This window comes from Bradyrhizobium sp. 33ap4 (genome assembly GCF_032654765.1).
Taxonomy (GTDB): Bacteria; Pseudomonadota; Alphaproteobacteria; order Rhizobiales; family Xanthobacteraceae; genus Bradyrhizobium; species Bradyrhizobium australafricanum.
On record NZ_JAUMTJ010000023.1, the window covers coordinates 57,282 to 114,071 of the forward strand.

A 56,790-nucleotide genomic window follows, 5' to 3' on the forward strand; every position below is an offset into this window, starting at 1 on the left:
GCCGATCACCTGGCAGATCCGGGAGGCGGGAATGCCGGGCTCGATCGCCAGTTGCGAAATGATCCGCCACTCGGTGACGTTGACGCCGAAATTCTTCTGGTAAAACGCGGTGGCGCTGTTCGACAGCTTGTTGCCGATGAAGGTGATGAACGCCGGCACATAGCGATCAAGGTCCAGCAGCGGGCCGTCACTGGCGTCTGCGGGATCGGCCGGTCTCGGCCGGCGGGGCTTTCGGGGGAGGGGCTGGCTGCTCATCTCTCAAATCATCGCTGCGAAACTGTCCGGGAGCAATAGATATGCGGCCCGTGTTGACAAGATCAAACCTCGGGAGGTCCCGATGACTGCAACAGAAGCTGCGTCCGTCCCGCATCTCGATATCGATCCGTTCGCGCTCGAGTTCTTCGCCGACCCATTCCCGACCCATGAGCGGCTGCGCGAGGCCGGGCCGGTGGTCTATCTCGACAAGTGGAATGTCTATGGAGTGGCGCGCTACGCCGAGGTCCATGCGGTGCTGAACGACCCCGCGACCTTCTGCTCCAGCCGCGGCGTCGGCCTCAGCGACTTTTCCAAGGAGAAGCCGTGGCGGCCGGCGAGCCTGATCCTGGAGGCCGACCCGCCCGCCCATACCCGGACCCGCGCCGTGCTGAGCACGGTGTTGTCGGCGACTGTGATGAAGCAGCTTCGCGGGCAATTTGCCGCCGCCGCGGAGGCCCGTCTCGACGCGCTGCTGGAGAAGCGCCGCTTCGACGCGATCGCGGACCTTGCGGAAGCCTATCCGTTGTCGATCTTCCCGGATGCGCTCGGCCTGAGGCCGGAGGGCCGCGAGCATCTGCTGCCCTACGCCAGTCTGGTGTTCAATGCCTTCGGCCCGCCGAACGAGCTCCGCAAGGAGGCGATCGAGCGCTCGGCGCCGCATCAGGCCTATGTTGCCGAGCAATGCCAGCGCGACAATCTCACCCCGGGCGGCATCGGCGCCTGCATTCACGCCCATGTCGATACCGGCGCCATTACCGCGACCGAAGCGCCGCTGCTGGTGCGCTCGTTGCTGTCGGCCGGTCTCGATACCACCGTCAACGGCATCGGCGCCGCCGTCTACTGCCTCGCCCGCTTCCCCGACCAATTCCAGAAACTACTCGCCGATCCGACGCTGGCGCGCAACGCCTTCGAGGAAGCCGTGCGGTTCGAAAGTCCGGTCCAGACTTTCTTCCGCACCACGACGCGCGACGTCGAGCTCAGTGGGGCCGGCATTCCTGAAGGCGAGAAGGTGCTGATGTTCCTCGCTGCGGCCAATCGTGATCCGCGCCGCTGGGAAGCGCCCGACAGCTACGACATCACCCGTCGTACGTCGGGCCACGTCGGCTACGGTTCGGGCATCCATATGTGTGTCGGCCAGCTCGTCGCCCGTCTCGAAGGCGAGGTGATGCTGGCGGCACTGGCGCGTCGTGTCGCCAGGATCGACATCACCGGCGAGCCGAAGCGCCTTTTCAACAACACGCTGCGCGGGCTCAGCAGCCTGCCGGTCGAGATCACGCCGGCCTGACGAGACGCTCAAGACCAGCAAAAGGTCGATTGAGGAAACATGGGAGGGAGACGATGAGGGGCTTCGGGGTTGGGCGATCTAGGATTGGACTTGCGCTGGCATTGGCCTGCGCCGCGGGCAGCGCACGCGCGGAGATTTCCGGCGACGTGGTCCGCGTCGGCGTGCTCAACGACATTTCCGGCATCTTCCAGGACACCAACGGCATGGGTTCGGTGGAAGCCGCGCGCATGGCCGCGGAAGATTTTGGCGGCGGCGGCAAGGGCATCAAGGTCGAGATCGTCTATGCCGATCACCAGAACAAGGCCGACGTGGGCTCTGCGATCGCGCGCAAATGGCTCGATGTCGAAGGCGTCGATGCCATCGTCGACGTGCCGAACTCGGCGGTCGGGCTCGCCATCAACACCATCCTGCGCGATAGCCGGATGACGTTCCTGGCGTCGTCGACCGCAAGCTCCGATCTCACCGGCAAGGCCTGCTCGCCGAACACCATTCAATGGGTCAACGACGCCTGGGCCACCGGCAACACCACCGCGGCCGCGATGATGCAGCGCGGCGGCAAGGACTGGTATTTCGTGACCGTCGATTATGCGCTCGGCAAAGGCATTGAGGCCGAGGCGACGAACTACATCGAGAAGCACGGCGGCAAGGTTTTGGGCTCGAGCAAGCATCCGCTCGGCACGTCGGACTTCGCGTCGTTCCTGCTGCAGGCGCAGAGCTCGAAAGCAAAAGTGATCGGGCTCGCCAATGCCGGCGGCGACACCATCAATGCGGTGAAGCAGGCGGCCGAGTTCGGCATCCAGCAGGGCGGCCAGACCATGGTGGCGTTCCTGCTGTTCGTGAACGACATCCACGGCATGGGCCTAAAGGTCGCGCAGGGCCTGCAGCTGCTGGAAGCCTTCTACTGGGACATGAACGACGACACCCGCGCGTTCGCAAAGCGCTTCGCCGCGCGTCCCGGTATGAACGGCAAAATGCCGAGCGGCAACCAGGCCGGCGTCTACGCCTCGACGCTCGCCTACCTCAACGCGGTTGCCGCCACCGGCAGCGACGACGCCAAGGCGGTGGTGCCGCAGATGAAGACCTTCAAGGGCAAGGACAAACTGTTCGGCGACACCACGATCCGCCAGGACGGCCGCGTCATCCACCCGATGTATCTGTTCGAGGTGAAGAAGCCCGAGGAGTCGAAGTACCCCTACGACTATTACAAGCTGATCGCGACCATCCCGGCCGACCAGGCGTTCCGCCCGCTGGCCGATGGCGGCTGCTCACTGGTGAAGTGAGCTCTTCGCCGCGAATGCTGCTGCGCTCCCTCTCCCCTTGTGGGAGAGGGCTGGGGTGAGGGGTATCTCTGCACACGGCGTACGGACCGGAGAGACCGCAACCCCTCACCCGGATCGCATTGCGCTTCGCTTCATGCGATCCGGCCTCTCCCACAAGGGGAGAGGCAGACCGAATGTGCGATGCGCTGTTCGTGAACTCGCTATGCCGCCTTCGAACCCGCCACCTTCACTCGCCCCAGCATCTCGGCCGCCGTCATCACATGCGCGGTTGAGAATGCGAGGATCGTCAGCGTGGCGCGGTGCACCTCCTCGGCGGACAGCGCGCCCTGGCCGACATCGGGATAGTCGAACGTGCCGGTCGCGTCCGACAGGAAGACGACCTTGTAATTGTGGAACATGGCGTCGCGCGCGGTGGCGTGGCAGCAGTTCTCGGTCGTGGTCCCCGAGATGATCACCGTGGTGGTGCCCCATTCACGCAGGATGAGATCGAGATCGGTGGCGAAGAACGCGCTGTAGCGGTGCTTCTTGATGACGTGCTCGCCGGGGGCGGGCGCGAGGTCGTTGAAGATCTCGACGCCCTCGCTGCCGTCGACCAGCGACGACCGGTCGGCGATCGGCGAATAGAGATCGTCATAGAGCCCCATGTCGCTGCCGTCGCTGCGATGCACATGCGCGGTGTAGACGACGCGGATGCCCTTGTCGCGGCAGGCCTTCAGGGTCTGCGCCAGCCGCGGCACCATGGCAGCGGCCTGGGCTGAACGCAGCTTGGCGCCCTCGGCCACGAAATCGTTCTGCATGTCGACAACGATCATGACGGTTCGCGCCGGATCGATGATTTCGCATTGGTAGCCCATGTGGTGTCTCCTCCTGGTGAGAGACAATTTCTACGCCGGTTCCCGCGATCGTTCTTGGCTGCGCCGGCCAGTCGCTGGTCTCTGCTTGCCAGAAGGGAGGGCTGGACGCAGAATGTCCCGCTGCCGGGTTGGGCGGGAGCAAGGTCCGATGCAGACCCTAGATCACACAGTCGTCGCGCAAACGCTTGTTGCGCCGGGTGACAGTTTCGACCGCTGGCATCACGTCACCTGCCGCGAATTCTCGCTGACCGAATGCCGCCGCGTCGCCAACGAGGCGTTCCAGGCGTCGATCTCGATCCGCCATCTCGGCCCGCTGGCCATCAACGACATCTGGTCGTCGACGCCGGCCGCCGACCGCATCCGGGTGATGCGCAGCGCGAGCGATGTCCGCAGGGATCCGCGCGACTATTTCATGCTGTGGCTCACGCTGCGCGGCGAGGTCAGCTTCGCCCAGGGCGGCCGCGACGTGCGCATGCGCCGGGGCGATCTGATGCTGCATGACCAGGCGCAGCCGTTCACGCTCGAATTCGCCCCGAGCGCGCGCGCGATCATGGTGTCGATCCCGCGGCCGCTGCTGCTCGCACGCCTGCCGGATGCGCAGCGCCTGACGGCGCGGCGGGTCGGCAACGCGTCGAAAGTGGGAGCGCTGGCGGGATCGCTGATCCGCCGGCTGACGCGGCTCGATGACGCGGCCGGACCTGCGGCGATACGGCTTGGCGCGGCGGCGCTCGATATTTTCGCAACCACGCTGCAGACCGAGCTGACGGACGACGGGCCGCAGCGCGGCGACGAAAGGCTGGCGCGGGTCAAGGCCTACATGCTGGCCAATCTCGACGATCCCGGGCTCGATCTCGATGCGATCGCCACCGCGCAGAACATGGCGCCGCGCACGCTCAATCGCCTGTTTGCGCGCGAAGGCACGACCCCGATCCGATGGCTGTGGCAGCAGCGCCTCGCCGCCGCCTATCAGGCGCTGGCGGAGCGGCGCTTCAGCCATGTCACCGATGTCGCGCTGAGCTTCGGCTTCAGCGACGTCTCGCATTTCAGCCGCGCCTTCAAGGCCGCGTTCGGCCGCTCGCCGCACCAGGTGATGGGGTGAGAATGCGTACAGCGCTGAGAGGCTAAGACAGATTGTTATCCGTCATCCTGAGGTGCGAGCCTTGCGGCGCAATTGCGGCGCTGGGCGAGCCTCGAAGGATGTACGGCCACTAGCGGGGCCGTCGATCCTTCGAGACGCGCGTGCCGCGCTCCTCCAGCGACAAAGGCGGAGCCTTTGCGCGGGGATGACGGATAATAGGATAGCGCAGTGCCGAGCCACCTACTGCGCGACCTTGCTGCTGCCTTGCGTGATCAGCCGCGCGGCGCGCTGGTCGCGGGTGTGGATCCAGAGCCAGTTCATCGCCACCGCAATCCGATGCCGCACGCCGATCAGGAAGTAGATGTGGGCGAGGCCCCAAATCCACCATGCCAGCGAGCCGCGCAGCTTGAGCCAGCCGAAATCGATCACCGCCTTCTTCTTGCCGATCTGCGCGAGGCTGCCGGCATGCTTGTAGCGGAACGGCGGCAGCGTCTTGCCGTCGAGCCGGGCCTTGATCAGCGCGGCGACATAGCGTCCCTCCTGCTTGGCGGCCGGCGCGATGCCGGGCACCGGATTGCCGTCGGGATCCTTGATCGTGACGGTGTCGCCGACGGCGAAGACATCGGGATGGCCGGGCACGGTGAGATCCGGCTCGACCTGCAGCCGATGGGCGCGATCGGCCGGGGCGTTCAACCATTCGGCTGCGCGCGAGGCGCGCACGCCGGCGGCCCAGACGATGGTGCGCGCCTCCAGCCTCTTGCCGCCGAACACCACGCCGTCGGCCGAGCATTCGGTGACCGGCTCGCCCAGCATCACCTCGACGCCGAGCTTTTCCAGCGACGCTTGCGCATAGGCCGAGAGATCGTCCGGGAAGCCGGCCAGCACGCGCGGGCCGGCCTCGATCAGCACCACGCGCGCCTTGCGCGTGTCGATGTGACGGAAGTCTTGCGGCAGCGTGTCCTTGGCGAGGTCGGCGATGGTGCCGGCCATCTCGACGCCGGTCGGGCCGGCGCCGATGATGACGAAGGTCAGCAGCGCCGCGCGCTTCTCCGGATCGGTCTCGCGCTCGGCGCGCTCGAAGGCGACCAGGATGCGCCGCCGCAGCGTCGTCGCGTCCTCCAGCGTCTTCAGGCCGGGCGCGAACGGCTCCCATTCGTCGTGGCCGAAATAGGCGTGGCGCGCGCCGGTGGCGAGGACCAGCGTGTCGTAGGGAATGCTGCCGCCGTCGTCGAGCGCTACCCGCTTCGCCGCGGCGTCGATGCCGCAGACATTGGCGAACAGCGTCGTCACCTCGGGCCGGTCGCGCAAGAGATAGCGGATCGGCCAGGCGATCTCGCTGGTGGCAAGCGAAGCGGTCGCGACCTGATAGAGCAGCGGCTGGAACAGATGGTGGTTGCGGCGGTCGATCAGCGTGATCTCGACCGGCGCCCCTCTGAGACCGAAAGCGGCTTCCAGGCCGCCGAAGCCGGCGCCGACGATCACCACGCGATGAGGTTTGGCCGGCGTTTGCGTCATCTGATGTCGCTCTCGGTTTCGAACGGCTTCGTCGTTTGATTATGTATTCATTCGCAGCCCCATTCCAACACGAAATGCCCGATCGCCCGATAGTAAAACCCGATCGCCGCAAGCCTCACGCATCCTGCGGCGCGGCCGCGGCGACGGCCCGCCGCCGCATCGGCAGGAACAGTCCCGCGACCGCGCCGGCGAATGACAGCGTTGCGGCAAGGCTCATCGCCGACGCGAATCCGTTTGCGAAATGACCGGATGAATCGGCTGCGCCATTGGCGGAAAAGCTCGCCACCAGCGCCGCGATACCGAACATGCCGCCGAGGAAGCGGCCCATGTTGAAGACGCCCGAGGCCTTGCCCATCTCGCTGACGGCGACCGCGCCCAGCACCGCGTTCTGCGCGGCCGGCATCGCCATCGACACGCCGACGCCGGCGAGCACCAGCGGCGCGACCAGCGCCGAATAATGCACTGTGGGGCTCACGATCTCGCTGATCCAGCCGAGCCCGATCGCCTGCATCAGGAGGCCGGTGACGACCAGCGTGCGCTCGCCGAACCGGTTGACCGCGGCGCCGGCGATCGGCGCGGTGACGAACAGCGTCGCCGTCCACGGCAGCAGACGAAGCCCGGCGCCGAAGGCGTCGAAGCCGAGCGCGATCTGCAGGAACTGCGGCAGCAGGAACAGCACGCCATACATCGCGGCGTAGAACAGCACGCTTGCGGCCATGCCTGACGCAAACGGCCGTGCCGCGAACAGCCGCATCGGCACCATCGGGCTTGTGGCACGCAGCTCCCACAGCACGAACAGCGCCGCCAGCGCCACGCCGGCGATCAGCGCGCCCGTCACTTCCGCGCTGGCCCAGCCGACGCCGTTGCCGCGCAGCAGGCCCCAGACCAGCGCCAGCGCCGCGAGCGCGACCAGCGTGAGGCCGGTGATGTCGAGCGGCGCCGTCGGCCCAGAACTTTCGCGCAGGCGCGTGATCACAAGGGCGATCGCGATCAGGCCGACCGGTAAGTTGATCCAGAAAATCCAGCGCCAGCCGAGATGCTCGGTGATGAAGCCGCCGATCGCGGGACCTATGATCAGCGCGCATCCGGTGATGCCGCTGAAAATGCCGAGCGCGCGGGCGCGCTCCTCCCGGCCGAACGCGCCGCTCAGGATCGCCATCGCCAGCGGCATCACCAGCGCCGCGCCCGCGCCCTGCAGGGCGCGGGCCGCGATCAGGGCCGCGGCGTTGCCGGCCAGCGCGCAGGCCGCCGACGCCACGACGAACAGGCCGATCCCGGCCGCGAACATCCTGCGCCGCCCGAAACGGTCGCCGAGCGCCGCGCCGGTCAGGAGCAGCACCGCGAAGGTCAGGTTGAAGGCGTTGACGGTCCACTGCAGCGTCTCCACGGCGCTTCCGAAATCGGCGCGGATGGTGGCGAAGGCCGTGGTCATGATCATGGCGTCCAGCGCCATCATGAAGGATGCCAGCGCGGTGAGGCCGAGCACCCAGCGCTGTTCGGCGCGCTGCTGAGGGGTCTGCATGGTCGTTCTCCGTTGCCATGCCGCGAGATTGCGGCGCGCTTCGCCGGCAAGGACGAACCGGAACGGGCAAAGGATGCGGCCGAAGTTTATTTTTGCCGGACCGCATCCTTTGGCGGTTCGCGAACGTCCTTGGGTCTGAGGCGGCCGATTCAGGCCGCAGAACCAGGCCAAGGAGGCTGCGATGAGACGGACCCTGATCAGGTACAAGGCGAAGCCGGAGATGGCGGAGAAGAATGCCGCGCTGGTGTCGGCCGTGTTCGCCGAGCTGAAGGCGGCGAGGCCCGACGGCGTGCGCTATCTGACCCTGCGGCTGGAGGACGATACCTTCATCCACATGGTCGAGACCACGGCCGAGGACGGTTCGAGCCCGATCCCGAAACTGGCCGCGTTCCAGGCGTTCCAGGACGGCATCCGCGATCGTTGCGCCGAGCCGCCGCTGGTTCGCAGTGCGGTGATTGTCGGGAATTATCGTATGCTGGATGAGCCGTGAACCGGCGGGCAGTGCACCGATCTGGCGGAGCCATCATGACGTCACCACACCAAGCGCCGGCCGCGACCGACGTCGACACGCTGTTGGCGGCGATGCGGCCGAGGCTGCATCGCTACTGCGCCCGCATGGTCGGATCCGTCATCGACGGCGAGGATGTGCTGCAGGACGCGCTGATCAAGGCGGTGGAAGCCTTCGGGTCCGCCGCGCCGATCCAGAATCCGCAAGCCTGGCTGTTCCGGATCGCGCACAACACCGCGCTCGATTTCCTCAGGCGGCGCAACCGCCAGGAAGCGCTCCACGCGCCGGAGGAGGTGGACATGATGGCCGGAGAGCTCGATGACGTCGGCCGCCGCGAGATCGCCGCGACCAGCCTGCGCACCTTCATGCGCCTGCCGGTGGCGCAGCGTTCCAGCGTGATCCTGATGGATGTGCTCGGCTGCTCCCTGCAGGAGATCTGCGGCATCATGGATTTCAGCCTGCCCGCGGTGAAAGCCGCGCTGCACCGTGGACGCACGCAGCTGCGCGAGTTTGCCAGCGAGCCGGACGACGCGCCGCGGCCCGGCCTGTCGCCGGCCGATCGCGTCAGGCTCAACGCCTATGTCAGCCATTTCAACGCCCGCGACTTCGACGCCATCCGCGCCATGATCGCCGATGACATCAGGCTCGAGCTCGTCAACCGCACGCGGCTGAACGGCAAGGCCGAGGTGTCGCGCTACTTCGGCAATTATTCGAAGATCGACGACTGGCACCTGGTGACCGGACAGGTCGAGGGACGCCCCGCGATCTTGGTGTTCGATCCGACCGCTCTGGACGCGCCGCCGCGATCGTTCATGCTGCTCGACTGGTCGGCCGACAAGGTTGCGACGATCAGGGATTTCCGCCACGCGTCCTATGCGATCGACGGCGCCGAATGGGCGGTGGACAAGGGGTAATCGGCCCTCGCCGCCAGCCTTTGGCTCGGTGATCGCGCGGCAAATTCCGCGTCGTCCCGGACAAGCGAACGGGTCGGCGCGAAGCGCCGCCCGATGACAGGCTCCGCGCGATCCGGGACCCATAACCACGAATGGGAATCGTCTTGTATCGCTCGGGCCCCAGCGCTCTTCAACAATCTGATCCTGTGGTTATGGGTCCCTGCTTTCGCAGGGACGACGGCTGCTACCGCGTCTTGCCGCCGAACTCGCCGTTGGCGATCCGCGCGACGCGGCTGCCGCCTGCGGCCGGCGTACTGCGTCTTTCAAACAGGCCATCGTCGCCGGTCTCGCGCTGCGATGGCGGGGCTTCTTCGTAATAGCCGCCGCTCCGCCAGACCAGCAGGACGATGTTCATTGCGCCATTGACGGCGGCGCCGACCACCGTTTCGGTGTGCTGATAGGTCAGCGCATATTCGGGAAATCGCCCGGCAATGGCCCTGTCGAGCACGAGGAGGGCGATCCATGCCGCCATCACGCAGACCGGATCCCAGCCCATGTCGCGCACCCGCATCGATTGCAGCATGAAGCAGATGACGAGCATGCCGTAGAAGGCAATGACCAGCACGGAGTTGCTCGATGCCTGCGCCAGCAGCACGTCCATACTGCCGCTCGCCGGTGCGTTGCCGGTGACGCCGTAGACCAGCATCATAAAGCCGAGGCCCACCACGAAGGTGCAGAAGAAGAAAGCCAGTCGGCCCATCCGGGCATTGAAGCCGAAGATGTAATTCAGCATGTGACGCACCCCTTTGGCGGCAGCGTCGGCCAGGGATGCTTTCCGGACCATGAAGCCCGCAGGCGCTTGCCGGCCTGTGGTTTCCGGGTGCTTTACCGGATCGTTAAAGCCTGCTGCAGTGCGGGCGTGGGTCGTTGCGGAAGGCCGGTGCCTGCGACAATCGTTGCCCACGCAACCGGCATTATATTTCTTGCCATGGTCGATTTAGACGAATTATGATGCAAGGTGCTGGGGTATGCGCCGAAGGTTCTAAGTCAGCGCCGTCGGTTCATGCTTGCTGCAGACTTGCGATATCGCGCACAAAATACGTCACAGAACGACGCGCGCAAAGCGTGACCCCCCGGGCCCTCGTGATCGAGCCTCGTGGGATCTTTGGTTGAGGAGGGGAGTGAATATGAAAAAGGCATTTTGGCTGGCAGGCGCCATGGCTATGGCGCTGGCGCAGCCCGCGATGGCGGCTGACAGCGTCAAGATCGGCTTCGTCTCGACCTTCAGCGGTCCGACCGCCGTGATCGGCAACGACATGCGCAATTCCTTCGAGCTCGCGCTCGACCATCTCGGCCGCAAGATCGACGGCAAGCCGGTCGAGGTGATCTACGAGGACGACCAGCAGAAGCCGGATGTCGGCAAGCAGAAGACCGAGAAGCTGGTGCAGTCCGACAAGGTCGACTTCATCGTCGGCTACATCTGGTCGAACGTGCTGCTGGCGTCGCTGAAGACCGCGGTCGATTCCAAGACCTTCCTGATCTCGGCCAATGCCGGTCCGTCGCAGCTCGCCGGCGAACTGTGCTCGCCTTACGTGTTCTCGACCTCCTGGCAGAACGACCAGACCCCGCAAGCGGTAGGCACCTACATGAACCAGAAGGGCGTCAAGTCGGTGTTCCTGATCGGCCCGAACTACGCCGCGGGCAAGGACATGCTGGCCGGCGTCAAGAGCACGTTCAAGGGCCAGGTCGTCGGCGAGGAATATACGGTGTGGCCGAGCCAGCTCGACTTCTCCGCCGAGCTCACCAAGGCGAAGAACTCCAAGGCCGAGTCGATCTTCGTGTTCTATCCGGGCGCGGCCGGCGTGCAGTTCCTGAACCAGTATGCGCAGGCCGGCATCAAGCAGCAGATTCCGCTCTACACCGCCTTCACCATCGACGAATTGTCGCTGCCGTTGCAGAAGGACAATGCGCTCGGCGTTCCCGGCGCGCAGCAATGGGTCAACGACCTGCCCAACGAGGAGAACAAGAAGTTCGTCGCCGACTACCGCAAGAAGTATCCGGGCCTGCGGCCGACCTTCTACGGCGCCCAGTCCTACGACGCTGCCAACCTGATCAACAGCGCCGTGGTCGCGGTGAAGGGCGACCTGACGAAGAAGGACGCGATGAAGGCCGAGATGGAGAAGGTGAACTTCAAATCGGTGCGCGGTCCGTTCAAGTACGGCAACAACCACATTCCGATCCAGAACTTCTATCTGCAGGACGTGGTCAAGGACGCCGAGGGCCAGCTCTCGCTGAAGACGGTCGCGACCATCGTCAAGGACGACCAGGACCGCTTCCACGACAAGTGTCCGATGAAGTGATTGTCGGGCGTCTTTTTGGCGCGCGGCTTGCTTCTCTTTACCTCGCCCCGCTCTTGCGGGGAGAGGTCAATCGCGAAGCGATTGGGTGAGGGGCTCTTTCCCGGCATTCGGTTTGCGGAAAGAGCCCCTCACCCCAACCCCTCCCCGCAAGAGCGGGGCGAGGGAGAACCCGCAATGTGCAATGCGGCGGCGTGCTTGCGCTGCCGCTGTTTTGTTTCAGCCCGGTATGAAGGATCCATGTATCTCGTCGTCGAACAACTGCTGAACGGCCTGCAATTCGGCCTCCTGCTGTTCCTGCTGGCGGCCGGGCTGACGCTGGTGTTCGGCATCATGGACTTCGTCAATCTGGCGCACGGCTCGCTCTACATGATGGGCGCCTATTTCGCGGCGACCTTCGTGGCCTGGACCGGCAGCTTCGTGCTCGGCGCGCTGATGGCGCTGGGCGCCACGCTGCTGCTCGGCATCGTGCTGGAATATGTCGCGCTTAGGCATCTCTATGGCCGCGACCATCTCGACCAGGTGCTGGCGACGTTCGGTCTGATCCTGTTCTTCAACGACGCCGTCCGGCTGATCTGGGGCCCGGCGGGCCTCGCGCTGCCGCTGCCGGCCTGGCTCACCGTGCCGGTGCAGATCATTCCCGGCGTTTACTATCCGGCCTACCGCCTCATGATCATCGTGGTCGCGCTGGCGGTCGCAGCAATGCTCTATCTCGTCGTGATGCGTACCCGCATCGGCATGCTGATCCGCGCCGGGGCCTCCAACCGCGAGATGATCGGGGCGCTCGGCATCAACATCAAGCTGCTGTTCACGCTGGTGTTCGGCCTTGGCGCGGCGCTCGCCGGCCTCGCCGGGCTGATGCAGGCACCGATCCTCACCGTGCAGATCGGCATGGGCGAGAACATCTTGATCCTGGCCTTCGTCATCATCGTGATCGGCGGCATCGGCTCGATCCGCGGCGCGTTCATGGCCGCGATCTTCGTCGGCATCATCGACACGATGGGCCGCGCCTTCCTGCCGGACCTGCTGCGCAAGGTGCTGAGCGGGGCGGCGGCGTCCACCGCGGCGCCGGCGCTGTCCTCGATGCTGATCTACCTCCTGATGGCCATCATCCTTGTGCTGCGGCCCGAGGGGCTGTTCCCGGCGGCCAAACGATGATGCGAAAGCTCAACGTCTCCAATGCGGTCGCGGCGCTGATGTGTGCCGCCCTGATGCTGCTGCCGTTCTATTCGGCGGTCACGGGCAATATCTTCATCCTCACGCTGTTCACCCGGATCGTGATCTTCGCGCTCGCCGCCGCGAGCCTCAATCTGATCATGGGCTATGGCGGCATGATGAGCTTTGGCCACGCCGCCTATCTCGGCATCGGCGGCTATGCCGTCGGCATCCTCGCCGCCGAGGGGGTCGGCTCCGGCTTCATCCAGTGGCCGGTGGCGCTCGCCGTCTCGGCGCTGTTTGCGCTGCTGATCGGCGCGCTCTCGCTGCGCACCCGCGGCGTCTACTTCATCATGATCACGCTGGCCTTTGCGCAGATGGCCTACTACATCGCCTCCGCGCTGTCGCGCTACGGCGGCGACGACGGGCTCACCGTCTACAAGCGCAGCGATTTCGCCGGTCTGATCAACCTGTCGGATCGCAACCAGTTCTATTACCTCTGCCTGGCCTGCCTGTTCGGTAGCCTTTATCTGATCTGGCGCATCGTCAATTCGCGCTTCGGCCTCGTGGTGCAGGGCGTCCGCTCCAACGAGCAGCGCATGCAGGCGATCGGTTTCCATGCCAATCGCTACCGCTTGGTCTGTTTCGTGATATCAGGCACGATCTGCGGCCTGGCCGGCGCGCTGCTTGCCAACAACACCGATTTCGTCAGCCCCGCCGTGATGTACTGGACCCGCTCCGGCGATCTCATGGTGATGGTGATCCTCGGCGGCATGGGCTCGCTGTTCGGTCCCGTCATCGGCGCGATCGTCTATCTCCTGCTCGAGGAGCTGCTGTCGCAGTTCACCGAATATTCTGGGCTGATCCTGGGCCCGGTGCTGCTCCTGATCGTGCTGTTCGCGCGCGGCGGCATCATGGGCCTGCTCGGGAGGATGCGCCGTGGTTGATTCCTTGCCTGATCCCTTGCTCCGCGTCGACAATCTGGTCCGCCGCTTCGGCGGCATCACCGCGACCGACAACCTCTCGATGGAGGTGGTGCCGGGCGAATTGCACGCCATCATCGGCCCCAACGGCGCCGGCAAGACCACGCTGATCAGCCAGCTCACCGGGCAAGTGATGCCGAACTCCGGCACCATCCGCTTTGCCGGCCGCGACGTCACGAACCTGCCGTCCTACAAGCGCAGCCGCCTCGGGCTGGCGCGCTCGTTCCAGATCACCTCGCTGCTGAAGGATTTTTCCGCGATCGACAATGTCGCGCTGGCGGCGCAGGCGCATGACGGCCACTCGTTCCGCTTCTGGGGCAGTGCGCGCAAGGAACGGCATCTGCGCGAGGCCGCGCGCGCGGCGCTCGAGCGCGTCGGCCTCGGCACGCGCGCCGATATCGTGGTGTCGCAGTTGAGCCATGGCGAGCAGCGCGAGCTCGAGCTCGCGGTCGCGCTCGCCACCAGGCCGCAACTGTTGCTGCTGGACGAGCCGATGGCCGGGCTCGGCGTCACCGAATCGACGCGGATGGTTGCGCTGCTGAAGGAGCTGCGCAAGGAAGTCACCATCGTGCTGGTCGAGCACGACATGGAGGCGGTGTTCGCGCTGGCCGACCGCATCACGGTCTTGGTTTATGGCCGCGTCATCGCCTGCGACGTGCCGGACGCGATCCGCAAGCACGACGAGGTCAAGCGCGCCTATCTCGGCGAACAGCATGCGGTGACGCGCCATGGCTGAGACCAAAATGACTGAAACCTTGCTTGAAGTGGATGGCATCGAGACCTGCTACGGGCTGAGCCAGGTGCTGTTCGGCCTGTCGCTCAAGATCAAGTCGGGCGAGATGGTCGCGCTGATGGGCCGCAATGGCATGGGCAAGACCACGACGATCCGCTCGATCATGGGCCTGACGCCGGCGCGGTCAGGCGCCATCCGCTTCGCCGGCGAGGCGGTGCGCGGCCTGCCGTCCTACAAGATCGCAAAGCTCGGCATCGGCCTGGTGCCGGAAGGCCGCCAGATCTTCCCCAACCTCACGGTGCGCGAAAATCTCGTCGCCGCGTCGGGCAATCGCTTCAGTGCCTCCGATCCGTGGACCATCGACAAGATCCACGCGCTGTTTCCTCGGCTCGCCGAACGCACGAATAATATGGGCGTCACGCTGTCGGGCGGCGAGCAGCAGATGCTGGCGATCGGCCGCGCGCTGATGACCAATCCGAAATTGCTGATCCTCGACGAGGCGACCGAGGGTCTTGCGCCCCTAATCCGCGACGAGATCTGGAGCTGCCTGTCGATGCTGAAGGAGCGCGGGCAGTCGGTGCTGGTGATCGACAAGAACGTCGGAAACCTCGCCCGCATCGCCGACCGCCATTACATCATCGAGCGCGGCCGCACCGTGTGGAGCGGCACCAGCGAGGAGCTGATCGCCGAGCCGGATCTGCAGCACAAGTATCTGGGGATTTGAGCAGCAAGCATTGCCGTATCGCCGTCATCCTGAGGAGCCTGCGTTGCAGGCGTCTCGAAGGATCGATGGCCCGGCTGGTGGCCGTGCATCCTTCGAGACGCGCTACGCGCTCCTCAGGATGACGGATCAGAGAGGCGGGCTGCCGCGGCTTACCGTGAAGAGCCTCGCAGCAGTCGTTTCGCTGCGTCGGCCGCTGCTGCGGCATAGGCGCGATCGCCATGCACCAACATCAGGGAGATCGCGCCCTCGGACAGCAGCCAGATCTCGCGCGCACGGCGGTGAGCGTCGCGGACACCGGCCCGCTTCAGCAGCGCGCCGAGATGGGTTTCGAGCAAGGCCTTGTGCCGGCGCGCAATTGCGCGTGCGGGATGGCCAGGGAGATCGGCCAACTCGATGACCAGCCTGGTGAATCCCGAGCCGGCCCATCGCGGCCTGTCCGCCCAGACCGCCAGGTCGCGGAACAGGCCGTCGATGATCGCCGCCGGCGAACCGGACAGCTTGTCGCCGAACGTTGCAAACGCGGCCAGGGCCAGTTCGTTCTGAGCTTCGAGCACGAAGGCGAGCAGCTGATCCTTGCTTTGAAAATGATTGTAGAGCGTGCGCTTCGTCACCCTCGTCGCCGATGCGATTTCGTCCATGCTCACGCGGCTATATCCGCGCTGTCGAAACAGGACGTATGCGGCAGCAAGGATGCGCCGCCGTGTCGGTTCTGCAGATCGCGCCATGCAGTCACCTCTTAAATATACCGGGTAGTGAATTTACATCGGTTGAAAAACCAATTGGAATGGCTTCCGGGATTTTTCGGCCCGCGCCAGCCAGCTTCCTCGCGCTGCGAAAGCCATTGCCATGCCCGATTCGTTGACGCTCAGAGAAATCAAAGCTCGTCCGGTGGTGCTCAAGCTGAAGCGGCCCGTGGTCGCGCGCATTGTCACGATATCGGAGTGGCCGCTCGTCCTCATCGATCTGGTGACGGAGGAGGGCATTGTCGGGCGAAGCTATCTCGAGCCTTACATCGTGAAATCGCTGCGATATCTGGTTCCGGCGTTGCATGATCTCGGCGAATTGCTCAGAGGTCGGAGCGTGGCGCCTGTCGAGTTGTTCGAGGCGGCGCGCAAATCGCTTCACTTTGTCGGCTATGAGGGATTGTCGATGATCGCGGCGTCGGGCCTCGACATGGCCGCGTGGGACGCGTTGGCGAAAGCCGCAAACAAGCCGCTGTGCGTGCTGTTGGGGGCGACGGTCGGTGCCGTGAGATCCTACAATAGCAACGGCCTTTGGCTGAAGGAGCCGGCCGCCGTCGCGGCCGAGGCTTTGGAATTGCGCGACGAAGGAGGGTTCTCAGCCCTGAAATTGCGCCTCGGCAGAAGCGATCCGCGCGAGGATCTGGCGACCCTCGACGCCGTTCGAAAAGCAGTCGGGGATCGCATGCATTTGATGGTGGACTACAACCAGGGGCTAAATCTCGCCGAAGCCATCGAGCGGTGCCATACGATCGATGACTATGGCCTCGACTGGATCGAGGAGCCCGTCGTCTATGACAATCTTGACGGGCACGCCCGACTGGCGGCGGAGCTGAAGACACCGATCCAGATCGGCGAGAACTTCTATGGTCCGAGGGAGATGCATAAGGCGATCGCGAGAAAGGCCTGCGACCTGGTGATGCCGGATTTCATGCGTATCGGCGGAGTGACGGGCTGGATGCGGGCGGCTGCGATCGCCGGCGCCGCGGGTATCCCCATCTCAACGCATCTTTATCCGGAAGTCGCCGCTCACGTCATGCGCGCAACCGAGACCGCTCACTGGTTGGAATGGCAGGACTGGGCCGATCCGATTCTCGAACGGCCGTATGAAATCAAGGATGGTCTTTTGCATATTCCCGACACGCCTGGTGTCGGTCTGGAATGGAACGAAGCGGCCGTCGCGGCTCACCTTGCAAGCGTCTAAAGCGCGATGAGATTGGGTTGAATCGTCATCGCGCTTTAGCTCTTTGTTTGAGCATGATCTTTGCGGAAAATCGCTTCACACTTTTCCGGATCATGCTCTAGAGCGGCGGAGCGCCTGCGCCGACGCTTCCGTCAAAACATCTCGAAATATTCGCGGTGCTCCCAGTCCGACACCTCGGCCTGGAAGCGTTCGATCTCCGCGTTCTTGATGAAGACGTAATAGTCCACGAACTCCGGCCCCAGCGCCTGACGGAAGAACGGATCGTCGTTGAGCGCGAACACGGCCTCGCGCAGCGACTTCGGCAGCAGCGCGGCCTTGGCCTCGTAGGGCGTGCCGGCCGACGGGCCGGGGTCGAGCTTGCGGTCGACGCCGTCGAGGCCGGAGAGGATCTGGCTTGCCATGTAGAGATAGGGATTGGCGGCTGGTTCGCCGATCCGGTTCTCCAGCCGGGTTGCCGGATCGCCGGCGCCGCCGAGCACGCGGATCATCACGCCGCGGTTGTCGCGGCCCCAGATCGCGCGGTCCGGCGCCAGCGAATAGGAGCGGTAGCGCTTGTAGCCGTTGATGGTCGGCGTCGTGAACACGGTCGAGGCCCGGGCGTGCTCGATCAGGCCGGCGAGCCAGCCGCGGCCGAGCGCACTGAGCGGCTCGCCGGTCTCCTTGGCCATGAAGACGTTCTCGCCATTGGCGCGCGACACCAGCGACTGGTGCAGGTGCCAGCCGCTCGCGAACACGTTCGGCAGTTTCGGCCGGCACATGAAGGTCGCGTGATAGCCGTGGCGGCGCGCGATCTGCTTCACTGCCGAACGAAACAGTACCATGGTGTCGGCCGGCGCAAGACCGACAGTCGGTGCGAAAGTGAATTCGCACTGGCTCGGACCGAATTCGACCTCGACCGAGCGCAACGGCAGGTCGAGCGCGATGATGTCGCGGCGGATGATCTCGAGCGCCGGCTCCATCAGATCGTAGCGCTGCTCGGTGAGGTACTGATAGCCGTGCGACAGCAGGCTGACCGACGGCGGCCGTCCGGGCTGGCCGGCATCCTCCGGCGCCATGTGGGCGTCGTCGAGCTTGAACAGATGGAATTCGACCTCGAGGCCGGCGACGAAATCGTAGCCGCGGCTTCCGAGCTGATCGAGCACCTTGCGATAGAGGTTGCGGGTCGCGAACGGCACCGGCCGGCCGTCGCTGAAATAGAGGTCGCAGAGTAGCCAGCCGGTGTTTTGCGCCCAAGGCAGCACGCGGAAGGTGGTGGGGTCGGCGACCATCAGCACGTCGGCCGCGCCTTCCATCTCCTTCATGCCGAAGCCGCCGCCTGATGTGAACACCGGAAACACCGTCTTGTGCGAGGTGTCCTTGGCGAGCATCGTCGTGGTGATGGAGCAGCCGCTTTCCAGCGAGCGCACCGCTTCGCCGGCGATCAGCGTCTTGCCGCGCAGGATGCCGTGCTGGTCGGGGAACGACAGGCGGATGACTTCGAGGTTCTTCTCCTCGACGACGCGGCGGAGGCGTTGTGCGGCCTCCTTCTGCTCATCCGACCACAGGCCGTGACGCTCGACGAAGCTCACCGCGTCACTCCTTCACTTCTCCCTCGCCCCGCTCTTCGCGGGGAGAGGGTCGGGGTGAGGGGCTCTCTCCGCCGACTCGATATGCCGATAGACCTGTACCCCCTCACCCGGATCGCTAACGCGATCCGACCTCTCCCCGCAAGCGGGGCGAGGTGAAGGATACAATGCGGAGCCATTGATACCATCTTCACTCCGCCGCCGTCAGATGATGCACCTTGCCGGCGATCTCGCGCGGCACGGGAGCTGCCCATGGTGCGCCGCGGCGGCGCTTGACGTCGACTGCCATCCAGTAGAGCTCCCAGCCCTGGGTCGGGCCGATGCCGTCCATCGTGGCCGGGCCCTGGATACTGCGCGCGGAGGCGTCGTCGAGGAACAGCATCGGCTTCTCGCCGCCGGAGACCTTCTCGATCTCCTGCCGCAGCAGGCGGCGGTACTGCACGATCGCCTTGTCGCTCTGGCCGAGATGCTCGTTGGTGCGGTCCTGGATCGCCCCCATCGACTCCACTGCCCACTGGTCGTGGACATTGATGTCGGTGCCCATGCCGGTATAGGTCTCGGTCGCCTGCTCGTGCGGATCGAAGCCGTAATCGTTGCTCTTGTTCTTGCGCGACTTGTAGTCCGGCAGCGTATAGAGCTCGAGCCGCTGGTCGCGCATCTTCTGCTTGTCGACCGGCGCCGCATAGCTGGTGAAGATCGCGTACCAGTAGCAGTTCTCGTCGTCGACCGGCACGTGCCACTGCGTGATCGTCATCTCGGTCGACATCGGGATGACGAAGCCGTGCGGGAACAGCTGGTTGGTGACGCGCACATGGGTGCGCTCCGCGTCGAGCTCGCGCAGCGCAATCAGGCGCAGGCCATATTCGGTGTGCTCGACATTGATGATCGGCCGGTCATATTCGCGCAGGATCTTGGTCATCGGCATGTCGCTGCCGGCCGAGGCGCCGCGGAACTGCTTGCCGTAAGCCGCCGAGGTGTCCTCGTCCTCGAAGAAGCGGTGCAGAAAGGAGGCGTGCGCCGGATCGATGCCGACCTCGAGCGCCTGCAGCCAGTTGCAGTTCATGTGGCCCTTGAACGCAAACGTATGGCTTCCGGGCGCAACGAAGCAGTCGAGCTCCGGAAAGGCGGGCGGGGCGCCTTCGCCGAGCCAGGCCCACAGGATGCCGCTCTTCTCGACTACCGAATAGGAGCGCTGCCTGATGCCCTTGCAGAGCTGCGAGCCGGCTGGCTCCGCCGGCGTCTCGATGCATTGGCCTGATGTGTCGAACAGCCAGCCGTGGAAGGCGCAGCGCAGCCCGCCATTCTCGAGCCGGCCGAAGGCGAGATCGGCGCCGCGATGCGCGCAGTGGCGATCGATCAGCCCGTAGCTTCCCTCCTCGCCGCGGAACAACACCAGGTTTTCGCCAAGCAGCCGCACCGGCCGAACCGGGCGCGGTCCTTCCAGCTCGTCGACCAGCGCCGCCGGCTGCCAGTAACTCCGCATCAGCCTGCCACACGGGTCCTTGCGGCCGGTGCGGGTGATCAGATCGTTCGCTTCCTGGCTCATCATGGCGGCGTCTCCCGGATTGGATTTGTTCGCCTATTGAACGAATGTGCGAATTATGCCATGTCTTGTTTGGACAGCAAGTGCAATTTTTGAACCGTTCAAAGCCGCGACCCAACCTAAAACGCCATGCCCAAGCTGAAGCGGACCGACCAGGACGAGCGCGCCACCGACTTCGTCGAGGCGCTCGATCGCGGCCTGCGCCTGCTGCAGGTGTTCGGCACCGTGTCGGGTCCTGCGACGCTGAGCGATCTGGCGCGCGCCGCCGATCTGCCGCGCGCCACCGCGCGCCGCATCCTGTTCACGCTCGCGCATGGCGGTTTCGTCGCGACCGACGGCAAGCTGTTCACGCTGACGCCGCATGTGCTGACGCTCGCGGGCTCGTTCCTGCAATCCAACCAGGTGGTGACGGTGCTGCAGCCGGTGCTCGATCGCATCGCGAGCGCGGCACAGGAGATCGCCTCGCTCGCCTTGCTCGACGGCGACGATGTCGTGTTCGTGGCGCGTTCGAGCCCGACCCGGGTGTTCTCCGCCGGTCTCGACATCGGCTACCGGCTGCCGGCATTCTGCACCTCGGTCGGCCGCACCATGCTCGGCCGCCTCACTGATGCCGAACTCGCGACGCGGCTGAAGGCGATGCGCCGCGATCCGGTGACGCCGCAGACCACGACCGATCCGAAGAGGCTGCTCGCCACCATCATCGCCGATCGCGCGCAGGGTTATTCACTGGTCGACCGCGAGGCCGAGCCGCATTTCCGCTCCATCTCGGTGCCGGTGCGCCGCTACGACGGCACCATCGTCGCCGCGATCAACATGGGCGCGCATGTCGATCGCGTACCGATGCAGGAATTGATCGACCGCTTCCTGCCGCTGCTGCGGGATGGTGCTGATGATGTGAAGAGCCGGCTGCTCTAAGGTAGTTCAACTTCGCTGACGATTTTCGTCATTGCGAGGAGCGATAGCGACGAAGCAATCCATGCATCCACGCGCGCGGAGAGATGGATTGCTTCGCTTCGCTCGCAATGACGGGGGTAGTGTTTCTTTTTGTGCTGTGAGATTACAGCGCCACGCTGCGCAGACCGAACGAGCGCGCCTCGTTCTGCAGTACCGGCCGCACGGAATCGATCAGCCGCGCGGCGGCGGCGTCGACCGAGAGGCCGGCGGTGTCGACCACCGCCGATGCGCGGGCGTAGAGCGGCTCGCGGCTGACCAGGATGTTGCGCAATTCCGCCATCGCCGAGCGGTCGTCGGCCATCGGGCGCAGATCGCCTTGGCGGCGCACGCGCGCCATGTGCTCCTCCGGCTCGGCCTTCAGCCAGATCGTGTAGAACGACGACAAGATCAAATCGAAGGTCAGCGCCTCGGAGACGATGCCGCCGCCGGTCGCCAGCACCATCAATTCCTTCCGCGCCAACAGCTGCGTCAGCGCGGCCTGCTCCATGCGGCGGAAGCCTTCCTGGCCGTACAGCGCGATGATCTCGGCGACCGAGAGGCCGTTCTGCGCCTCGATCTCCTTGTTGAGCTCGACAAAGCTCCAGCCGATCTTCTTCGCCAGCATCCGGCCGAGCGTGGTCTTGCCGGCGCCGCGCAGGCCGATCAGCGCAATGCCGGAGAACGAGGCGCGCCGCGGCGCCAACGGGCTGCTGCCGGCGAGCATGTCCTTGGCCTGCGCGATCTGGTTCGGCGACGCCTTGCGCAGCAGGTCGCGGATCACGGCCCAGTCCGGCACGGGCTCGCTGGAGGGGATCAGGTCCTCGAGATGCGCACCCATCGCGCCTGCGACACGGCGCAGCAGCACGATCGAGACATTGCCTTTGCCGCTTTCGAGCTGGGCGATGTAGCGTTCGGAAATGCCGGAAACCTTGGCGAGCACCTTGCGCGACATGCCGCGCAGGGCGCGCATCGTGCGCACGCGCTGGCCGAGCTGTTCAAGGAAGTCGGTTTCCGGGTCGTTGGCTGCGGTCATGATCCCTGTGCGACGCGCGGTCCTGACTGAATCAGACCGAGGTTCTAGGAAACATAGTGCCGATAAGGATTGACAGCAAGCCAACGTGGTGGCTTTGTATGAATTATAATTCTTAAATTCACAGGAGAGGGAAGCGTGGCACGTCCGGGTCCGAGGAGCGGAGCATGACTTACAACGCGGTCTCCTGGCTGCTCGACCGCAACGTCGATGAAGGCCGCGGCGACAAGGTCGTGTTCGACGATACGGTGTCGCAAATCACCTATGGCCAGTTGCAGCAGCAGACCCGCCGCGTCGGCAACATGCTGCGCCAGCTCGGCGTCCGCCGCGAAGAGCGGGTCGCCATGATCATGCTGGACACGGTCGATTTCCCGATCGTGTTCCTCGGCGCGATCCGCGCCGGCGTGGTGCCGGTGCCGCTCAACACGCTGCTGACCGCGGAGCAATACGCCTACATCCTCGGTGATTGCCGCGCCCGCGTGCTGTTCGTGTCGGAAGCGCTGCTGCCGGTCGTGAAGGACATCATCGCGCGGATGCCCGACCTCGAGCATGTCGTGGTCTCCGGCAAGGATGCGCATGGCCACAAGAAGCTGTCCGATGAGATCGCGCGCGAGAGCGACGTGTTCGCCACCGCGCCGACCCATGCCGACGAGCCGGCATTCTGGCTCTATTCGTCGGGCTCGACCGGCATGCCGAAGGGCGTGCGCCATCTGCATTCCAATCTCGCGGCGACCGCGGAGACCTATGCCAAGCAGGTGCTCGGGATCCGCGAGGATGATGTCGGCCTCTCGGCGGCAAAGCTGTTCTTCGCCTACGGGCTCGGCAATGCGCTGACCTTCCCGATGTCGGTCGGCGCCACCACGGTGTTGAACTCCGAGCGGCCGACGCCGGCGGTGATGTTCGCGCTGATGAACAAATATCATCCCAGCATCTTCTTCGGCGTGCCGACCCTGTTCGCGGCGATGCTGAACGACGAGGCGACCAAGGCGCAGTCCGGCGGCAACCGTTTGCGCGTTTGCACCTCGGCCGGCGAGGCGCTGCCGGAATCTGTCGGCAATGCCTGGAAGACGCGGTTCGGCGTCGACATCCTCGATGGCGTCGGCTCGACCGAGCTGCTGCACATCTTCCTGTCGAATGCGCCCGGCGACATCAAATACGGCTCGTCCGGCCGTCCGGTGCCCGGCTACAAGGTGAGGCTGGTCAATGAGGCCGGCGCCGACGTCGCGGACGGCGAGGTCGGCGAACTCTTGGTCGATGCGCCCTCGGCCGGCGAGAGCTACTGGAATCAACGGGCCAAGAGCCGCGCCACCTTCGAGGGCGCCTGGACCCGCACCGGCGACAAATACACGCGCGATGCCGACGGCCGTTACACTTTCTGCGGCCGCGCCGACGACATGTTCAAGGTCTCCGGCATCTGGGTGTCACCGTTCGAGGTCGAGAGCGCGCTGATCACCCATCCCGCGGTGCTGGAGGCGGCGGTCGTGCCGGAGGCCGACCCGGAAGGGCTGCTCAAGCCGAAGGCCTATGTGGTGCTGCGGCCCGACAGTTCAGCCGCCGGCCTGCACGAGGCGCTGAAGGAGCACGTCAAGCAGAAGATCGGCCCGTGGAAATATCCGCGCTGGATCGATGTGGTCGACAATCTGCCGAAGACGGCGACCGGAAAGATCCAGCGGTTCAAATTGCGGGAACACGAGCACTAGCTCCCCGCGTCGTCCCGGCCTAGTGCGCAATTGCGCACGGGAGCCGGGACCCATACGCCGCGGCCTTCGTTTCGAGAGACGCTGTTCAACAGCTTTGCGCAACAACTAACGCCTGTGGTTATGGGTCCCGGCTTTCGCCGGGACGACGATGAGGAAGGCCTACCATGACAAACTTGAAACCCTCCGGCTTCCTCAGCATCGACGGCGCCGAGCTCGAATACCGCATGATCGGTCCCTCGCCGGACGCGGCGCCGACCATCGTGATGCTGCATGAAGGCCTCGGCTGCGTCGGGCTGTGGGGCGACTTCCCCGAGAAGCTGCAGGCGGCGACCGGCGCCGGCGTGTTCGCCTATTCGCGCGCGGGTTATGGCGCCTCGTCGCCGGCGAAGCTGCCGCGTCCGGTCGACTACATGCACCGCGAGGCGCTCGACGTGCTGCCGAAGCTGCTCGATCGGATCGGCTTTCGCCGCGGCTTGCTGCTCGGTCATTCCGACGGCGCGTCGATTGCCGCGATCTATGCCGGCGCGCAACAGGATCATCGCCTGCACGGCTTGGCGCTGCTGGCGCCGCACTTCATCGTGGAGGACATTTCGGTGAAGTCGATCGCCGAGATCAAGACCGCATACGAGACCACCAATCTGAAGGAGAAGCTGGCGCGCTGGCACAAGGATGTCGACAACGCCTTTTATGGCTGGAACGGCGCCTGGCTCGATCCGGCATTCCGCGACTGGGATATCTCCGACTATCTCGCCTATATCCGCGTGCCGGTGCTGATCGTGCAGGGCGCGGCCGACCAGTACGGCACCATGCGCCAGGTCGAGATCGCCCAGGAGGAGTGCTACTGCCCGGTCGATGTCACGGCCATCGCCGGTGCCGGCCATTCGCCGCATCGCGAGGCGCCCGCGGTGACGCTCGAGGCGGTCGCCGAATTCGCCAAAGCGGCGCTGCGCGACGACCCGGCACTGGCGGCCTGACCTTTGGTGCCGATGCCAGGTCATTGGCCGAGCGTGTGAATTTCGCGAACATGAAACAAAATGCATGTTTTTGCGTTTTGAACTAGACCAGATCAAAAACATGCATTATTGTGCATGAAGACCTCGACGACGAACCTTCAAACGAACAACAGCAAGACAACAGATAAGGGTGGCCCATGGCTGGTGACGAGCGCGTCCTTGCAGGCGGGGCGAAGTACATCGACTTCCAGACCGACCCGTCGCGCTACCGGCACTGGAAGCTCGACGCTGCGGGCGACGTCGCGACGCTGACCATGGACGTCGACGAGAACGCCGGCCTGTTCGAAGGCTACCAGCTCAAGCTCAATTCCTATGACCTCGGCGTCGACATCGAGCTTGCCGACGCCGTGCAGCGGCTGCGCTTCGAGCATCCCGAGGTCAAGGTGGTGCTGATGCGCTCGGGCAAGAACCGGGTGTTCTGCGCCGGCGCCAACATCCGCATGCTGGCGGGCTCGACCCATGCCCACAAGGTCAACTTCTGCAAATTCACCAACGAGACCCGCAACGGCCTGGAAGACTCCAGCGAGAATTCCGGGCAGAGCTTCATCACCGTCGTCAACGGTACCGCGGCCGGCGGCGGCTATGAACTGGCGCTCGCGACCGACCACATCATGATGGCCGACGACGGCGCTGCCGCCGTCGCGCTGCCGGAAGTGCCGCTGCTCGCGGTGCTGCCGGGCACCGGCGGGCTCACGCGCGTCGTCGACAAGCGCAAGGTGCGCCGCGACCATGCCGATTTCTTCTGCACCATCGAGGAAGGCATCAAGGGCAAGCGCGCCGTTTCCTGGCGCCTGGTCGACGAGATCGCGCCGAACTCCAAGCTCGAGGGCAAGCTGGCCGAGCGCGTCAAGGAATTCGCCGCGAAGTCGAAGCGCAACGGCGCCGGCAAGGGCATCGCATTGGCGCCGCTGACGCGCACCATCGACGACAGCGCCATCCGCTATGGCTTCGTCAGCGTCGACATCGATCGCGCGGCGCGCATCGCCACCATCTCGATCAAGGCGCCGGAAACCACGGCGCCCGCCGACATCGACGGCATGATCGCGCAGGGCGCTGCGTTCTGGCCGCTGCAGGTCGCCCGCGAGCTCGATGACGCGATCCTGCATCTGCGCATCAACGAGCTCGAGATCGCGATGCTGGTGTTCAAGAGCCATGGCGACCGCGCCAATGTCGTGTCCTATGATGCGTTCCTGGAGGCCAACAAGGCGCACTGGCTGGTCAACGAGGTCAGGCATTACTGGAAGCGCGTGCTCAAGCGCATCGACGTCACCTCGCGCACGCTGGTGACGCTGGTCGAGCCCGGCTCCTGCTTCGTCGGCACGCTGGCCGAGCTCGTGTTCGCCGCCGACCGCTCGTACATGCTGATCGGCCAGAAGCAGGGCGACAACCGTCCGCCGCCGGCGATCGAGCTGACGGCGATGAATTTCGGGCCCTATCCGATGAGCCACGGCCTGACCCGGCTGCAATCGCGCTTCCAGGCCGATCCGTCGGATCTGGAGCGCGCGCAAGGCTCGATCGGCAAGGCGCTCGACGCGGAGGAGGCCGAGGAGCTCGGTCTCGTCACCTTCGCGCTCGACGACATCGACTGGGACGACGAGGTCCGCGTGTTCTTCGAGGAGCGCACCTCGTTCTCGCCCGACGGTCTCACCGGCATGGAAGCCAATCTGCGCTTCGTCGGCCCGGAGACCATGGAATCGAAGATCTTCTCCCGCCTCACGGCGTGGCAGAACTGGATATTCCAGCGGCCGAACGCGGTCGGTGAGGACGGCGCACTGCGCCGCTACGGCACCGGCCAGAAGGCGCAATTCGACATGACGCGAGTTTAAGGGAGCACGGCCATGAACATCATGAACGTCGATTACTCGACCAAGATTCCGAACAATGTGAATCTCGCCGAGGACCGCCAGGTGCTCAAGGCGCTGGAAGGCTGGCACCCCGGCTACATGGACTGGTGGAGCGACATGGGGCCGGACGGCTTCCAGGAATCGCTGGTCTATCTGCGCACCGCCTATTCGGTCGATCCGCGCGGCTGGGCCAAGTTCGACTACGTGCGGATGCCCGAATATCGCTGGGGCATCCTGCTCGCGCCGCAGGAAGAGAACCGCGTCATTCCGTTCGGCGAGGACTATGGCAAGCCGGCCTGGCAGGAAGTCCCCGGTGAGCACCGCGCCATGCTGCGCCGCCTGATCGTGATCCAGGGCGACACCGAGCCGGCCTCGGTCGAGCAGCAGCGCCATCTCGGCAAGACCGCGCCCTCGCTCTACGACATGCGCAACCTGTTCCAGGTCAATGTCGAGGAAGGCCGCCATCTCTGGGCGATGGTCTACCTCTTGCAGAAGTATTTCGGCCGCGACGGCCGCGAGGAGGCGGATGATTTGTTGCGCCGCCGCTCGGGCGACGCGGATAGCCCGCGCATGTTAGGGGCCTTCAACGAGGCGACGCCGGACTGGCTGTCGTTCTTCATGTTCACCTACTTCACCGACCGCGACGGCAAGATGCAGCTGCACTCGCTGGCGCAGTCGGGCTTCGATCCGCTGTCGCGCACCTGCCGCTTCATGCTGACAGAAGAAGCCCACCACATGTTCGTCGGCGAGACCGGCATCACCCGCGTTGTGCAGCGCACCTGCGATGCGATGAAGGAAGCCGGCATCACCGATCCGAACGACATCGCCAAGATCCGCGCGCTTGGCGTGATCGACCTGCCGACCATCCAGAAGAAGCTGAACCTGCACTATTCGCTGTCGCTCGACCTGTTCGGCTCGGAAGTGTCGACCAACGCGGCCAATGCCTTCAACGCCGGCATCAAAGGCCGCTACAAGGAGACCACGATCGACGACGACCACCAGCTCAAGAGCTCGACCTATCCGGTCATGAAGATGGTGGACGGCCAGATCAAGATGGTCGACGAGCCGGCGCTGACCGCGCTCAACATGCGGCTGCGCGACGACTACACGCAGGATTGCGTCAAGGGCATGCTGCGCTGGAACAAGGTGATCTCGACATCGGGCATCGACTACAAGCTCGCGGTGCCGAACACCGCCTTCCACCGCCAGATCGGCGAGTTCAAGGACGTCCATGCGACGCCCGATGGCCTCTTGATCGACGACGCCACCTGGGCCAAGCGCAAGAACGACTGGCTGCCGTCGACCGCGGACGGCGACTTCATCGCCTCGCTGATGAAACCGGTGACCGAACCCGGCCAGTTCGCCTCCTGGATCTCGCCGCCCAAGGTCGGCATCGACAACAAGCCGGGCGACTTCGAGTATGTGAGGATCGAGAGCTGATCGGCGCGAGCATGATCCGGAAAAGTGTGAAGCGGTTTTCCGAAGAGATCATGCTCAAACAACGGATAGGTCATGATGCGAAAATCGCATCGTGACCTAACAGTTTCTTTCCGCAGGGAGAGAACAGGAAGGGGCGAGCCGAAAAGGTCCCGGGGCTCGTCCCTTTCTTTTTGGTCAGATGCCGGTACGGAGGCGCGGCCTCAATCGTCATTTGTAAGTTCGTCGGGCCACATCTGCGCACCGTGAAGCACGCGCAAGATGCGAACAGTCTCACCGTCAACAAGGTACGCCGTGACATAAGGTGTGCGCGGGATGACCAACTCGCGCGTGCCGGCAACACGCCCGGGCCGGCCATAGGAAAGTCGAGCAGGCGCCGCGCAGCATCGGCAATCTGTTCGTCAACATGGACCGCCGCGCGAGGATTCTCGGCCTCGATGTAGCTGAAAATGTCGTCGCGATCGGATAACGCGAAGCGCGACCAGACGAGTTTCACCGCTTACGCCTTGTCGCTTTTCGAAGCGCGGCGGCGCGGCGTTGCGCGAAATGCGCTTCGACCTCGGAATCATCGAGACCGGGCCGGGCATCCGCCAACGCCTGGTGCACCTTCTCGCGAAACCAGCTGTCGTAAGCCTGGCTGTTGCTCACGAGTTCCAAGCATTCCTTCATTGGCCGTGCGTGTCAGCAGAATCCGCACGGCGCCGGATACCGTGAGACCCATGTTCTCCAGAACCTCGGTGGCCTTTTCCTTTACGTCCGCATCGATGCGGGTTTGGACCAGGGCATTCGAAGCCATAGCGATCTCCTTCACTCGCATCCAATGTAATGCATTTGAATGACAAGCGCCCACAGCCCTATGGAAGCAGGTGAGCCAGCGACGAAAACGGCCCCGCCCTTCGGCGGAGCCGTTGCCGTAGGTCGGTCGCGCGGCTGCTTAGCCCGCGATCTCCAGCCCCGCGGTCGCGTAGACCACGCCGCCATCGACCGCGATGGTGTTGCCCACGACATAGTCGCCGGCGCGCGAGGCGAGGTAGATCGCGGTGCCCGCCATGTCCTCGTCGGTACCGACGCGCTTCGCCGGCACGCGCTTGGCGACTTCGTCGGCGTGGTCGCGCGCGGCGCGGTTCATGTCCGACTTGAAGGCGCCCGGTGCGATCGCGGTGACGTTGATGTTGTCCTTGATCAGGCGTGTCGCCATGCGGCGCGTCAGATGGATCACCGCAGCCTTGCTGGCGGCATAGGAATAGGTCTCCATCGGGTTGACGAAGATGCCGTCGATCGAGGCAATGTTGATCACCTTGCCCGGCCTGTCGTGCGTCGCCGCCGCACGCAGCGGCTTGGCCAGCGCCTTGGTCAGGAAGAAGATCGACTTGACGTTGAGGTTCATCACCTTGTCCCAGCCGCTCTCCGGAAATTCGTCGAAATCCGCGCCCCAGGCCGCGCCGGCATTGTTGACGAGGATGTCGAGCTTCGGCTCGCGCTTGATGATCTCGCCCGCGAGCTTCTCGCAGCCCTCGACGGTCGAGATGTCGATCGGCAGCGCGATGCATTCGCCGTCATAGGCGGCGGACAGCTCCTGGGCGGTCGCCTCGCAGGGACCTGCCTTGCGCGCGGTGATGTAGACCCTGGCGGCACCCTGCGCGAGGAAGCCGGCCGCGATCATCTTGCCGATGCCGCGCGATCCCCCGGTCACCAATGCGACGCGGCCTTTCAGCGAGAACAGATCCTTGAACATGCGCTCCTCCTTTGCGTTGCCAGTGGTTCTGGGCGCGCCCGGGGAGCGAGTCAAGGAGAGGGAAGGGATCGGTAGCCCGGATGCAGTGAAGCGAAATCCGGGAAAATGCTATCCGCGGATGCGACGGCCCCGGATTACGCTTCGCTGCATCCGGGCTACGAAGAGTAGCTTACGCCGCGTCGATGCGGCGAAAGCCGTTCCACACCGCTGTAGCGGCGCCTGATGTCAGCACCGGCAGCAGGCGCGCGTCCTGGTAATTGCCGTTCAGCGAGACCCGCTGCAAGGCGGTCAGATGGTCGGCGCTTTCGGGAAACAGCATGCCCGGCCGCGTCGTCACCGCGGTCCGAAAGCCGATCGACCGGGCGAGGGCGAATTCACGCTGCCCGGCGGCGATCCGGTCGCCATAGGGATAGGCGAGATGCAATGCCGGCCGCTGCAGCGCATCCTCGATCCGCGCCCGGCTGGTCGCGAGCTCGAACGATGCGATGGTCTCGCTCTGCTTGGCGAGATTGCAATGGGTGATGGTGTGCGCGCCGATCGTCACCAGCGGATCCTCGGCGAAGCCGCGCAACTCGTCCCAGGACATGCAGAGCTCGCGCACGATGCCGGTCTCGTCGACCCCGTGACGGGCGCACAGCGCGGATATCTCGGCCTGCATCGCCTGCTCGCCGGGCAGTGAACGCAGCCAGTCGTGGATGCGGCCGAAGGCAGTCCGCTTGGCCTGCGCTGTCGCGGTGTCGATCCGCGTCATGGTGCCGTCGATCGGCACCTCGATCGCGGACGCCGCCGCGATCACCCGCTCCAGTGCGATCCACCACAATCTGCCGCAGCCCTCGGCGAAATCGCTCGCGACATAGACCGTGAACGGGGCGCCGAACTCGCGCATCACGGGCAGCGCGAAATCGCGGTTGTCGCGATAGCCGTCATCGAAGGTAAAGCAGGCGAAGCGCCGTGCGAAATTCCGTTCGGCGAGACGGCGATGCGCCTCGTCGATGCTGATCACGTCGACGTCGAGCGCGCGCAGATGTGTCAGCATCGCGCGCAGGAAGTCCGGCGTGACCTCGAGATGATGGTTCGGCTGGAACGCGTCGCCGCGCCGCGGACGGACGTGGTGCAGCATGAAGATGGCGCCGACGCCGGCGAAGATCGGCCGCAGCAGGATATGCGCACCCGAGAAATACAACGCCTCCATCCCGGCACGGATCACGGTGTTGCGGAGTTGTTTCATGAGGGCGCGGGCCGGCCGATTTGCATTCCGCGGCAAACTTAGCGAAAGACCACTGAAGAAACTGTTATCCCGGTCCGACATGGCGCCCCCGCCATGGCGCGTCATTTGGGGTTTGACAGTCAGCCAAGGGTTTGTTTTCTCTCTGGTTCCCGACCCCGCAGGACGCTGAATGCACGGACTTTTCAAGTGGAGTAGCAAGTGGTGGCCGGGGGTGATTCCACTGGTCGTGCTTTGGGGTATCGCGGCCTGGACGAGCACCACAACGGTCGAAGCGGACCTTGCCGCGCGCTCCAATGCCGCACTGAAGGACACAGTCCTCGACAAGCGCCGCATCAGCGTCGACGGCCGCGACGTTACGTTCGCGGCCAACGCCTTCTCCGAAGACGGCCGCCTCAGCGCGGTGGCGTCGGTCGAAGCCGTGCCCGGCGTGCGGCTGGTCAACGACGAGACCCGCCTTGTTCCCGAAGCCAAGCCCTTTGTCTGGTCCGCCGAACGCGACGTCGTGCGGGTCACGCTCGGCGGCAATGCGCCGCTGCCGTCGAGCAAGGGCAAGTTGACCGAAGCCGCGAAGGCCGGTCTCGGCGGCGTTGAGGTGGTGGATCAGATGGTGCTCGCCCGCGGCGCGCCGCTGCGGTTCGACGCGGCGGCGCTGCTGTTGCTCGACCAGATCGGCAAGCTGAAGGAAGGCAAGATCACGCTGACCGACAACAAGGTCAATCTCGCCGGCATGGCGCGCGAGCTCGGCGGACGCGAAGCGGTCGCCGCGGCGCTGAAGAACCTGCCGGAAGGCTATTCGATCGCCGCCAACGACATCAAGGCGCCGCCTTACGTGTTCCAGGCCTACAAGGACCCGGTTTCGGTGACGCTGACGCTGACCGGCTACGTGCCCGACAACAACGTGCATGCCGCGCTGGTCGCCGCCGCCGGCCGCAAGTTCTTCAGCGAGAAGGTGGTCGACAATCTCAAGGCCAGCATCGGCGCGCCGTCGGGTTTCGCGGCCGCGGTGGTGCCCGCGCTCGGCGCGCTGTCGCGGCTATCGACCGGAACGCTGGTGGTATCGGACCGCGAGGTGAAGCTGTCGGGCGATGCGCTCTACGATGCTGCCGCCGGCCAGATCCGCGACGGGCTCGGCAAGGATTTTCCGCAGGGCTGGCAGTACAAGGCCGAGGTCACGGTCAAGCCGGCGGCTGCCCCGGTCGATCCCACGGTGTGCCAGCAGCTGTTTTCCGAAATTCTCTCGAAGGGCAAGATCCGCTTCGAGTCCGGCAAGGCCGACATCGTGCCGGATTCCGCCGGCCTGCTCGACCGCCTGATCGAGACCGCGTTGCGCTGCCCCAATGCGACGATCGAGATCGCCGGCCATACCGACAGCGACGGCGAGGAGGCCGCCAACCAGGCACTGTCGGAACGCCGCGCGCAGGCCGTGGTGGATTACCTCGTGCGCGCCGGGCTGCCTGCCAGCCGCTTCACGCCGATCGGCTATGGCAGCACGCAGCCGCTGGCCGGCAACGAGAGTGAAGACGGCAAGGCGCAGAACCGCCGCATCGAATTCGTGGTGAAGTAGCGATGACCGTGCTCGCGACATTCTTCTGGGGTTGGCTGCTCGGCGCGGCGCTGCTCGGCTTTTGCATGGGCTGGATCGCGGTGGTGCATCGGGCGCGGGGGGTCTCGAAGGTCTGGATGCGCTGGCTGGCGCTGCTCGCCGCCGCGCTGGTGGCGGCGTCGTTCGCGCGAATCGTGCCCGGCCGGTTCGGCTACTGGCTCGATCTCTTCCTGGTCATGTTCGCGCTCTATCTCGTCGGCTGCGCGATCGGCTCCTGGCTGCGCGACTGGGTGGTTTCGCGCAGCAAGCCCGCGAGCTGACCTCAATCCCCTGATCCGACAGGCCTGAGCGGCGTCGCCAAGCGCAGGGCGAACTGCATTCGTTTTAGCGCTTGACATCAATACGTACGTACGTATTAAATCCTGTCCATGCCAAAACCCTCTCTCCGCGATGCCATCCTCGACGCCGGCCTGACGGAAATGTTCCGGACCGGCTATCACGGCACCAGCGTGCGCGACGTCACTGCCGCAGCCGGCGCGCCGCAGGGCTCCTTCACCAACCATTTCCGCTCGAAGGAGCTGTTCGCGTCAGAGGTGCTGGACCGCTACTTCCTCTATGTCCGCGGCCTCGTCGCCGAGGCGCTGGGCGACCTGACGCTGACGCCGCGCGAAAGGCTGAGAAGCTATCTCGATCTGATCACCGGCAAGCTCGCGCGTGACGGTTTCACCCGCGGCTGCCTGATCGGCGACTTCAGCCTCGAGGCATCGGGCTCGAGCGAGATGCTGCGCGAGCAGCTCGACGACATCTTCCGGGAATGGCGCGCGCCGTTTGCGGCCTGCATCGCCGAGGCTCAGGCCACCGGCGAGATCGCCTCCGACTTCGATCCCGATCAGCTGGCCGATTTCCTGCTCGCATCCTGGCAGGGCGCGATGCTGCGCATGAAGGTCGAACGCAGCGAAGCGGCGCTGACGCGTTTCAAGACGATCGCATTCCAAACCGTGTTCAAGGAGTTGCCATGACCAGATCCCCCGATATCAGCCTGCATCATCGCGCCGTGCTTGGGTCTACGATGGCCTATCGCGAGACCGGCCGTAGCGACGCGCCGCACGTGCTGTTCCTGCACGGCAATCCGACGTCGTCCTACATCTGGCGCAACATCATGCCGCTGGTCGCCCCCGTCGGGCACTGCATCGCGCCCGACCTGATCGGCTACGGCCAGTCCGGCAAACCCGACATCGGCTATCGCTTCTTCGACCAGGCGGACTATCTCGATGCGCTGATCGACGAGCTGGGCATTGCCTCGGCCTATCTCGTCGCCCAGGATTGGGGCACGGCGCTCGCCTTCCACCTCGCGGTACGCCGTCCGCAACTGGTGCGCGGGCTCGCCTTCATTGAGTTCATCCGCCCGATGCGCGATTGGTCGGACTTCCACCAGCACGACGCCGCGCGGGAGACGTTCCGGAAATTCCGCACGCCGGGCGAGGGCGAAGCGATGATCCTCGACAACAATGCGTTCGTCGAACGCGTGCTGCCCGGCTCGATCCTGCGCACGCTCGGCGAGGAGGAGATGGCCGCCTACCGCGCGCCGTTTGCGACGCGCGAGAGCCGCAAGCCGACCCTGATGCTGCCGCGCGAGCTGCCGATCGCGGGCGAGCCGGCCGATGTCACTGAGGCGCTCACGGTGGCGCATGCGGCGCTCGTGGCATCGACCTATCCGAAGCTGCTGTTCGCGGCGACGCCCGGGGCACTGGTGTCACCAGCCTTTGCCGCCGAATTCGCCAAGACGCTCAAGCATTGCGCGGTCATTCAACTCGGCGCGGGCGCGCACTATCTGCAGGAGGATCATCCGGAGGCGATCGGCCGTTCTGTGGCCGGCTGGATCGCCGGCGTCGAGGCTGCCTCCGCGCAGCGCCACGCCGCATGAGGGGCACGGAGCGCGTGACATGAGGGATGTCTCGATCACCTATTGCCGGCCGTGCGGCTATGAGAAGCGTGCCAAAGAGGCCGCGGCGCTGTTGCGCGAGCGCCTCGGCGTCGATGCGACGCTGATCCCCGGCAAGGGCGGCATCTTCCAGGTCAAGCTCGGCGACGAGGTTGTCGCCAGGCGCACGAAGGGACATTTTCCCGATGCCGCCGAGATCGTCGCCGCGGTCACGGCCGCGCGGGATTGATGATCGGCGGAGCGCCTCCCGGCGGGTACCGGAAGATCATTCTCTATTCGGCCGTGCCGGTACTTCACCGTAGTTTTCCGGATGGCCTTGCAGACCGTTCGGCGGGCTAACTGCCGCACGCGCATGTCAAGTCTTGTCGAAGGCGGCGGGAAACGCGCATATTTGTGCACCCGCTGTCATGAATCATCCGTAATATCTTGAAGATGCGCGTTTTATTGTCTTTTGACGAATTCCACTCCGGTTTAAAACGCGCTACACGGGCCAGGGCACAGCGAAGCGCCGGCGGAGATCGCCCGGGAGCCGTCGTCGCGGGATCGCAATTCGAGGTCTAGATGCTGGAAGCAATACGCAGGGCGATGGCGTTTCTGCGCCAGAAGCAAATCCTGCATCGGCTGGGTGTTGTCATCAGCATCGCCGTCATCGGCATCGCCTGCTACGTCCTTTATCACATGCTGCGCGGCATCGACACCAACGAGGTGCTCGAGGCCATCAAGAGCACCGAGCCGCGGCAGATTGCCCTGGCGGGACTGTTCGTCGCGGCGGGCTACTTCACGTTGACCTTCTACGATCTGTTCGCGGTGCGCGCGATCGGCCACGCCCATGTGCCCTATCGCATCAACGCGCTCGCGGCCTTCACCTCCTATTCGATCGGCCACAATGTCGGCGCCAGCGTCTTCACCGGCGGCGCGGTGCGCTACCGGATCTATTCGGCGTGGGGGTTGAACGCGATCGACGTCGCCAAGATCTGCTTTCTCGCCGGGCTCACCTTCTGGCTCGGCAATGCCGCGGTGCTCGGGCTCGGCATCGCCTACCACCCCGAGGCCGCCGCCAACATCGACCAGCTGCCGCCCTGGCTCAACCGGGCGCTGGCATTCGCGATCATCACCGCGCTGGTCGCCTATGTGGTCTGGGTCTGGACCCAGCCGCGGGTGGTCGGCCGCGGCCCCTGGACGGTGACCCTGCCGGGTGGCCCGCTGACGCTGCTGCAGATCGCAATCGGCATCCTCGACCTCGGCTTCTGCGCGCTGGCGATGTACGTGCTGGTGCCGGACGAGCCAAATCTCGGCTTCGTCGTGGTCGCCGTCATCTTCGTGTCGGCGACCCTGCTCGGCTTCGCCAGCCACTCCCCCGGCGGCCTCGGGGTGTTCGACGCCGCTATGCTGGTCGGCCTCTGGCAGATGGACCGCGAGGACCTGCTCGGCGGTATGCTGCTGTTCCGGCTGCTCTACTATATTGCGCCGTTCGTCATATCTGTAATCTTGCTGACGTTTCGGGAGGTTATTGTCGGCGCCCGACTCAAACGGCTGCCGCAGGCTGATTCGGGTCCCCGCGCCGAGCCGCACCATGAGGCGGTTCTGGTTCGCAAGCGCGGTGACTCCGGGGTCTGATGAAGCGGCCCGATGCCTCCCGAGGGAAGGTCGCTATGACCGCGCCTGGGCGAGACATGAACCGACGGGATGAAAGCCGCCGCGATGGCAATTGACGATTCGCATTCCTCCATCTTCTCGCCCTGGCCCGACCGGTTGCGCCACTCCGCGCTGATCCTGCTTGCCGCAGCGCTGGCCTTGAGCGTGGTGGTCGCGCTCGGCGAATTGTCGCTGGTGCGCGCCTGCGCCGTGTTCGTCTGCATCGCGGCCGCGGCGCTGGTGCCGTGGCGGCTGCATGATGCCGGAACCTCGCGCGAGGATGTCCGCGGCGTCAATCCGGTCGAGGCCGCCGCCGTCAGCGCGGTCGTCGCCGGCATGCCGGATCCGGCCGTATTGCTCGATCGCGCCGGCCGCGTCATCCATCTCAACGCCGCAGCGGCGCAGCTCGCGCCTGCGCTGCGCAAGAACGAACTGGCGCAATTTGCCCTGCGCTCGCCGGAGATCATCACCGCGCTGCGCGAGGCGATCGCGACCACCGAGCCACGCCGCGCCACCTACACCGACCACGTTCCGGTCGATCGCTGGATGGAACTGGTGATCACGCCGGTGCCGGTGCCGACCCAGTTCGGCGGCACCGAGAAGTGCATGCTGATGACCTTCCACGACCTGACGCCGCTGCGCCGGGTCGAGGAGATGCGAGCCGACTTCGTCGCCAATGCCAGCCACGAGCTGCGCACGCCGCTCGCCGCCTTGTCCGGCTTCATCGACACGCTGCAGGGGCCGGCGCGCGAGGACGCGCGGGCGCGCGAGCGCTTCCTCGGCATCATGCACACCCAGGCGACCCGCATGGCGCGGCTGATCGACGATTTGCTGTCGCTGTCGCGGGTCGAGTTGTCGGCCCATGTGCGGCCCGAGGCCTCGATCGACATCGTGCCGATCATCCGCCAGGTCGCCGACGGGCTCGAGGCACTGGCCAGCGAGCGCCAGGTCGAGATCGAGGTCGACCTGCCTCAGGCTCCGGTCATGATCGCCGGCGACCGCGAGGAACTGCTCCGCCTGTTCGAGAACCTGATCGAGAATGCCCTCAAATACGGCGCCTCCGGGGGGCGCGTCATAGTGTCGCTGAATCAGGCCGTTTCGGGTGCATCGGGCGAAGGGGCCCCCGAAATCCGTGTCATGGTACGGGATTTCGGCCCCGGCATCGCCCCCGAGCACCTGCCGCGGCTGACCGAGCGCTTCTACCGGGTCGACGTCGGCGACAGCCGCAACCAGGGCGGAACGGGCCTCGGATTATCGTTGGTGAAACATATTCTTAACCGTCATCGCGGGCGTCTTTTGATCGAGAGCGTGCCGAAGAACGGGGCCACTTTTACCGCCTGTTTTCCCCGGCCGAAGACCCCGTTGCCAACTCAGAGCTAAGCGTTTTCAGAAGCTTAGTACTGTCATCCAACTGTCATCCAACCTTCGTAAAAGCAGCACCGACCGCTCCTAGATGGACCGGCGTGAGCGCGATCGGGCGCATTCGGCGCTTCGCTCACTGGATGGAGAGCACCCATGAATTTCATCAAAGCAATCGTCGCAGCCGGCGTGATCGCCGCTTCGACGTCGGCCTTCGCTGCCGATATTACCGGCGCGGGCGCGACGTTTCCGTTCCCGATCTATTCGAAGTGGGCTGACGCCTACAAGAAGGAGACCGGCAACGGTCTGAACTACCAGTCGATCGGCTCCGGCGCCGGCATCAAGCAGATCCAGGCCAAGACCGTGACCTTCGGCGCCACCGACGCGCCGCTCAAGCACGAGCAACTCGAGAAGGACGGCCTCGTGCAGTGGCCGATGGTGATGGGTGCGATCGTCCCGGTCGTGAACCTCGAAGGCATCAAGCCGGGTGACCTGATCCTGTCGGGCGAAGTGCTCGGCGACATCTATCTCGGCAAGATCACCAAGTGGAATGACGCGGCGATCGCCAAACTCAATCCGAAGCTGACCCTGCCGGGCGATGCCATCACCGTCGTGCGCCGTTCGGACGGTTCGGGCACCACCTTCAACTTCACCGACTATCTCTCCAAGTCGAACGCCGACTGGAAGTCCAAGGTCGGTTCCGGCACCGCGGTCGAGTGGCCGGTCGGCGTCGGCGCCAAGGGCAACGAAGGCGTTGCCGGCAACATCAGCCAGACCAAGAACGCTATCGGCTATGTCGAGTATGCCTACGCCAAGCAGAACAAGCTGACCTACACCGGGCTGGTCAACAAGGCCGGCAAGACCGTGCAGCCGACCATGGCTGCCTTCCAGGCTGCCGCTTCGAATGCCGACTGGGCCAAGGCTCCCGGCTACTACGTGATCCTGACCGACCAGCCGGGCGAGGCCTCCTGGCCGATCACCGCGGCGACCTTCATCCTGATGCACAAGGACTCGACCGACAAGGCGGCCTCGCAGGAAGCGCTCAAGTTCTTCAAGTACGCCTTCGAGAAGGGCGACAAGGCGGCCGAAGAGCTCGACTACATCCCGATGCCGGACTCGGTCGTCAAGCTGATCGAGAAGACCTGGTCGTCGGACATCAAGAGCTAAGTCCGACGCTGCGACAGGGCCTGTGCCGACTCGATCGCGGCCCAGGTTGAGCGACCAAGACCCGGTCTCCATCACCGCGGCAACAAGCGCGCGATCGAGGCCGGGTTCGCGCCTCAAGGGGCGTGGCTGGAACGACGACGCCCGGCCAAATGCGTCAGTGAAGATCGCTTCGGGGCGTAGCGGTTTGCGTGGCTTTTGCATACTAAAGAGGGGATTGGCGTGGCAGACATGGCTGTTCAGAGCGATGTGATGGAAGCCGCGGGACCTTACGATCGCGCCAAGGCCCTCAGCGCCTTCAAGCTCGGTGACCTCACCTTCTATTGGATCACCCGTATCTCGGCGATTTCGGTTCTGTTGATCCTCGGCGGCATCATCCTGTCGCTGATCGTCGGCGCCTGGCCGGCGATGAAGGAATACGGCTTCGCCTTCCTCTGGACGCAGCGCTGGGCGCCCTCGGCCGATCCACCGGTGCTCGGCGCGCTCGGCCCGATCTACGGCACGCTGATCACCTCGGTCATCGCGATGCTGATTGCCATTCCGGTCGGCATCGGCATCGCCGTGTTCCTCACCGAGCTCTGCCCGCAAATGCTGCGCCGCCCGATCGGCATCGCGATCGAGCTGCTCGCCGGCATCCCCTCGATCATCTACGGCATGTGGGGCTTCTTCGTGCTCGGCCCGTTCCTGGCCAACACGTTCCAGCCCTTCATGATCCGGATCTTCGAGGGCGTCCCGGTGCTGGGCGCGGTGTTCGCAGGCCCGCCGTCCTATCTCAGCCTGTTCAACGCCGCGCTGATCCTTGCGATCATGGTGCTGCCCTTCATCACCGCGATCTCGGTCGACGTGTTCAAGACCGTGCCGCCGGTGCTGAAAGAGGCCGCCTACGGCATGGGCTGCACCACCTGGGAAGTCGTCCGCAGCGTCGTGATCCCCTACACCCGCGTCGGCGTGATCGGCGGCATCATGCTGGCGCTCGGCCGCGCCCTCGGCGAGACCATGGCGGTGACCTTCATCATCGGCAACTCGTTCCGGATCTCGTCGTCGATCTTCGCGCCGGGCACCACGATCTCGGCGGCGATCGCCAGCGAATTCGCCGAGAGCGACGGCCTGCACCAGTCCGGCCTGATCCTGCTCGGCCTGCTGTTGTTCGTGCTGACCTTCTTCGTGCTCGCCGGCGCGCGGCTGATGCTGATGCGGCTTGAAAAGAAGGCGGGGAAGTAACGCCATGAACCCGATCTACAAATCCCGCCGCCGCAGCGACATCGTCATCCGCGCACTCTGTGTCGGCGCGGCGCTGTTCGGCGTTACCTGGCTGGCGCTGATCCTGATCACGCTGCTTTATAACGGCCTTGCCGGCCTCAGCGTGCAGCTGTTCACCCAGAACACGCCGCCGCCCGGCTCGACCGAAGGCGGCTTGCTCAACGCCATCGTCGGCTCGGTCATCATGACCGTGATCGGCGTCGGCATCGGCGCGCCGCTTGGCCTGTTCGCCGGCACCTACCTCGCCGAATACGGCAAGCACGACAAGCTGACCTCGGTGATCCGCTTCATCAACGACATCCTGCTCAGCGCGCCCTCGATCATCATCGGCCTGTTCATCTATGGTGCGGTGGTGGTGCCGATGCGCGGCTTCTCGGCGATCGCAGGCAGCCTTGCGCTCGCGGTGATCGTGATCCCGGTCGTGCTGCGCACCACCGAGGACATGCTGCTCTTGGTGCCCAATCCGCTGCGCGAGGCCGCCTCCGCGCTCGGCCTGCCGCGTTCGCTGGTGATCAAGCGGATCGCTTATCGTGCCGCGCGATCGGGTCTGATCACCGGTGTGCTGCTGGCGACCGCCCGCGTCGCCGGCGAGACCGCGCCGCTGCTGTTCACCGCGCTGTCGAACCAGTTCTTCAGCCTGGATCTGACCAAGACGATGGCCAACCTGCCAGTGACCATCAACAACTTCGTGCAGAGCCCCTACGCCTACTGGAAAGAGCTGGCGTGGAGCGGCGCGCTGCTCATCACATTCACCGTGCTCGCGTTGAATATCGGCGCGCGTATCCTTGGTGCCGAAAGGGCCGCAAAATGACCGAGCTTTCCGTCTCCACGACTGCCGCAGGCCACATTCCCCAGGTTCCGCTGCCGGAAGCGCCGCCGAAAGTCACGGTGCGCAACCTCAACTTCTATTACGGCGAGCACCACGCGCTGAAGAACATCAACCTGGCGCTCGGCACCAACCGCGTCACGGCGTTCATCGGCCCGTCCGGCTGCGGCAAGTCGACCCTGCTGCGCATTTTCAACCGGATGTACGACCTGTATCCGGGTCAGCGCGCGGTCGGCCAGCTGATGCTGGACCAGACCAACATTCTCGACCCCAAGCTCGACCTCAACTTGCTGCGCGCGCGGGTCGGCATGGTGTTCCAGAAGCCGACGCCGTTCCCGATGACGATCTACGAGAACATCGCCTTCGGCATCCGCCTCTATGAGAAGATCTCGAAGTCCGAGATGGACGACCGGGTCGAGAAGGCGCTGCGCGGCGGCGCGCTGTGGAACGAGGTCAAGGACAAGCTGAACGCCTCCGGCCTGTCGCTCTCCGGTGGCCAGCAGCAGCGCCTGTGCATCGCACGCACCGTGGCGGTGCGCCCCGAGGTGATCCTGTTCGACGAGCCGTGCTCGGCGCTCGACCCGATCTCGACCGCCAAGGTCGAGGAGCTGATCCAGGAACTCTCCGAGGACTACACGATCGCGATCGTCACCCACAACATGCAGCAGGCGGCGCGCGTCTCCGACAAGACCGCCTTCATGTATCTCGGCGAGCTGATCGAGTTCGACGACACCAACAAGATCTTCACCTCACCGAGCGATCGGCGCACCCAGGACTACATCACCGGCCGGTTCGGTTGACCGGCGCATGATCCGGAAAAGTGGAAACCGGTTTTCCGATCAGGTCATGCTAAAATTCAGGACACGAAGCCATGATCCCCGGGATCATGGTTGAGGGAGACAAGCGATGGCTTCTGAACATACCGCCAAGGCATTCGACAGCGACCTGCAGGAGTTGACCCGCCTGGTCGCCGAGATGGGCGGCCTGGTCGAACGAATGATCACCGAGTCGGTCGACGCGCTGATCCGTCGCGACGTCGCGCTCGGCAAGCGCGTGGTCGCCGCCGACATCGAGATCGACAATCTGCAGCGCAACATCGAAGAGCGCGCGGTGCTGACGATCGCGCGCCGCCAGCCGATGGCGATCGACCTGCGTGAGATCGTCAGCGCGATGCGCGTCGCCACTGATCTCGAGCGGATCGGCGACCTCGCCAAGAACATGGGCAAGCGCGTCGCGGCGCTGGAGAGCGATTTCCAGCCGCTGAAGTTGATCCGCGGCCTCGAGCACATGACCGACCTCGTGCTGTCGCAGGTCAAGTCGGTGCTCGACGCCTATGCCGCGCACGACCTGCCGGCGGCGATGAACGTCTGGAAGGGCGACGAGGAGGTCGATGCGATCTGCACCTCGCTGTTCCGCGAACTGCTCACCTACATGATGGAAGATCCGCGCAACATCTCGTTCTGCATCCATCTGATGTTCTGCGCCAAGAACATCGAGCGGATCGGCGATCACGCCACCAATATCGCCGAGACCGTGTTCTACATGATCGAGGGCCAGCAGATCACCGACAAGCGCCCGAAGGGCGACATGACCACTTTTGCCACCACGGTGCCGGGCAACTGAGGCATGATCGGCAAGCACGGAACCGGCAAGAGCGAAACTGGACGATCCTCGCGACAAATCGTTTCCGCGGGGACTATGCTCAAGGAAGTAAGCGTTTCGGTTTGCGTCTGGGCAACGGATCACCACAGAGAAAGAACTTAAACCGATGAGCGCACGCATTCTGGTAGTCGAAGACGAGGAAGCGCTGACGACGCTGTTGCGCTACAATCTCGATGCGGAAGGCTACGATGTCGAGACGGTGGGGCGCGGCGACGATGCGGATACAAGGCTGAAGGAGCGCGTCCCCGACCTCGTGGTGCTGGACTGGATGCTGCCGGGCCTGTCCGGCATCGAACTGTGCCGCCGCCTGCGGGCGCGGCCCGAGACCAAGCAGCTTCCGATCATCATGCTGACCGCGCGCGGCGAGGAAAGCGAGCGCGTGCGCGGGCTTGCCACCGGCGCGGACGATTACATCGTCAAGCCGTTCTCGGTGCCGGAGCTGCTGGCGCGGGTGAAGGGCCTGTTGCGCCGCGCCAGCCCGGAGCGGCTTGCGACCGTGCTGACCTACGGCGACATCGAGCTCGACCGCGAGAAGCGCCGCGTGGCGCGCTCGGGCCGTCCGATCGATCTCGGGCCGACCGAGTATCGCCTGCTCGAATTCTTCCTCGAGCATCCCGGCCGCGTGTTCAGCCGCGAGCAATTGCTCGACAGCGTCTGGGGCCGCGACATCTACATCGATGAGCGCACCGTCGACGTGCATATCGGCCGCCTGCGCAAGCTGCTCAATCCGGGCCGCGAGCAGGATCCGATCCGCACTGTGCGCGGCGCCGGCTACGCGCTCGACGACCGCTTTGCCAAGGCCGAGCCGCAGCCGTAACGGCCATGCGGCATTCATAAACCGCAACACGGCGTCGTCCCGGCGAAAGCCGGGACCCATACGCCGCGGCCAGCGCAATCGGCACGCGGCCAGACGGCTTTCTAACAACACCCATTCGTGGTTATGGGTCCCGGCCTGCGCCGGGACGAGGCCGGTGACGTAGCGGTAGCCCGGATGGAGCCGACGGGTCGCGCGAACGAGCGCCCCGTTGGCTCCATCCGGGCTGCGTCACACAAAAAAATCCCCGCTTTCGCGGGGATTTGTCTTTGAGGTCTTCCGTCGTTTTCCCGAGTGCTCACTTGATCTGCGGTTTCGCCGACGGCCGGCGGCGATCGGCGGCGGGCTGGTAGGCGACGCGCGAGTGATGCGCGCAATAGGGCAGGCCGCCGAGCGCTTTGCCGCCGCAGAAGAAGAATTCCGGGCTCGAGGGATCGCCGACCGGCCAGTGACAGGTGGCCTCGTTGAGCTCGAGCAGCGACAGCCGCTGGCTCATCGGCACCACATTGTCGTAGGAGATCGGATCGGGCTCCATCTCGGCCTCGAAGGCGTGCGCCAGCGCGGTGTTGCCGCGCGAGACCGGGCGCGCCACCCGCATCATGTGCTGGGCGGGGCGGGCCTTGCGCTGCCGCGGCGCGGCCGTGGAGGGTGCCTTGGCGCGGCCGGAGAGGCCGAGCCGATGCACTTTGCCGATCACGGCGTTTCGCGTCACATTGCCAAGTTCCGCCGCGATCTGGCTGGCCGACAGGCCGGACTCCCAGAGCTTCTTCAGCTGCTCGACGCGATCGTCGGACCAGGTCAATACAGTCATCGCATTCTTCCCTTCGCGTAGCGCCGGCCAATCATTGGAGCGGCGCTGCGAGCCAATCTGGACAAAAATCCCTGCGGCCAGAATCCCTTAGCCCTCGCCGGGCACGGTGTTGCGCCCGAACGTTTACGCGAGACACAAAGGTTACTTAGAGGGTCCAGTACCGCCGCACGAGATGTCGTACCCGACAGGCCAAACGCTACAATATGGCGTGACTCTGGCGCAAGAGTCCGCGGTCGTGCGTCCACATGTTCCCACACAGTTAAGCATCGCGATGAGGCTTTTCCACCGCACCGGAATGCTCCGGATTGCGCTCGTTTCGCATTGCAGGAAGGCCACTTCGTGGCGATTGACACTTACCGACCGCAGCATAGAATGCCCGCCACGTGCCGCCCGCAAAGGCGGCCGTTTTGTTTTCCGAAGCTGGCCGTTGCTGCGCTGGCGTCAAGGCGCGCGGCAATTGTCGGCTTAAAAACCGTCAGTGATCGTCATGACCAACGCTGCCACGTCGCATCTGCTCCCCGTCTTCGCCAGGGTCGATCTCGGTTTCGAGCGCGGTGAGGGCGCCTGGCTGATCGCAACCAACGGCGACCGCTATCTCGATTTCACCTCGGGCGTCGCGGTCAACGCGCTCGGGCACGCGCATCCGCATCTCGTCAAGGCGCTGCAGGAACAGGCGACCAAGCTCTGGCACATGTCGAACCTGTTCAAGAGCCCGGACGGCGAGGTGCTTGCCGCGCGGCTGTGCGAGCAGAGCTTTGCCGACTTCGTGTTCTTCTGCAATTCCGGCGCGGAAGCGATGGAGGGCGTGATCAAGCTGGTCCGCCACTATCACTTCTCCAAGGGCCATGGCGAGCGCTACCGCATCATCACCTTCGAGGGCGCCTTCCACGGCCGCACGCTGGGCACGCTGGCGGCGACCGGCTCGGCGAAATATCTCGAGGGCTTCGGCCCGCCGATGGACGGCTTCGACCAGGTGCCGCATGGCGACATCGACGCGGTGAAGAAGGCGATCGGTCCGCACACCGCCGGCATCCTGATCGAGCCGGTGCAGGGCGAGGGCGGCGTGCGCTCGGCGCCGCAGGCGTTCTTCAAGGCACTGCGCGCGCTGTGCGACGAGCACGGCCTGCTGCTCGCCTTCGACGAGGTGCAGACCGGCATGGGCCGAACCGGCGAGCTGTTCGCCTACAAGCGCACCGGCGTCACGCCGGACGTGATGTCGCTGGCCAAGGCGCTCGGGGGCGGTTTCCCGATCGGCGCGGTGCTGGCGACCGCGCAGGCCGCGGCCGGCATGGCGCCCGGCTCGCACGGCTCGACCTTCGGCGGCAATCCGCTCGCGGTCGCCGCCGCCAATGCCGTGCTCGACGTCATGCTGAAACCCGGCTTCTTCGAGCATGTGCAGAAGATGTCGCTGCTGCTCAAGCAGAAGCTCGCCTCCGTCGTCGACCGCTATCCCGGCGTGCTGTCGGAGGTACGCGGCGAGGGGCTGTTGATCGGCGTCAAGGCCGTGGTGCCGTCGGGCGACCTGATCGCAGCGCTGCGTAGCGAGAAGCTGCTCACCGTCGGCGCAGGCGACAATGTGGTGCGGTTCCTGGCGCCGCTGATCGTGACCGAGTCCGAGATCGACCAGTCGATCACCGCGCTCGAGCGCGCCTGCGCGACATTGTCGGTGGCGCAGCCGAAGAAGGCGGCTGGATAATGAGCAAGCCGGTCCGTCACTTCCTCGATATCAACGAGCTGCCGCTCGGCGAGCTGCGCAACATGCTGTCCGCCGGAGCCGCCATGAAGGCGAAGCTGAAGGCGCATGAGAAGGGCAGGAAGCCGCTCGAAGGCAAGACGCTGGCGATGATCTTCGAGCGCCCGTCGACCCGCACAAGGGTGTCGTTCGACGTGGGCATGCGCCAGCTCGGCGGTGAATCCATCATGCTGACCGGCGCCGAGATGCAGCTCGGCCGCGGCGAGACCATCGCCGACACCGCGCGCGTGCTGTCGCGCTATGTCGATGCGATCATGATCCGCATCCTCAACCATGACGCGCTGCTCGAGCTCGCGGCTCACGCCACCGTTCCCGTCATCAACGGCCTGACCCGGCGTTCGCATCCCTGCCAGGTGATGGCCGACCTCATGACCTATGAGGAAAACCGCGGCTCGATCGAGGGCAAGACCGTGGCCTGGACCGGCGACGACAACAACGTGCTGGCCTCCTGGGCGCATGCCGCCGAGCGGTTCAAGTTCCAGCTCAATGTCGCGACCCCGCCGGAGCTGTCGCCGAAGAAGCCGATGCGCGACTGGATCAAGGCGACCGGCGCGCCGATCATGCTCGGCACCGATCCGGAAGCCGCCGTGCGCGGCGCCGACTGCGTCGTCACCGACACCTGGGTGTCGATGGGCGACAAGGAGGGCGAGCACCGCCACAACGTGCTGCGGCCCTATCAGGTCAATGCCAAGCTGATGTCGCTCGCCAAGCCGGACGCACTGTTCATGCACTGCCTGCCCGCGCATCGCGGCGAGGAGGTCACCGACGAGGTGATCGACGGGCCGCAATCCGTGGTGTTCGACGAGGCGGAAAACCGCCTGCATGCGCAGAAGGGCATTCTGGCCTGGTGTTTCGACGCGGTCGCGTAGTCGGAGATCAGAAGCGTTGTCGTCCCGGGCAAGCGAAGCGCGACCCCGGACCCATAACCATCGCTGTCAATTGTTGCGAAGGCTGGGGCACCAGCTTGATGCAAGCAACTCACATCGGTGGTTATGGGTCCCTGCTTTCGCATGCTTTCGCAGGGACGACGGAAACATCCGCGTTAGTGAACCCCTTTATTTCATGGTCCGAGACCCCAGATAGAGCGCCATGGTTTCACAATCCCCCGACATCAAAATCACGCCCGAGGCGCCGGTTCGCGCGCCCTCAGCGGTTCCGGTCGACGATGCCGTGCTGGCATTCGAGGTCGGCGCGCTGGACCTGCGCGGCCGGCTGACCCGGCTCGGCCCCGCGCTCGACGAGATCCTGCACAAGCACGATTATCCGCCCGCGGTCGGCAAGCTGCTCGGCGAGGCGATCGTGCTGACCACGCTGCTCGGCTCGTCGGTCAAGTTCGAGGGCCGCTTCATCCTGCAGACCCGGACCGAAGGTCCGGTCTCGCTCCTGATCGTGGATTTCCAGGCGCCCGACCGGCTGCGCGCCTATGCGCGCTACGACGCATCGCGCCTCAAGAATGGCCAGAGCTCGGGCGAGCTGCTCGGCAAGGGCCACCTTGCGATGACCATCGATCAGGGCTCCAACACCAGCCGCTACCAGGGACTGGTCGCGCTCGACGGCGGCGGCCTGGAAGAGGCGGCCCACGAATATTTCCTGCGCTCGGAGCAGATTCCGACGCGGGTGCGGCTTGCGGTCGGCGAGGAGATGCGCGGCGGCGAGGGCGGCAAGCTGCACTGGCGTGCCGGCGGCATCCTGCTGCAATTCCTGCCCAAGGCGCCCGAGCGCGCCAAGCAGGCCGATCTGCATCCCGGCGATGCGCCGGAAGGCACGGCCACGCATAGCGTGCCGGACGATGACGCCTGGGTCGAGGGCCAGTCGCTGATCTCGACCGTCGAGGACGTCGAGCTGATCGATCCCGATCTGTCCGGCGAGCGGCTGCTCTATCGCCTGTTCCACGAACGTGGCGTGCGTGTCTTCAACCCGCAAACGCTGCGCGCGCAGTGCTCCTGCTCGCGCGACGCGGTGTCGTCGATGCTGAAGAGCTTTGCGCCGAACGACCGCGCCGAGATGGTCAAGGACGGCAAGGTCGTCGTGACCTGCGAGTTCTGCTCGTCGGTGTATGAATTCACGCCGCAGGAAGCCGGCGTGGAGTAGACGCGTTCGTCATCGTAGCCCGGATGAAGCGCAGCGAAATCCGGGGCCGCTCCAACCGCGGATGCACCTGCCCCGGATTGCGCTTCGCTCCATCCGGGGCTACGCAGGCGTCAGTTCAGCACCCTTTTGCCGCCCGGGCTCGGGCTGTCCAGCGAAAATGTCGGCACGTCGATGTCGAAGCGCTCGCCGGCTTCGGTGACCATCTGATAGCTGCCGGTCATGAATCCGGAGGCGGTCGGCAGCGGCACGCCGCTGGTGTATTCGAAGCGTTCGCCGGGCGCGAGCACCGGCTGCTCGCCGACCACGCCCTCGCCGCGCACCTCCTGGCGGCGGCCGGTGGCGTCGGTGATGATCCAGTGCCGCGTCCGCAGCTGCACCGTATCCGGGCCCGAATTGACGATCACGATCTTGTACGACCAGAAATATTCGCGCCGGTCGACCGACGAGCGCTCCGGCATGAAGTTCGGCTCGACGGTGACTTCGATCTGGCGGGTAACGGCGCGGTACATGCGGCTCAATCCGATGGTCCTGGCGCATGGTCCGTTTTCGACCGGATCATGCTCAAACAGGGCGCTATCATAGCCAATTGAACCGCCGGAACCAATCGCCTGCCAGGCCGCGAAAGGGCGGGCTTGGAAAGCCGGATTTGGGGCGGCCCGTTCATCGCGGTTTCAACATAGTTCCGCTCTAAAGCGCGGCCGCATGCCGCCGCACTCCGTGCTTTGTCGGCAACTCGCGGACCGATATTATCTTTTCAGCACGGCGTGCGGGGCGTCCGCGGCCGACACGGTGTTTGATGAGCTCGATTGCCGATCCCATAGCCGGTTCGCCGGTGGCTGACGTCAAGGCCGAAGTAAAGGCAGAGGCCGAGGCGAAGGTTGCTGCGCCCGCGATCACGCTGCCGGCGACCGGCGAGCGCGAGCTCCGCCTCGATCTGTTCCGCGGGCTCGCGCTGTGGCTGATCTTCATCGATCATCTGCCGACCAATCTTCTGACCTGGCTGACGATCCGCAATTACGGCTTCTCCGACGCCACCGAGATCTTCATCTTCATCTCCGGCTACACCGCGGCCTTCGTCTACGGCCGCGCGATGCTGGAGGGCGGCTTCGTGATCGCGACCGCGCGCATCCTGCGCCGGGTCTGGCAAATCTACGTCGCGCACGTCTTCCTGTTCACGATCTTCCTCGCCGAGATCTCCTATGTCGCGACCTCGTTCGAGAACCCGCTCTACAGCGAGGAAATGGGGATCATGGACTTCCTCAAGCAGCCTGACGTCACCATCGTCCAGGCGCTGCTGCTGCGCTTCCGTCCGGTCAACATGGACGTGCTGCCGCTCTATATCGTGCTGATGCTGTTCCTGCCGCTGATCCTGTGGCTGATGAAATGGAAGCCCGACGTCACGCTCGGTCTCTCGGTCGTGCTCTACGCGCTGACCTGGCAGTTCGACCTTTATCTCTCGGCCTATCCGAACGGCTTCTGGGCGTTCAATCCGTTCGCCTGGCAATTGCTGTTCGTGTTCGGCGCCTGGTGCGCGCTCGGCGGGGCGCGGCGGATGTCGCGGATCCTGTCGTCGAACATCACGATGTGGATCTGCATCGTCTATCTGGTCGCGGCGTTCTTCGTGACCCTGACCTGGTACGTGCCGCAGCTCGGCCACATCATGCCGAAGGTGATCGAGCAATGGATGTATCCGATCAACAAGACCGACCTGGACGTGTTGCGATTCGCGCACTTCCTGGCGCTCGCCGCGCTCACCGTGCGCTTCCTGCCCAAGGACTGGCCGGGCCTGAAATCGCCCTGGCTGCGACCTTTGATCCTGTGTGGCCAGCATTCGCTTGAGATATTCTGCCTCGGGGTCTTCCTCGCCTTCGCCGGTCACTTCGTGCTTGCCGAAGTATCTGGCGGTGCCGCACTGCACGCCTTGATCAGCGTCTGCGGCATCCTCATCATGTGCGGCATGGCGTGGATCATTTCGTGGTACAAGCACTCCGCCGACAAAGGCGCCTCGAAAAAAGGCGCCGCCGGCAACGCCGATCTGGCGGGAGGGGGAGCATGAAGTCCGCGCGGACGATGCTGGGCCTGACGCTGCTCGCAGCCTGCCTGACGGCCGGTTTGGCGGCGGCGCCCGCGTGCGCCGGCGACACCGCGGAGCCGCCCCCGCCGCCGCCCTGCGACGTGCCCGCCTATCTGCTTACGAGCGAGAGCTCGCTGCCCAAGGTCACCGACGCCATCAAGTCCAACCGGCCGCTCAACGTGCTGGTGGTCGGCAGCCGCTCCTCGACCATCCAGGGCAACGAGGCGAGCGCCTATCCGGCCACGCTGCAGGCGGCGCTGAAGGAAGCGTTGCCGTCGTCGACGATCGATCTATCCGTAGAATTACAGGGAAAGAACACCGCCGAGGAGACCGCGGGAACTCTTGTTAAGCTTGTTGAAGCAAAAAAGCCTACTTTGGTTATCTGGCAGACCGGAACCGTCGATGCTATGCGAGCAATCGATCCCGACGATTTCCGTACCGCCATCAACGAAGGCGTTGTTGCGTTGCGGGACGCCGGGACCGACGTGGTGCTGGTCAATCTGCAATACAGCCCGCGTACGGAGACGATGATCTCTGCACCGCCCTATCTCGACAACATGAAGGTGGTGGCGCAGCAGCACGACGTTCCGCTGTTCGACCGGTTCGCGATTATGAAGCAGTGGAGCGACGCCGGATATTTTGACCTGTTCAGCACCTCGCATGGTGTCGATCTGGCCAAGAAGGTTCATGCCTGTCTCGGCCGCGCACTGGCGAAATTCGTGATCGATGCGGCCCATCTGGGCCCGGTGCAGCAGAATTAAGGAAGCAGAGTAAATGCGTTTTGCCTTCCCTTTTCGCGCTTCCGCAGGGCGAGGTCTCTGTGCCGTTGCGGTGCTGACGCTGCTCGCGGTTGTGCCGTCGCGCGCGCAGACCGACCAGCATGCAGCGCTTTCGTCCGACGGCAAGACCGAGGCCGCAAAGCCTGATGCAACGCAGCCCGCTGCGACGGCCGATGCGACCAATCCGCCGCAACCCGGCGTCGCCGCGAAGGCGTTCGACAGGGTGAAGCAGGCCGCGAAATCCGCCAGCGACATCTTCCACCGCGTGCCCTGTCAGCAGCCCAAGGGCGTGCCGAACAGCACCGGTTCGCTGCCGCATGTCGCGGCCAAGCTCGCCGCCGGCAAGCCGGTCGTCATCATCGCATTCGGCTCGTCCTCGACCCAGGGCTATGGTTCGTCGGCGCCGGAATTCACCTATCCGAACCGGCTCGCCGGACAGTTGCGCCGGCAGTATCCGTCCGCCGACATCACCGTGCTCAATCGCGGCAAGGGCGGCGAGGACGCGCCCGAGATGATGAAGCGGCTGCAGACCGAAGTGATCGACGTCCATCCCGACATGGTGATCTGGCAGGTCGGCACCAACGCGGTGCTGCGCAACCTCGATCCGACCGAGACCGCCAGGCAGGTCGAGGACGGCGTGGCGCGCCTTCAGGCGTCTGGCGCCGACGTCGTGCTGGTCGATCCGCAATATTCGCCGCGCGTCACCGAGCGTCCCGAAAGCGCGCGCGGCATGGTGAAGCTGCTCGGCCGCATCGCCGCCCTGCGTCATGTCGGCATCTTCCCGCGCTTCGAGGTGATGCGCGACTGGCACGAGAAACAGGCGATCCCGATCACCGATTTCGTCATCGCCGACGGCCTGCACATGAACGACTGGGGCTACGCCTGCTTCGCCCAGCTGCTCGGCGACGACATCATCCGCTCGGTCGGTGCGATCAAGATCGGCGTCAACGTCCCCGCCGATGTCAGGACGTACCGGCCGATGTGATCGGGCTGCCCGGCCGCTCCAACCGTCATTGCGAGCGAAGCGAAGCAATCCATTCGTCCGTTTGCGCTGATGGATGGATTGCTTCATCGCTTCGCTCCTCGCAATGACGGTTGAGGCGGTGCGCTCATTTCCATCGCCGTCACCCTGAGGTGGCCGCTTCTTCAGCGGCCCTCGAAGGGTCGACGGCCCGACTTGGGGGGCCGTGCATCCTTCGAGGCTCGCTCCGCTCGCACCTCAGGATGACGGGACTGATACCCTCGCGGACTCTTGCCTCGACCATCTCGGCACTCACCACCAATCTTGACCTCGCCGCAGTAATCCGCTCCCTTGGCGCCTGCACCAATCCCTCTCGGGATGAAGCTGTTTAAGGGAAACACTCATGTCTTTCGTACTGGCCATCGATCAGGGCACCACATCGTCGCGCGCCATGGTGTTTCGCGGCGACATCTCCATCGCCGCCGTCGCGCAGCAGGAGTTTCCGCAGCATTTCCCCGCCTCCGGCTGGGTCGAGCACGAGCCGGAGGACATCTGGACCTCGACCGTGATGGTGTGCCGCGAGGCGCTGGAGAAGGCCGGCCTCAAGGCGAAAGATATCGCCGCGATCGGCATCACCAACCAGCGCGAGACCACCGTGGTATGGGACCGCGCCACCGGACAGGCCGTGCACCGCGCCATCGTCTGGCAGGACCGCCGCACCGCCGACATCTGCGCAAAACTCAAGGCCGAGGGCCATGAGTCGGTGATTTCGGCCAAGACCGGTCTGATCATCGATCCCTATTTCTCCGGCACCAAAGTCGCCTGGATCCTCGATCACGTGCCGGGCGCGCGCGAGCGCGCCGAGCGCGGCGAACTCTTGTTCGGCACCGTCGACTGCTATCTGCTGTGGCGGCTCACCGGCGGCAGAGTCCACGCCACCGACGCCACCAACGCCTCGCGCACGCTGCTGTTCAACATCCATACCGGCGCCTGGGACGATGACCTCATCAGGCTGCTGCGCGTACCGCGCTCGATGCTTCCCGAGGTGAAGGATTCCTCCGCCCGGTTCGGCGAGAGCACGGCGGACTTGTTCGGCGGCCCGATCGCGATCTCCGGGCTTGCCGGCGACCAGCAGGCCGCGACCATCGGCCAGGCCTGCTTCGAGCCCGGCATGATGAAGTCGACCTACGGCACCGGCTGCTTCGCGCTGCTCAACACCGGCACCACGCCGGTGGCCTCGAAGAACAAGCTGCTCACCACCATCGCCTACCAGCTCGGCGGCCAGCGCACCTACGCGCTCGAGGGCTCGATCTTCGTCGCCGGCAGCGCGGTGCAGTGGCTGCGCGACGGGCTCGGCATCATCAAGCACGCCGCCGAGACCGGGCCGCTCGCCGATAAATCCGACTCCATGCAGAGCGTCTATTTGGTGCCCGCCTTCGTCGGCATGGGGGCGCCGTACTGGAATCCGCGCGTGCGCGGTGCGCTGTTCGGGCTGACCCGCAACACCGGCCCGGCCGAGCTCGCGCATGCGACGCTGGAGAGCGTGTGCTACCAGACCTTCGATCTGTGGGCCGCGATGCGCACCGATTGGCCGGAGGCCAACGCCGCCAACACCGTGCTGCGCGTCGACGGCGGCATGACCGCCTCGGACTGGACCATGCAGCGGCTCGCCGATCTGCTCAACGCGCCGGTCGACCGCCCGATGATCCAGGAGACCACGGCGTTAGGGGCCGCCTATCTCGCCGGCCTCGATGCCGGCGTCTATCCGGAGCCCGCCAAGTTCGCCGACAATTGGCGGCTCGAGCACCGCTTCAGGCCGGCGATGAGCCAGGCGACGCGCGAGCGCAAGCTCGCCGGCTGGGCCCGCGCCGTGAAGGGCGTGCTGGCGAGCGACGAGGGGGAATGATGAACTGATGCTGCGGCAAGCTCGCTGCACCTCTCCCGCTAGCGGGGTCGAGACGAGCGAATCTCGCTCTTAGGTCGTAGTGCATCATCAGATGCGCTACGGGTGGGGTCTCTTTCCACACCAAGCAAGCGGCGACGCTACGGCTGCCGCTCAATCTCGCCAAGTGTGCGCAACAATCAATAACAACCATCGGAGAACAACATGAACACGGATCTCAACCGCGTCGCCAAGCTACTCACTGCCGCACTCTGCGCCGCAATACTTGTTGCACCCGCCACCGCGCGCGAGAAGCCGAGCCCGCTCGTCGCGGCGCGCGAGGTCAAGACCGACGTCGCCGGGCTGAAGGCGCCGGGGCAGATCCTGGTCGATGTCTGGGGCATCCCGCACATCTATGCCGGCAACGAGCACGACCTGTTCTTCCTGCAAGGCTTCAACGCCGCGCGCGATCGGCTCTGGCAGATCGATCTCTGGCGCAAGCGCGGGCTCGGCCTCTTGGCGAAGGATTTCGGCCCTGCCTATGCCGAGCAGGACAAGGCGCTGCGTCTGTTCCTCTATCGCGGCGACATGAATGCGGAATGGGCCGCCTATGGCCCGAAGGCGAAATCCTATGCGGAGGCGTTCGTCGCCGGCGTCAACGCCTATGTCGCCGACGTCCAGGCGGGCAAGCGCGCGCTACCGATCGAGTTCAGGATCGCAGGCACGATGCCGGATTTGTGGTCGGCAGAGGATGTCGTGCGCGTCCGCAGCCATGGCCTGACCCGCAACGTCGCCTCCGAGGTGAAGCGCTCGCGGGTCGCCTGCGCTGCCGGCCTCGATGCCGATCGTTTCCGCGTCAAGCTGGAGCCCACCTGGACCACCAGGATCCCCGATGGGCTCGATCCCTGCAGCGTGCCGAAGGCGGTGCTCGCCGCCTACGATCTTGCCACGCGGCCGGTGAAGTTCGCCGCGCCGAAGGACCAGAAGGCGGCGCTGGCGCATGATCCCGACACCTACCTCGCCGAAGCCGACCAGCAGCGCGACACCATCGGCTCCAACAACTGGGTGATCGCGGCATCGCGCACCGCGACCGGACGTCCGATCCTCGCCAACGATCCGCATCGCGAGCACTCGGTGCCGTCGCTGCGCTACATCGTCGGCCTCAATGCGCCCGGCATCTCCGTGATCGGTGCCGGCGAGCCTGCGCTGCCGGGCATCTCGATCGGCCACAACGACATCATCGCGTTCGGGCTGACCATCTTCAACGTCGATCAGGAAGACCTCTACGTCTACGAGCTCAACCCGGACAATCCGAACCAGTACCGCTACGGCAGCGGCTGGGAGGACATGCGGATCGTGCATGAGAAGGAAGCGGTGAAGGGCGAGGCCGACCGCGATCTCGAGCTGAAGTTCACCCGCCACGGCCCGGTGATCTTCGTCGACGCCGACAAGAAGCATGCGTTCGCCGTGCGCTCGATCTGGTTCGAGCCGGGCACCTCGGCCTATTTCGGCTCGTCCGACTACATGACGGCGAAGAATTGGAACGGCTTCCTCGGCGCGATGCGGCGCTGGGGCGCGCCGTCGGAGAACCAGGTCTATGCCGACACGTCAGGCAATATCGGCTGGGTCGCCGCCGGCAAGACGCCGCGCCGCGCCAGTTTCGACGGCCTGATGCCGGTGCCCGGCGACGGCCGCTACGAGTGGCAGGGCTTTCTGTCGCTCGACGAATTGCCGAAGCTGTACCAGCCGAAGCAGGGTTTCATCGCCACCGCCAACCAGATGAACCTGCCGGCGGATTATCCGGTGGGTGAGCGTAGGGTCGGATTCGAATGGGCCGACAGCGCGCGCTGGCAGCGCATCACCGAGGTGCTGCAGGCCAACAGCAAGGTGACGCTGGCGGACGCGATGGCGCTGCAGAACGACGACACCGGCATGCTCGCGCGGCGCCTCATCGCGCTGCTGAAGCCGCTCACGTCGGATGATGCGAACGTCAAGAAGGGCCTTGATCTGCTCAGGGCGTGGGATGCGCGTGATGCGGCCGATAGCGCGGCCGCCGCGGTCTATGAGGTGTGGATCGCAAACCATCTCGGCCCGGTGCTGCTCAAGACCACCGCGCCGAAGGCAGCCGAGCTGATTGCGCCGGAGGCCTCCAGCATCTCCGCCATTGTCGGCTATCTCGAAAAGCCGGACGCGGCGCTCGGCAGCGATCCCTCAGGCGAGCGCGACCGCGTGCTGCGCGACAGTCTCGGCGAGGCGGTCACCGATGTTGCCGACAAGCTCGGTCCCGATGCGTCGACCTGGCGCTGGGGCCGGCTGCATGTCGCGCAATTCAATCACGCGCTGATGCCGCTCGCCGACAAGGCGACCGCGGCGCAGATGCAGGTCGGACCACTCGCCTTTGGCGGCGCCGCCAACGTGCCGCGCGCCGCCACCTATCGCCGCTCCGACTATCATCTGATCTCCGGCGCTTCATTCCGCATGGTGCTCGATGTCGGCAATTGGGATGCAAGCCGCGCCGTCAACACGCCGGGCCAATCCGGCGATCCCTTCAGCGGCCACTACCGCGACCTCGCGCCGCTATGGGCGACGGGCCAGTATGTGCCGCTGCTCTACAGCCGGCCGGCGGTGGAAGCCGCAACTGCGGAAGCGATCACGCTGACGCCGAGGTGAGGGGGCGGTCACCCAAAACTCCAATGTCGTCCCGGGCAAGCTCCGCGCGACCCGGGACCCATAACCACCAATGCCGATTGCTTTGCGGTGCTGGGGCCACAGCGTGCCTTAACAACCCAACTCTGTGGTAATGGGTCCCGGCCTTCGCCGGGACGACACCGAGTGTTCGGCACACTGTAGCCGCAACCGCTGACGCGATCACGCTGACGCCGAGATGAGGGAGCGAGTACGTCTCATCGGCTGCGCCACAAACTCTAATGTCGTCCCGGCGAAGGCCGGGACCCATAACCACGAATGCCAATTGTCCTGCGATGTTGGGGCCGCAGCGTCGTTCAACAACGTAGTCCTGTGGGTCCCGGCCTTCGCCGGGACGACGTCAAACGTGTGGCGAGCACCGCGCTCACTTTTCCTGCTTCTCCTGAAGGCGGAAGCGCGACCCGGGACTCATCG

General features: G+C 65.1%; 50 protein-coding genes and 2 pseudogenes (1 of these 52 cut by a window edge). 37 read left to right on the forward strand and 15 right to left on the reverse strand.

The window, feature by feature from the left end:
• On the reverse strand, positions 1–255 hold the 5' portion of the coding sequence (locus Q2M23_RS19240; RefSeq protein WP_076831045.1) for a MarR family winged helix-turn-helix transcriptional regulator. The gene continues 270 nt to the left of window position 1, outside the view; only the first 255 of its 525 coding nucleotides appear in the window; the start codon lies at positions 253–255; its stop codon lies beyond the left edge, outside the window.
• Positions 256–337: 82 nt separating this feature from the next.
• Between Q2M23_RS19240 and Q2M23_RS19245 the strand changes: the two genes are divergently transcribed.
• Together Q2M23_RS19245 and Q2M23_RS19250 are read left to right on the forward strand one after the other, a co-directional pair.
• A complete protein-coding gene (locus Q2M23_RS19245; protein ID WP_316396570.1) occupies positions 338–1,540 on the forward strand; it encodes a cytochrome P450 in 1,203 nt (400 codons plus the stop codon).
• A 53-nt stretch (positions 1,541–1,593) separates the two neighbouring features.
• The gene (locus Q2M23_RS19250) at positions 1,594–2,820 is read left to right on the forward strand and encodes an ABC transporter substrate-binding protein (protein WP_316396571.1); all 1,227 of its coding nucleotides are present in this window, start codon (positions 1,594–1,596) and stop codon (positions 2,818–2,820) included.
• A 200-nt stretch (positions 2,821–3,020) separates the two neighbouring features.
• Here the strand turns inward: Q2M23_RS19250 and Q2M23_RS19255 are convergent, their stop codons facing one another.
• A complete protein-coding gene (locus tag Q2M23_RS19255; protein ID WP_316396573.1) occupies positions 3,021–3,674 on the reverse strand; it encodes an isochorismatase family cysteine hydrolase in 654 nt (217 codons plus the stop codon).
• 148 nt (positions 3,675–3,822) lie between these two features.
• Here Q2M23_RS19255 and Q2M23_RS19260 point away from each other — a divergent pair, with 148 nt between their 5' ends.
• Positions 3,823–4,773 carry a helix-turn-helix domain-containing protein gene (locus tag Q2M23_RS19260; protein WP_316396575.1) on the forward strand — a complete coding sequence of 317 codons (951 nt, stop codon included), beginning with the start codon at positions 3,823–3,825 and terminating at the stop codon, positions 4,771–4,773.
• Positions 4,774–4,992: 219 nt separating this feature from the next.
• Here Q2M23_RS19260 and Q2M23_RS19265 read toward each other — a convergent pair whose 3' ends face one another.
• Positions 4,993–6,267, reverse strand: a complete 1,275-nt coding sequence (locus tag Q2M23_RS19265; protein ID WP_316396577.1) for an NAD(P)/FAD-dependent oxidoreductase — start codon at positions 6,265–6,267, stop codon at positions 4,993–4,995.
• 115 nt (positions 6,268–6,382) lie between these two features.
• Positions 6,383–7,789 carry a DHA2 family efflux MFS transporter permease subunit gene (locus Q2M23_RS19270; RefSeq protein WP_316396579.1) on the reverse strand — a complete coding sequence of 469 codons (1,407 nt, stop codon included), beginning with the start codon at positions 7,787–7,789 and terminating at the stop codon, positions 6,383–6,385.
• Between the two features lie 181 nt (positions 7,790–7,970).
• On the opposite strand from Q2M23_RS19270, the gene Q2M23_RS19275 reads away from it, so the two are divergent.
• The gene (locus Q2M23_RS19275) at positions 7,971–8,279 is read left to right on the forward strand and encodes a hypothetical protein (protein WP_057019474.1); all 309 of its coding nucleotides are present in this window, start codon (positions 7,971–7,973) and stop codon (positions 8,277–8,279) included.
• 35 nt (positions 8,280–8,314) lie between these two features.
• The gene (locus Q2M23_RS19280) at positions 8,315–9,211 is read left to right on the forward strand and encodes a sigma-70 family RNA polymerase sigma factor (RefSeq protein ID WP_316396581.1); all 897 of its coding nucleotides are present in this window, start codon (positions 8,315–8,317) and stop codon (positions 9,209–9,211) included.
• Between the two features lie 223 nt (positions 9,212–9,434).
• Here Q2M23_RS19280 and Q2M23_RS19285 read toward each other — a convergent pair whose 3' ends face one another.
• A complete protein-coding gene (locus Q2M23_RS19285; RefSeq protein ID WP_316396582.1) occupies positions 9,435–10,154 on the reverse strand; it encodes a DUF805 domain-containing protein in 720 nt (239 codons plus the stop codon).
• Positions 10,155–10,377: 223 nt separating this feature from the next.
• Here Q2M23_RS19285 and Q2M23_RS19290 point away from each other — a divergent pair, with 223 nt between their 5' ends.
• The 5 genes from Q2M23_RS19290 to Q2M23_RS19310 all read left to right on the forward strand — a co-directional run bounded on the left by Q2M23_RS19290 (position 10,378) and on the right by Q2M23_RS19310 (position 15,142).
• Entirely contained in the window at positions 10,378–11,550 is a 1,173-nt protein-coding gene (locus Q2M23_RS19290; protein WP_168859335.1) for an ABC transporter substrate-binding protein, read from the forward strand.
• Between the two features lie 237 nt (positions 11,551–11,787).
• Complete coding sequence (locus Q2M23_RS19295; protein ID WP_018269575.1) at positions 11,788–12,705, forward strand: branched-chain amino acid ABC transporter permease; 918 nt, start codon at positions 11,788–11,790, stop codon at positions 12,703–12,705.
• A complete protein-coding gene (locus Q2M23_RS19300; RefSeq protein ID WP_410469742.1) occupies positions 12,702–13,649 on the forward strand; it encodes a branched-chain amino acid ABC transporter permease in 948 nt (315 codons plus the stop codon). The genes Q2M23_RS19295 and Q2M23_RS19300 overlap by 4 nt, the downstream gene beginning before the upstream one ends.
• A 4-nt stretch (positions 13,650–13,653) precedes the next feature.
• On the forward strand, positions 13,654–14,421 hold the full coding sequence (locus tag Q2M23_RS19305) for an ABC transporter ATP-binding protein (protein WP_057019469.1): 768 nt from the start codon (positions 13,654–13,656) through the stop codon (positions 14,419–14,421).
• Complete coding sequence (locus tag Q2M23_RS19310; protein ID WP_057019468.1) at positions 14,414–15,142, forward strand: ABC transporter ATP-binding protein; 729 nt, start codon at positions 14,414–14,416, stop codon at positions 15,140–15,142. The genes Q2M23_RS19305 and Q2M23_RS19310 overlap by 8 nt, the downstream gene beginning before the upstream one ends.
• A gap of 149 nt (positions 15,143–15,291) precedes the next feature.
• Here the strand turns inward: Q2M23_RS19310 and Q2M23_RS19315 are convergent, their stop codons facing one another.
• Positions 15,292–15,867, reverse strand: a complete 576-nt coding sequence (locus tag Q2M23_RS19315; RefSeq protein ID WP_057019467.1) for a TetR/AcrR family transcriptional regulator — start codon at positions 15,865–15,867, stop codon at positions 15,292–15,294.
• Positions 15,868–15,988: 121 nt separating this feature from the next.
• Here Q2M23_RS19315 and Q2M23_RS19320 point away from each other — a divergent pair, with 121 nt between their 5' ends.
• A complete protein-coding gene (locus Q2M23_RS19320) occupies positions 15,989–17,086 on the forward strand; it encodes an enolase C-terminal domain-like protein (RefSeq protein WP_316396585.1) in 1,098 nt (365 codons plus the stop codon).
• 131 nt (positions 17,087–17,217) lie between these two features.
• Here Q2M23_RS19320 and Q2M23_RS19325 read toward each other — a convergent pair whose 3' ends face one another.
• Both Q2M23_RS19325 and Q2M23_RS19330 read right to left on the reverse strand, forming a co-directional pair.
• On the reverse strand, positions 17,218–18,654 hold the full coding sequence (locus tag Q2M23_RS19325; RefSeq protein WP_316396587.1) for a glutamine synthetase family protein: 1,437 nt from the start codon (positions 18,652–18,654) through the stop codon (positions 17,218–17,220).
• A 187-nt stretch (positions 18,655–18,841) separates the two neighbouring features.
• A complete protein-coding gene (locus Q2M23_RS19330) occupies positions 18,842–20,200 on the reverse strand; it encodes an aromatic ring-hydroxylating dioxygenase subunit alpha (protein WP_316396588.1) in 1,359 nt (452 codons plus the stop codon).
• A gap of 123 nt (positions 20,201–20,323) precedes the next feature.
• On the opposite strand from Q2M23_RS19330, the gene Q2M23_RS19335 reads away from it, so the two are divergent.
• Positions 20,324–21,109, forward strand: coding sequence for an IclR family transcriptional regulator C-terminal domain-containing protein (locus Q2M23_RS19335; RefSeq protein ID WP_057019464.1), 786 nt, complete (start codon positions 20,324–20,326; stop codon positions 21,107–21,109).
• Between the two features lie 142 nt (positions 21,110–21,251).
• On the opposite strand, the gene Q2M23_RS19340 is transcribed toward Q2M23_RS19335, so the two are convergent.
• Positions 21,252–22,244, reverse strand: a complete 993-nt coding sequence (locus Q2M23_RS19340) for a helix-turn-helix transcriptional regulator (RefSeq protein WP_256521265.1) — start codon at positions 22,242–22,244, stop codon at positions 21,252–21,254.
• Between the two features lie 80 nt (positions 22,245–22,324).
• On the opposite strand from Q2M23_RS19340, the gene Q2M23_RS19345 reads away from it, so the two are divergent.
• The 4 genes from Q2M23_RS19345 to boxB all read left to right on the forward strand — a co-directional run bounded on the left by Q2M23_RS19345 (position 22,325) and on the right by boxB (position 28,154).
• Complete coding sequence (locus Q2M23_RS19345) at positions 22,325–23,857, forward strand: benzoate-CoA ligase family protein (RefSeq protein WP_316396590.1); 1,533 nt, start codon at positions 22,325–22,327, stop codon at positions 23,855–23,857.
• A 164-nt stretch (positions 23,858–24,021) separates the two neighbouring features.
• Complete coding sequence (locus Q2M23_RS19350; RefSeq protein WP_316396591.1) at positions 24,022–24,831, forward strand: alpha/beta hydrolase; 810 nt, start codon at positions 24,022–24,024, stop codon at positions 24,829–24,831.
• Positions 24,832–25,007: 176 nt separating this feature from the next.
• A complete protein-coding gene (gene boxC / locus Q2M23_RS19355) occupies positions 25,008–26,696 on the forward strand; it encodes a 2,3-epoxybenzoyl-CoA dihydrolase (protein WP_316396593.1) in 1,689 nt (562 codons plus the stop codon).
• A gap of 21 nt (positions 26,697–26,717) precedes the next feature.
• Complete coding sequence (gene boxB / locus Q2M23_RS19360; protein WP_316396651.1) at positions 26,718–28,154, forward strand: benzoyl-CoA 2,3-epoxidase subunit BoxB; 1,437 nt, start codon at positions 26,718–26,720, stop codon at positions 28,152–28,154.
• A 200-nt stretch (positions 28,155–28,354) separates the two neighbouring features.
• On the opposite strand, the pseudogene Q2M23_RS19365 reads toward boxB, so the two are convergent.
• The 4 genes and pseudogenes from Q2M23_RS19365 to Q2M23_RS19380 form a co-directional block, all read right to left on the reverse strand.
• Positions 28,355–28,647, reverse strand: a pseudogene (locus Q2M23_RS19365) (type II toxin-antitoxin system RelE/ParE family toxin).
• Positions 28,644–28,947 (reverse strand): annotated as a pseudogene (locus tag Q2M23_RS19370) (type II toxin-antitoxin system RelB/DinJ family antitoxin). The pseudogenes Q2M23_RS19365 and Q2M23_RS19370 overlap by 4 nt, the downstream one beginning before the upstream one ends.
• Before the next feature lie 138 nt (positions 28,948–29,085).
• The gene (locus Q2M23_RS19375; RefSeq protein WP_168858689.1) at positions 29,086–29,886 is read right to left on the reverse strand and encodes an SDR family oxidoreductase; all 801 of its coding nucleotides are present in this window, start codon (positions 29,884–29,886) and stop codon (positions 29,086–29,088) included.
• A gap of 169 nt (positions 29,887–30,055) precedes the next feature.
• Positions 30,056–31,114 carry a polysaccharide deacetylase family protein gene (locus Q2M23_RS19380; protein WP_316396594.1) on the reverse strand — a complete coding sequence of 353 codons (1,059 nt, stop codon included), beginning with the start codon at positions 31,112–31,114 and terminating at the stop codon, positions 30,056–30,058.
• 169 nt (positions 31,115–31,283) lie between these two features.
• Here Q2M23_RS19380 and Q2M23_RS19385 point away from each other — a divergent pair, with 169 nt between their 5' ends.
• From Q2M23_RS19385 to phoB, 13 genes are all read left to right on the forward strand, one after another.
• Positions 31,284–32,678, forward strand: coding sequence for an OmpA family protein (locus Q2M23_RS19385; protein WP_316396595.1), 1,395 nt, complete (start codon positions 31,284–31,286; stop codon positions 32,676–32,678).
• Between the two features lie 2 nt (positions 32,679–32,680).
• A complete protein-coding gene (locus Q2M23_RS19390) occupies positions 32,681–32,977 on the forward strand; it encodes a hypothetical protein (protein ID WP_057019456.1) in 297 nt (98 codons plus the stop codon).
• Positions 32,978–33,085: 108 nt separating this feature from the next.
• On the forward strand, positions 33,086–33,676 hold the full coding sequence (locus Q2M23_RS19395) for a TetR/AcrR family transcriptional regulator (RefSeq protein WP_316396596.1): 591 nt from the start codon (positions 33,086–33,088) through the stop codon (positions 33,674–33,676).
• Positions 33,673–34,581: a haloalkane dehalogenase gene (locus Q2M23_RS19400; RefSeq protein WP_316396598.1), complete on the forward strand. Its 909-nt coding sequence runs from the start codon at positions 33,673–33,675 to the stop codon at positions 34,579–34,581. Before Q2M23_RS19395 ends, Q2M23_RS19400 begins: the two co-directional genes overlap by 4 nt.
• Before the next feature lie 19 nt (positions 34,582–34,600).
• Positions 34,601–34,828 carry a SelT/SelW/SelH family protein gene (locus Q2M23_RS19405; RefSeq protein ID WP_253638520.1) on the forward strand — a complete coding sequence of 76 codons (228 nt, stop codon included), beginning with the start codon at positions 34,601–34,603 and terminating at the stop codon, positions 34,826–34,828.
• A gap of 332 nt (positions 34,829–35,160) precedes the next feature.
• A complete protein-coding gene (locus Q2M23_RS19410; RefSeq protein WP_026192163.1) occupies positions 35,161–36,216 on the forward strand; it encodes a lysylphosphatidylglycerol synthase domain-containing protein in 1,056 nt (351 codons plus the stop codon).
• 84 nt (positions 36,217–36,300) lie between these two features.
• A complete protein-coding gene (locus tag Q2M23_RS19415; protein WP_057019526.1) occupies positions 36,301–37,614 on the forward strand; it encodes an ATP-binding protein in 1,314 nt (437 codons plus the stop codon).
• Between the two features lie 135 nt (positions 37,615–37,749).
• Entirely contained in the window at positions 37,750–38,760 is a 1,011-nt protein-coding gene (gene pstS / locus Q2M23_RS19420; protein ID WP_076830985.1) for a phosphate ABC transporter substrate-binding protein PstS, read from the forward strand.
• A 228-nt stretch (positions 38,761–38,988) separates the two neighbouring features.
• Positions 38,989–39,978: a phosphate ABC transporter permease subunit PstC gene (pstC, locus tag Q2M23_RS19425; RefSeq protein ID WP_057019452.1), complete on the forward strand. Its 990-nt coding sequence runs from the start codon at positions 38,989–38,991 to the stop codon at positions 39,976–39,978.
• Positions 39,979–39,982: 4 nt separating this feature from the next.
• Positions 39,983–40,828, forward strand: coding sequence for a phosphate ABC transporter permease PstA (gene pstA / locus Q2M23_RS19430; protein WP_050386784.1), 846 nt, complete (start codon positions 39,983–39,985; stop codon positions 40,826–40,828).
• Positions 40,825–41,643 carry a phosphate ABC transporter ATP-binding protein PstB gene (gene pstB / locus Q2M23_RS19435; RefSeq protein ID WP_076830980.1) on the forward strand — a complete coding sequence of 273 codons (819 nt, stop codon included), beginning with the start codon at positions 40,825–40,827 and terminating at the stop codon, positions 41,641–41,643. The genes pstA and pstB overlap by 4 nt, the downstream gene beginning before the upstream one ends.
• A 106-nt stretch (positions 41,644–41,749) precedes the next feature.
• A complete protein-coding gene (gene phoU, locus Q2M23_RS19440; RefSeq protein WP_016844066.1) occupies positions 41,750–42,466 on the forward strand; it encodes a phosphate signaling complex protein PhoU in 717 nt (238 codons plus the stop codon).
• 145 nt (positions 42,467–42,611) lie between these two features.
• Positions 42,612–43,322: a phosphate regulon transcriptional regulator PhoB gene (gene phoB / locus Q2M23_RS19445; RefSeq protein ID WP_016844067.1), complete on the forward strand. Its 711-nt coding sequence runs from the start codon at positions 42,612–42,614 to the stop codon at positions 43,320–43,322.
• A gap of 295 nt (positions 43,323–43,617) precedes the next feature.
• On the opposite strand, the gene Q2M23_RS19450 is transcribed toward phoB, so the two are convergent.
• Positions 43,618–44,130, reverse strand: a complete 513-nt coding sequence (locus Q2M23_RS19450; protein WP_076830977.1) for a GcrA family cell cycle regulator — start codon at positions 44,128–44,130, stop codon at positions 43,618–43,620.
• Between the two features lie 487 nt (positions 44,131–44,617).
• Between Q2M23_RS19450 and Q2M23_RS19455 the strand changes: the two genes are divergently transcribed.
• The 3 genes from Q2M23_RS19455 to Q2M23_RS19465 all read left to right on the forward strand — a co-directional run bounded on the left by Q2M23_RS19455 (position 44,618) and on the right by Q2M23_RS19465 (position 47,974).
• Positions 44,618–45,826 carry an aspartate aminotransferase family protein gene (locus Q2M23_RS19455; RefSeq protein WP_076831076.1) on the forward strand — a complete coding sequence of 403 codons (1,209 nt, stop codon included), beginning with the start codon at positions 44,618–44,620 and terminating at the stop codon, positions 45,824–45,826.
• On the forward strand, positions 45,826–46,752 hold the full coding sequence (gene argF / locus Q2M23_RS19460; protein WP_028342316.1) for an ornithine carbamoyltransferase: 927 nt from the start codon (positions 45,826–45,828) through the stop codon (positions 46,750–46,752). Before Q2M23_RS19455 ends, argF begins: the two co-directional genes overlap by 1 nt.
• 220 nt (positions 46,753–46,972) lie before the next feature.
• Positions 46,973–47,974, forward strand: coding sequence for an Hsp33 family molecular chaperone (locus tag Q2M23_RS19465; protein WP_076830974.1), 1,002 nt, complete (start codon positions 46,973–46,975; stop codon positions 47,972–47,974).
• A gap of 110 nt (positions 47,975–48,084) precedes the next feature.
• Here Q2M23_RS19465 and apaG read toward each other — a convergent pair whose 3' ends face one another.
• Positions 48,085–48,483 carry a Co2+/Mg2+ efflux protein ApaG gene (apaG, locus tag Q2M23_RS19470; protein WP_076830971.1) on the reverse strand — a complete coding sequence of 133 codons (399 nt, stop codon included), beginning with the start codon at positions 48,481–48,483 and terminating at the stop codon, positions 48,085–48,087.
• Between the two features lie 287 nt (positions 48,484–48,770).
• Between apaG and Q2M23_RS19475 the strand changes: the two genes are divergently transcribed.
• From Q2M23_RS19475 to Q2M23_RS19495, 5 genes are all read left to right on the forward strand, one after another.
• Positions 48,771–50,030 carry an OpgC domain-containing protein gene (locus tag Q2M23_RS19475; protein WP_076830969.1) on the forward strand — a complete coding sequence of 420 codons (1,260 nt, stop codon included), beginning with the start codon at positions 48,771–48,773 and terminating at the stop codon, positions 50,028–50,030.
• Positions 50,027–50,809 (forward strand): SGNH/GDSL hydrolase family protein, encoded by a 783-nt coding sequence (locus Q2M23_RS19480; RefSeq protein WP_316396613.1) that lies wholly within the window; start codon positions 50,027–50,029, stop codon positions 50,807–50,809. Before Q2M23_RS19475 ends, Q2M23_RS19480 begins: the two co-directional genes overlap by 4 nt.
• A 13-nt stretch (positions 50,810–50,822) precedes the next feature.
• Entirely contained in the window at positions 50,823–51,812 is a 990-nt protein-coding gene (locus Q2M23_RS19485; RefSeq protein ID WP_253638523.1) for an SGNH/GDSL hydrolase family protein, read from the forward strand.
• A 379-nt stretch (positions 51,813–52,191) separates the two neighbouring features.
• Positions 52,192–53,694: a glycerol kinase GlpK gene (gene glpK, locus Q2M23_RS19490; RefSeq protein WP_316396615.1), complete on the forward strand. Its 1,503-nt coding sequence runs from the start codon at positions 52,192–52,194 to the stop codon at positions 53,692–53,694.
• Between the two features lie 201 nt (positions 53,695–53,895).
• On the forward strand, positions 53,896–56,340 hold the full coding sequence (locus Q2M23_RS19495) for a penicillin acylase family protein (protein ID WP_316396616.1): 2,445 nt from the start codon (positions 53,896–53,898) through the stop codon (positions 56,338–56,340).
• The last annotated feature ends 450 nt before the right edge of the window (positions 56,341–56,790 follow it).

Bases quoted from the DNA above. Each gene is read 5' to 3' on its own strand.
- Q2M23_RS19375 (WP_168858689.1), bottom strand. From the start codon at position 29,886: ATGTTCAAGGATCTGTTCTCGCTGAAAGGCCGCGTCGCATTGGTGACC.
- pstC (WP_057019452.1), top strand. From the start codon at position 38,989: ATGGCTGTTCAGAGCGATGTGATGGAAGCCGCGGGACCTTACGATCGC.
- Q2M23_RS19255 (WP_316396573.1), bottom strand. From the start codon at position 3,674: ATGGGCTACCAATGCGAAATCATCGATCCGGCGCGAACCGTCATGATC.
- Q2M23_RS19330 (WP_316396588.1), bottom strand. From the start codon at position 20,200: ATGATGAGCCAGGAAGCGAACGATCTGATCACCCGCACCGGCCGCAAG.
- Q2M23_RS19245 (WP_316396570.1), top strand. From the start codon at position 338: ATGACTGCAACAGAAGCTGCGTCCGTCCCGCATCTCGATATCGATCCG.
- Q2M23_RS19480 (WP_316396613.1), top strand. From the start codon at position 50,027: ATGAAGTCCGCGCGGACGATGCTGGGCCTGACGCTGCTCGCAGCCTGC.
- Q2M23_RS19450 (WP_076830977.1), bottom strand. From the start codon at position 44,130: ATGACTGTATTGACCTGGTCCGACGATCGCGTCGAGCAGCTGAAGAAG.
- Q2M23_RS19315 (WP_057019467.1), bottom strand. From the start codon at position 15,867: ATGGCGCGATCTGCAGAACCGACACGGCGGCGCATCCTTGCTGCCGCA.
- Q2M23_RS19410 (WP_026192163.1), top strand. From the start codon at position 35,161: ATGCTGGAAGCAATACGCAGGGCGATGGCGTTTCTGCGCCAGAAGCAA.
- Q2M23_RS19320 (WP_316396585.1), top strand. From the start codon at position 15,989: ATGCCCGATTCGTTGACGCTCAGAGAAATCAAAGCTCGTCCGGTGGTG.
- Q2M23_RS19390 (WP_057019456.1), top strand. From the start codon at position 32,681: ATGACCGTGCTCGCGACATTCTTCTGGGGTTGGCTGCTCGGCGCGGCG.
- Q2M23_RS19350 (WP_316396591.1), top strand. From the start codon at position 24,022: ATGACAAACTTGAAACCCTCCGGCTTCCTCAGCATCGACGGCGCCGAG.
- Q2M23_RS19455 (WP_076831076.1), top strand. From the start codon at position 44,618: ATGACCAACGCTGCCACGTCGCATCTGCTCCCCGTCTTCGCCAGGGTC.
- Q2M23_RS19280 (WP_316396581.1), top strand. From the start codon at position 8,315: ATGACGTCACCACACCAAGCGCCGGCCGCGACCGACGTCGACACGCTG.
- Q2M23_RS19290 (WP_168859335.1), top strand. From the start codon at position 10,378: ATGAAAAAGGCATTTTGGCTGGCAGGCGCCATGGCTATGGCGCTGGCG.
- pstB (WP_076830980.1), top strand. From the start codon at position 40,825: ATGACCGAGCTTTCCGTCTCCACGACTGCCGCAGGCCACATTCCCCAG.
- Q2M23_RS19275 (WP_057019474.1), top strand. From the start codon at position 7,971: ATGAGACGGACCCTGATCAGGTACAAGGCGAAGCCGGAGATGGCGGAG.
- Q2M23_RS19295 (WP_018269575.1), top strand. From the start codon at position 11,788: ATGTATCTCGTCGTCGAACAACTGCTGAACGGCCTGCAATTCGGCCTC.
- boxC (WP_316396593.1), top strand. From the start codon at position 25,008: ATGGCTGGTGACGAGCGCGTCCTTGCAGGCGGGGCGAAGTACATCGAC.
- Q2M23_RS19415 (WP_057019526.1), top strand. From the start codon at position 36,301: ATGGCAATTGACGATTCGCATTCCTCCATCTTCTCGCCCTGGCCCGAC.
- pstA (WP_050386784.1), top strand. From the start codon at position 39,983: ATGAACCCGATCTACAAATCCCGCCGCCGCAGCGACATCGTCATCCGC.
- pstS (WP_076830985.1), top strand. From the start codon at position 37,750: ATGAATTTCATCAAAGCAATCGTCGCAGCCGGCGTGATCGCCGCTTCG.
- Q2M23_RS19400 (WP_316396598.1), top strand. From the start codon at position 33,673: ATGACCAGATCCCCCGATATCAGCCTGCATCATCGCGCCGTGCTTGGG.
- Q2M23_RS19270 (WP_316396579.1), bottom strand. From the start codon at position 7,789: ATGCAGACCCCTCAGCAGCGCGCCGAACAGCGCTGGGTGCTCGGCCTC.
- Q2M23_RS19395 (WP_316396596.1), top strand. From the start codon at position 33,086: ATGCCAAAACCCTCTCTCCGCGATGCCATCCTCGACGCCGGCCTGACG.
- Q2M23_RS19335 (WP_057019464.1), top strand. From the start codon at position 20,324: ATGCCCAAGCTGAAGCGGACCGACCAGGACGAGCGCGCCACCGACTTC.
- Q2M23_RS19485 (WP_253638523.1), top strand. From the start codon at position 50,823: ATGCGTTTTGCCTTCCCTTTTCGCGCTTCCGCAGGGCGAGGTCTCTGT.
- phoB (WP_016844067.1), top strand. From the start codon at position 42,612: ATGAGCGCACGCATTCTGGTAGTCGAAGACGAGGAAGCGCTGACGACG.
- Q2M23_RS19495 (WP_316396616.1), top strand. From the start codon at position 53,896: ATGAACACGGATCTCAACCGCGTCGCCAAGCTACTCACTGCCGCACTC.
- apaG (WP_076830971.1), bottom strand. From the start codon at position 48,483: ATGTACCGCGCCGTTACCCGCCAGATCGAAGTCACCGTCGAGCCGAAC.
- Q2M23_RS19380 (WP_316396594.1), bottom strand. From the start codon at position 31,114: ATGAAACAACTCCGCAACACCGTGATCCGTGCCGGGATGGAGGCGTTG.
- glpK (WP_316396615.1), top strand. From the start codon at position 52,192: ATGTCTTTCGTACTGGCCATCGATCAGGGCACCACATCGTCGCGCGCC.
- Q2M23_RS19250 (WP_316396571.1), top strand. From the start codon at position 1,594: ATGAGGGGCTTCGGGGTTGGGCGATCTAGGATTGGACTTGCGCTGGCA.
- Q2M23_RS19300 (WP_410469742.1), top strand. From the start codon at position 12,702: ATGATGCGAAAGCTCAACGTCTCCAATGCGGTCGCGGCGCTGATGTGT.
- argF (WP_028342316.1), top strand. From the start codon at position 45,826: ATGAGCAAGCCGGTCCGTCACTTCCTCGATATCAACGAGCTGCCGCTC.
- Q2M23_RS19385 (WP_316396595.1), top strand. From the start codon at position 31,284: ATGCACGGACTTTTCAAGTGGAGTAGCAAGTGGTGGCCGGGGGTGATT.
- Q2M23_RS19465 (WP_076830974.1), top strand. From the start codon at position 46,973: ATGGTTTCACAATCCCCCGACATCAAAATCACGCCCGAGGCGCCGGTT.
- Q2M23_RS19345 (WP_316396590.1), top strand. From the start codon at position 22,325: ATGACTTACAACGCGGTCTCCTGGCTGCTCGACCGCAACGTCGATGAA.
- Q2M23_RS19265 (WP_316396577.1), bottom strand. From the start codon at position 6,267: ATGACGCAAACGCCGGCCAAACCTCATCGCGTGGTGATCGTCGGCGCC.
- boxB (WP_316396651.1), top strand. From the start codon at position 26,718: ATGAACGTCGATTACTCGACCAAGATTCCGAACAATGTGAATCTCGCC.
- Q2M23_RS19310 (WP_057019468.1), top strand. From the start codon at position 14,414: ATGGCTGAGACCAAAATGACTGAAACCTTGCTTGAAGTGGATGGCATC.
- Q2M23_RS19475 (WP_076830969.1), top strand. From the start codon at position 48,771: ATGAGCTCGATTGCCGATCCCATAGCCGGTTCGCCGGTGGCTGACGTC.
- phoU (WP_016844066.1), top strand. From the start codon at position 41,750: ATGGCTTCTGAACATACCGCCAAGGCATTCGACAGCGACCTGCAGGAG.
- Q2M23_RS19260 (WP_316396575.1), top strand. From the start codon at position 3,823: ATGCAGACCCTAGATCACACAGTCGTCGCGCAAACGCTTGTTGCGCCG.
- Q2M23_RS19405 (WP_253638520.1), top strand. From the start codon at position 34,601: ATGAGGGATGTCTCGATCACCTATTGCCGGCCGTGCGGCTATGAGAAG.